The following is a 57,671-nucleotide window of genomic DNA, read 5'->3' as shown; positions in this document are numbered from 1 at the left end:
GCCCGGCCATCTCCCTGCCCATCTTCAATGGAGGTCGTCTGCGCGGACAGTTCCGTTCGGCCAGCGCCAGCTATGACGAAGCCGTGGCCAACTACGACCAGGCCGTCACCCAGGCCCTGCAGGACGTGGCCGATGTCGGCGTGAGCGAGAAGGCCCTGGCCGGTCGCCTGCACGACGTGCAAGCCGCCGCCGACGCCGCCGACGAGGCGTATCGCATCGTCAGCAACCGCTACAACGGTGGCCTCAACACCTATCTCGACGTACTCAATGCGCAGGACACGCTCATCAGCAACCTGCGCCAGCTCTCGGACCTGCGCTCGCGCATGTTCACCCTGGATGTCGCGCTGGTGCGCGCCCTGGGCGGCGGCTACCGTGCCGCCGACGACAGCAAGAGCCAAGACAGCGCCACCGCGCCCCACACCGAACAGCAAGCGAAAGGTTGAACATCATGTCCCACAGCGATTCCCAGGCGGCCCACACCCTGGCCGAAGAAACCCGTCAGCGCAATGAAGCGGCCAGCAAGGCGGCCGCCGCGCAAAAGCGCAAGAAGCTCTTTTCCATCTTCGGCGGCGTGGTCGCCATCGTCGCCATCGGTTACGGCACCTACTGGTACCTGATCGGCTCGCGCTACGTCGAGACCGACAATGCCTACACCGCCACCGAAGTGGCCACCGTCACCCCCGCCATCAACGGCATCGTGGCCGCCGTCGACGTGGTCGACACCCAGGCCGTCAAGAAAGGGGATGTTCTGGTGCGCATCGATGATGCCGACGCCAGGCTGGCCGTAGACCAGGCCGCCGCCGACCTGGACCGCACCGAACGCAAGGTCAAGGGCTACTTCGCCAACGATGCCGGCCTGGCGGCCCAGGTGCTGGCCCGCGAAGCGGACCAGAAGCGCGCCAGTGCCCAGTTGCTGTCGGCCCAGGCCGACCTGCAGCGTGCCCAGATCGACCTGCAGCGCCGCGAAGCGCTGGCCAAGTCAGGGTCGGTCTCCGGCGAAGAACTGAGCAATGCCCGTACCGCCCTGCTGACCGCCCAGGCCAATCTGAAGGCGGCCGAAGCGGCTGAAGTGCAGTCCCGCGCCAACATCAAGGCCACCCAGGGCGCAGAAAAGGCCAGCACCGTGCTGACCGCCAACACCACGGTGGCCGACAACCCGGAAGTGGTGCTGGCCCGCGCCAAGCTGGATCAGGCCAGGCTGGACCTGGAACGCACCGTGCTGCGCGCCCCGGTCGATGGCGTCATCGCCCGCCGCCAGGTACAGGTCGGCCAGCGCGTGCAGAGCGGTGCCAGCCTGCTGTCGGTGGTGCCGCTGCAACAGATGCACGTGGATGCCAACTTCAAGGAAGGCCAGTTGACCAAGGTGCGCATCGGCCAGCCGGTGACCATGACGGCAGACCTCTATGGCAGTTCGGTGCAATACCACGGTGTGGTGACGGGCCTGTCCGGTGGTACCGGTTCGGCCTTTGCGGTGATCCCGGCGCAGAACGCCACCGGTAACTGGATCAAGGTGGTGCAGCGTCTGCCGGTGCGCATCTCGCTCGATCCCAAGGAACTGGCGCAGCGTCCGCTGTCGGTGGGCCTGTCGATGGAAGTGGAGATCGATACGCGCGGCCAGATCAAGGCCGGCGACGTCCAGCCCAAGACAGCCAGCACCGAGGCCAAGGCCGCCGCGCTGTAAGCGAGCGACCACCAGGAAAGACTCATCATGTCATCCACACCAAGCGCAACGGCTGGCGACCTGCCAGCCCCCAAGCCCGCCGCCCAGCCTGGTCTCTTCGAGGCCCCGCTGACCGGCGGCCAGTTGGTGGGCGCCGGCATTCTGCTGGCGGCTGCCAACTTCATCGCGGTGCTCGACACCACCATCGCCAACGTCTCGGTCTCGACCATCGCCGGCGCGCTGGGGGCTTCGACCAGCCAGGGCACCTACGTCATCACTTCCTACGCGGTGGCCGAAGCCATCACGGTGCCCCTGACCGGCTGGCTGGCCAATCGCTTCGGCACGGTGCGCGTGTTCATCCTCTCGATGGTCATGTTCGGCCTGTTCTCGGCGCTGTGCGGCCTGGCCAATTCGCTGGGCATGCTGATCGCCTTCCGCGTGATGCAGGGCTTGGCCGGTGGCCCGCTGATGCCGCTGTCGCAAACCCTGCTGCTGCGCATCTTCCCCAAGGAAAAAGCGCCGGCCGCCGTGGGCCTGTGGGCCATGACCACGCTGGTGGCGCCGATTGCCGGGCCGATCCTGGGAGGGGTACTGTGCGACCAGTACAGCTGGCCCTACATCTTCTGGATCAACGTGCCGGTGGCGCTGATCTGCGGCTATCTCGGCTGGCGCATGCTCAAGCGCTTCGAGACCAAGACCAGCAAGCTGCCCATCGATCGCGTGGGCCTGATCCTGATGGTGGTCTGGGTGGCGGCACTGCAACTGATGCTCGATGAAGGCAAGGAAAAGGACTGGTTCGCCTCCACCGAAATCGTGCTGCTGGCCGTGACCGCTGTGGTGTTCTTCATCGCCTTCCTGATCTGGGAGCTGACCGAGCACAATCCCATCGTCGACCTGCGGGTGTTCCGCCATCGCGGCTTCACCGCCAGCGTGACCACCATCTGCCTGGCCTTCGGTGCCTTCTTCGGTTCGGTGGTGCTGACACCACTGTGGCTGCAGGGCTACATGGGCTATACCGCCACCTGGTCCGGCTGCATCTCGGCGCTGACCGGCATCCTGGCGGTGATGACCGCCCCTCTGGTGGCCAAGATGTCCACCACCGTGGATGCGCGCAAGCTGGTCTGCATCGGCGTGACCTGGCTGGGTTTCATCACCTTCCTGCGGGCCTTCAACACCACCGACATGTCGTTCTTCCAGATCGGCTGGCCATTGTTCCTGCAAGGTATCGGATTGCCGCTGTTCTTCGTGCCGCTGACCGGGCTGGCACTCTCCAGCGTGAACGAGGAAGAGACCGCATCGGCCGCCGGCCTCATGAGTTTCTGCCGCACCATGGCCGGGGCGATTGCCACCTCCATCGTCAATACCAGCTGGGAAAACGACGCCACCTACTTCCACGCCGAACTGTCCGGCCTGGTCGATCGTGGCGGCGATGCGGTCAAAACCATGATGGCTGCCGGCATGAGCGCCGAACAGGCCACCGCATCCCTGGCGCAGACCGTGCAGAACCAGGCCGTGATGCTGTCCACCAACCACATCTTCATGATGGCCGCGGTGTCCTTCTCGCTGGCGGCGCTGGCGGTGTGGCTGGCCCCCAAGCCGACCCGGGTGGCCGATACGACAGCGGCGCACTGAGCCTTGCCCTTCTCCCCCCACAGTCCGTCTCCCCCTGCGGACTGGGCAGGCGGCCACTTCGGTGGCCGCCTGTTTTTTTTGGCGGGAATTTGGGCGGGAAGATGGACGGGCTTGGATGCCGAACTTTCTGGATATTCACCCACGGCTTTGCCCCTGCGCCGGGCCGCGCCGGGCGCAACCCTTGGCTGCACCGCCCCAATGCGCGTACAATCCCGGCTCAAGCATGCGGACCACGGTCCGCATTTTTGATTTATGGCGACCTCCCCATCGCGGCCGCCATGACGTCCCGCCGCCAGCCGTGGCTTGATGAACCCGTGGTGTCCACGGAGATCCAGGCCAGCCCGCGCGGCCATGCTTCCCGAACTTGCAAGAAGCGATGCCCGCATCGCCCCTGACCCATGACCAAAGACCTCGCCGCCCACACACCGATGATGCAGCAGTATCTGCGCATCAAAGCGGACCACCCCAACACGCTGGTGTTCTACCGCATGGGCGATTTTTACGAACTGTTCTTCGAGGATGCCGAAAAGGCGTCGCGCCTGATGGGCGTGACGCTCACCCAGCGCGGCTCCTCCAACGGCAACCCGATCAAGATGGCCGGTGTGCCCTTCCACTCGGTGGAGCAATACCTGGCGCGCCTGATCAAGCTGGGCGAGTCGGTGGCGATCTGCGAACAGATCGGTGACCCGGCCACCAGCAAGGGCCCGGTGGAGCGCAAGGTGGTGCGGGTGGTCACGCCCGGCACCCTGACCGACTCTGACCTGCTGCCCGAAAAGGCCGAGCGCTGCCTGCTGGCCATGCAGCTGCTGCCGGCCAAGTCGCGCAAGCAGATGCAGGTCGGCCTGGCCTGGCTGTCCATGGCCAGCGGTGCGTTGAAGATGATGGAATTCACGGTCGATAGCGCCCTGCTCGATGGCCGCGTCAAACAGGAGCTGGAACGCATCTCGGCCGCCGAAGTACTGGTGGCCGATGGCCAGCTGGAGCAGTGTGAGCCGCTGCTGCCCAACCGTGCCGTGACGGTGCCGGACTGGCATTTCGACCAGCCCAGCAGCGAGAAGGCCCTGCTCGATCAACTGGGCGTGGCCACCCTGCACGGCTTCGGCGCCGACGGCCTGGGCCCGGCCATCTGCGCCGCGGGAGCCCTGCTGCGCTATGCGCAATCGACCCAGGGGCGCGGCCTGCAGCACGTGCGCACGCTCACCGTCGAATCCGAAAATGAATTCATCGGCCTGGACGCCGCCACCCGCCGCAACCTGGAACTGACCGAAACCATCCGTTCGCAGGATGCCAATGCGCTGGCGCCCACGCTGTTCTCCACGCTGGACCACTGCCGCACCGCCATGGGTTCGCGCCTGCTGCGCCACTGGCTGCATCACGCCCTGCGCGACCAGCAGGTGGCGCGCGCGCGCCACGCTGCCATCAATGCGCTCATGCGCACCGATGCCTGCTCGGGCCTGTCGGCCACGCTGGCGGCGGTGCCCGACATCGAACGCATCACCACCCGCATCGCCCTGCTCTCGGCCCGTCCGCGCGATCTGGCGGGATTGCGCAGCGGTCTGCAGCAACTGGGGTCGCTGCGCGCCTACGTGGAAATGTGTGCACGTGACGCCGAAGCCCCGCTGCTGGGCCAGTTGCACGAAGACCTGGCGACGCCCGCGGAATGCCTGGACCTGCTGGAACGCGCCATCATGCTGGAACCCGCCGCCATGGTGCGCGACGGCGGCGTGATCGCGCGCGGCTATGACGCCGAACTCGACGAACTGCGCGGTCTGTCGGAAAACGCCGGCCAGTACCTGCTGGAACTGGAAGCGCGCGAGCGCGAACGTACCGGCATCGCCAACCTGCGCGTGGAATACAACAAGGTGCATGGCTTCTACATCGAGGTCACCCACGGCCAGACCGACAAGGTGCCGGAAGACTATCGCCGCCGCCAGACCCTGAAGAATGCCGAGCGCTACATCATCCCCGAACTGAAGGCCTTCGAGGACAAGGCGCTCTCCGCGCAGGAACGTTCACTGTCACGCGAGAAATTCCTCTACGAACAGTTACTCAATGACATGGGCGTTCATATCGTGCGCCTGCAATCCATCGCCCATGCCCTGGCCCAGCTCGACACCCTGGTGGCCCTGGCCGACCATGCCGTGCGCAACAACTGGTGCGCACCGCAACTGGTCGAGGAACCCTGCATCCAGATCGAGCAAGGTCGCCACCCCGTGGTAGAAAACCAGATCGAGCGCTTCATCGCCAACGACTGCCAGCTGGCCGCCGAACGCAAGCTGCTGCTCATCACCGGTCCCAACATGGGCGGCAAATCGACCTTCATGCGCCAGGTGGCGCTGATCACGCTGCTGGCCTATGTGGGCAGCTTCGTGCCCGCCACCAGCGCAGTAATCGGCCCCATCGACCGCATCTTCACCCGCATCGGCGCGGCCGATGACCTGGCCGGGGGGCGTTCCACCTTCATGGTGGAGATGACCGAATCGGCCTCCATCCTCAACAATGCCACCGAGCATTCGCTGGTACTCATGGATGAGGTCGGACGCGGTACCTCGACCTTCGACGGCCTGGCCCTGGCCTGGGCGATTGCCCGGCACCTGATCGACGTCACCCGCAGCTTCACGCTGTTCGCCACGCACTATTTCGAACTGACGCAGTTGCCCGACCTCCATCCGACGGCGGCCAACGTGCATCTCTCGGCCGTGGAGCACAAGGACAGCATCGTCTTCCTGCATGCCGTGCAGAGCGGCCCGGCTTCGCAGAGCTACGGCCTGCAGGTGGCACAACTGGCCGGGGTACCGGCAGCGGTCATCCGCGCCGCCCGCAAGCACCTCTCGGCACTGGAAAGCCAGTCCATGCAGCCGACGCCGCAGTTCGACCTGTTCAGCGCCCCTTCCTTCATGGATACCACAGTGGAAACTGAAGAAGCGCACGATGAACGCACGCCGCCAGCCACGGTCGAACCTGATCCGCTGGCACAGGCGCTGTGGCAGTCGCTGGACGGCATCGACCCCGACGCCCTCACGCCGCGCCAGGCGCTGGATGCGCTCTACCAGCTCAAGGCCCTGCGCCGGGGGCAATGAGGACAGCCCCCACCGCCGCTACCAGCCACCCTTTGACCCGCACAGAGACCGCATGCCGATCCAGCCGCTCCGTCACCTCCTGCTGAGCACCTGCTTGGCGGCAGCCACCCTGCTGGCTGCCGGTGCGGCCCGCGCCGGCGCGCAGGATTTCGCGTTTGCCGTGATCAACCACGCGGGCGCCGGGGTCAAGGGCGACGCCGGGCTGCGCCAGGCGCTGGCCGAGACGGATGCCGACAATCTCGCCTTCGTGGTGGTCAATGGCATCAAATCGCCCTCCGAAAGCTGCGACGACGCGCTCTATGCCCAACGGCATGACCTGCTCGCCCAGGCGCAGAACGGTATCTTCGTCTCGCTGGCAGGCAGCGACTGGATCACCTGCCGCGACCGCGAAAACCGCTCGGACGCCATCGAGCGCCTGGCGCGCATGCGCGATATCTTCTACGCTGGCGAATTCTCCCTGGGCGCCAGCCGCCTGCCGATGCTGCGCCAGTCGCTCACGCCCAAATTTCGCAGCTATGCCGAAAACACCCGCTGGGAAGTCGGCAATGTCCTCTTCGCCACCGTCAACCTGCCGGCGGCCAATAATCATTTCCTGCTCGATGGCGGACGCAACAACGAGTTCGAGGACCGTCTCATCGCCAACCGCAACTGGCTGCAGCACCTCTTCGCCTTTGCCGCACTGAAGAAGAGTGCGGCCATCGTCTTCTTCAGCGATGGCAATCCCTTCGGGACGCCGCCCAGGCGCTCCTTTTTCCGGACCCAGCGCGACGGCTTTGTCGAGACGCGCAAACTGTTTTCGGAACTGGCGGGCAAGTTCCGGGGCCGGGTGCTGGTGGTACATGCTCAGGGCGGCAAGAACAAGGCCGCCGCCCACATCCTCTGGAGCGGCAACCTCGGCAGCGTGGGTGTGGGCGAGCGCTGGCTCAAGGTAGTGGTCGATGAGCACCTGCCGCAACTGTTTGCGGTAGCCGATGCGGATGGAGAACGGCGCTAGGCGGCCAATACGGGTGAAAAACGGCTGGAAAGCGGCTGGAAAACGAGTTTTAACGACTTATATGAAGAAAAACGCCCGCAGAGCGCATCTGCGGGCGTTTTTTAGTCATCGCCGGAAGGAATTTACCGATTTTCGGGACGCCCTCGGCGGCGATGCAAGATCAGTTCAGCGGCTGGCTGCGGAAGTGGTCGCCGGCATCGCCTTCCTCTTCGTCATCGTGGTGGTGATGATGGCCATGGGCGCCATGCACGTGGCCGTGGGCCACTTCTTCCTCGGAGGCGGCACGCACTTCGGTCACCGCCAGTTCGAAGCGCAGGGCGATGCCGGCCAGCGGATGGTTGCCGTCCAGTACGGCCTTGCCGTCAGCGACTTCGGTGACGGTGAAGATGACCGATTCCTCGCTGTCATCGTCGGGCGAACCTTCGAACTGCATACCCACTTCCAGCGGCTGCGGCAGGCGTTCGACCGGCTCGATCTTGACCAGCTCGGAATCGTATTCGCCGAAGGCATCTTCCGGCTCGACCTGGATCGTGGTGCTGTAGCCGGTTTCCTTGCCATCCAGTGCTTCTTCGATCTTGGGCAGGGTGTTGTGGTAACCGCCGTGCAGGTAGACCATCGGCTCGCTGCTTTGCTCGATCAGGTTGTTCTGGGCATCCGACAGCTTGTAGTTGACGGAAACGACGGTATTCTTGGCGATCTTCATCGTAAGGGTCCTTTGTATCGATAGTGGTGCGGGAGCGGCAGGGCTGCGGTTCATGCGCGCCAGGCACCTGCCACCCGGGTTGGGGCCTAAGAACCATCCCCTTGCCATTCCCGCGAGGCAAGGACTCTTTCAAAACGGTTTCTCGACCCTGCGATTATACCTGCATCAAACTTGGTCGCCGCCAATGGCTTGCTGCCGCGCCAGCCCGCCTATAATGGCGACCATGAAAAAACTCGATCTGCTCGGCGGCATCACGCCCGCCCAATTCCTGCGTGACTACTGGCACAAGAAGCCGCTCCTGATCCGCAACGCCCTCCCCGGTTTCACCGCACCGCTGCCGCGCCGCGAACTGTTCGACCTGGCCCGTCGCGAGGAGGTCGAATCGCGCCTCATCACCCACCGCAGCGATGGCTGGGACATGCAGCACGGCCCCTTCAACAAGCTGCCGCCCTTGAAGCAGAAAGCCTGGACCCTGCTGGTGCAGGGCGTGAACCTGCATCATCCGGCGGCCGACGCCCTGCTGCGCCAGTTCCGCTTCCTGCCCGATGCGCGCCTGGATGACTTGATGATCAGCTATGCCACCGATGGCGGTGGCGTCGGTCCGCACTTCGATTCCTATGACGTGTTCCTGCTGCAGGCCCACGGCCAGCGCCGCTGGCGCATCAGCGCCCAGGATGACCTGACGCTGGAGGAAGGCGTGCCCCTGAAAATCCTCAGCCACTTCCAGCCGGAACAGGAATTCGTGCTGGAGCCGGGCGACATGCTCTACCTGCCGCCGCAATATGCCCACGACGGTGTGGCCGTGGGCGAGTGCATGACCTATTCGATCGGTTTCCGCGCACCGGCCTATCAAGAACTGGGCGAATCCTTCCTGGAATTCATGATGGATACCATCGACCTGCCCGGCCGCTATGAAGATCCGGACCTCAAGGCCAGCGCCAGACCGGCCGAGTTGCCGCTGGACATGGTGGCGCGCATCCGGGATGAACTCAACAAGATCCGCTTCACCGACGACGACATCACCATCTTCCTCGGAGAGCACCTGTCGGAGCCCAAACCCAGCGTCTTCTTCGAGGCACCGGCCCAGGAACTGTCCTTTGCTCGCTTTTTCCAGGGGGCCAAGAAACGCGGCCTGGCCTTGCACCGCAAGACACGCATGCTGTATCGCGGCTCCCACGTCTTCATCAATGGCGAATCCTTCCAGGTCAACCGCGGTGACAAGGCCATCCTGGCCCGCCTGGCCGACTCGCGTGTGCTCGACAAAAGCGACTTCGAGCAGGCCTCCGAAGACTTGCTGGAAGCCCTGCATCAATGGCATGAAAGCGGCTGGCTCGACATTATTCGAGATTAGTTAAAAATTATGGTGGCAACTTCTCGAAATTACTTTAGGAAATCCCGGGAAGTGGCTTGCATCAAGCTTTTGCGGCCGCAGGGCCGGGGATGTAAGTTCTTACAAATTCTTACGAATTCCCGTGGCGACGATGTGATTTCGGAAAAAAATAGCTATAATGATGGGCTGGAAAGTTTTCGTTGTCAGGCATTGTTTCGGCAGTAAAAAGATACAAGAACCGAAGCTCGACCGTGAGGTCATACCCGCGGCGAAAGCCTCCTAGTAGAGCGATAATTACCGGTAATTATTCATCGCACAATTTTTAAATACTGAAGGAATATTCATGAAAAAGACTCTGTTGATCGCTTCGTTGTTGGCTGTTGCTCTGGCTGCTTGCGGCAAGAAGGAAGAAGCTCCGGCACCTGCTGCTGCTCCCGCTGCTGAAGCTCCGGCACCTGCCGCTGCTCCCGCTGCTGAAGCTCCTGCCGCTGCTGCTCCGGCTGCTGACGCTGCCAAGCCTGCTGACGCTGCCGCTCCGGCCGCTGACGCTGCCAAGCCTGCTGACGCTGCCGCTCCGGCCGCTGATGCCAAGCCGGCTGAAGCCGCTCCGGCCAAGTAATCTTCGGATTATCTTCGGAAAAAACCGGTCGCAAGACCGGTTTTTTTTCGTCCGGCGTTTTGTCTCACGTACCGCTGGCATCGCGCCCTTCCCTTCACTTTTTCGCCTCAAGAACGTCGCCTCCGTGGTCGACAGGATCCGGCCCTCGTCCGACCGGGCAAGAAGCCCTCAAAACAGCCCGGGGACGCATCGCACCAGCGTCCCTGCAACCCACTGACAATCGGCTGACAGCGCCTCCTGAGGCCGGATTTGTGATCGGCGTCAAAGACACAGACCCGGCAAGGGCGTACAGCGCCCTGCAAGCTGAAGAAAAAGAGAAACAAATTGTTTCTGACGCGCCGCACACAAGAAGGAAGCAGCCTGACAAAGGACTGACCCACTCGCGTTTGGCAATCAGACGTCCAACCAAGAAAACCCTTCTTCCTGGCAGGCGATGCCGATCTCGCCGAAGGTGCTGCCGAGTACGCTCTCGATGGCCGCGCGGGCCAGTTCGGGGGTGTTGTTCTGCTGGCTCAGATGGGCGCCGATGACGCGCTTGAGCCGGCGCTTGTCGAGCAGTCGCAGGATCTCGGCGCTGGCGTCATTGGCCAGGTGACCGTAGTCGCCGCCGATGCGACGCTTGAGGAAGGGGGGATAGGGCGAGCGGTCCAGCATCTCGCGGTCGTGATTGCATTCAAGCAGCAGTGCATCGCAGGCGCCAAGCGCCTGCACCAGATGCGCCGTCGGCTGACCGGCATCGGTAAGCACGCCCAGGCGGCGATCACCATTGCTGGCCACATACTGGATGGGCTCGCGGGCATCGTGCGGAACAGTGTAGGGAGAGAGTTCGAGATCACCGATGGCGATCTTCTGGCCATCGGCGCAGAACCGCACGTCGACGTCATTGGCCTGCTCGGCCACGGCCTGCCAGGTGCCGTAACTCAACCAGACCGGAATGCGATAGCGCCGGGCAAACTTGAATACACCGCTGACATGGTCCGAATGTTCATGCGTGACCACAATGGCCGCGACCTCGGAGGGATCCAGGCCCAGGCGCAGCATGCGCTTTTCGGCTTCCCGCAAAGTAAAGCCGCAGTCCAGCATGACCGTGGTCCCCGAGGAGGGACGCTGGTCGCCGGCTGCGGCCGAGATCAGCAGCGCATTGCCTTCGCTGCCGCTACCGAGGCTCGCGAACTTCATCTGAGCCCCGGGTCCTGCTTACTTCAGCTGTTCGTTGAGCAAACCGAGGATCTTGTCGGAGATACCCGAGGTATCCGGACCACCCTCGCCGTTCTGCACGACGATGTTGCTGCTGTCGGAACCGGCACCCTTGACCACGATGCGGTACTTGGCAGCCTTCTTGTCCTTGTCCTTGGAACTGAAGATGCGCGAGAAGAAACCTTCATCCTTCTTGTCCTTGGCATCCTGATCCTGGTCCACGTAGCGCACGTAGTAGATGCCCTGGCTGCGGTCGCGATCTTCCACGGTGAAGCCCACGCGATCCAGCGCCAGGCCGACACGGCGCCATGCGCGGTCGAAGCCCTCATCGACCTGCACGCTGCTGCCGGCCGCCGTCTTCTTCAGATGCGAACGGGCCTGCAGCGACGGGGCGCTGGCCACGGCGGCCTTGGCCTTGCTCTCCTGGACACCCAGACGCACCATCAGGCGCGACAGGAATTCAGCTTCCAGACCTGGATCGGAGGGACGCGCGGTCCACACCGAGGTCTCCTTGGCCGACCCGGTCAGCACTTCCTCGGCGCCGCGATGGCTGATGAAGATTTCGGTGGTGCCGTTGGGGCCGCGCTCCAGGCGGGTGCGGAACTTGTCGCGCTCACCGGTGGAATACAGGGAATCAAACACCTTGCCCAGCGTATTGCGGATGAAATCCTGCGGGATCTTGGCACGGTTCTCGGCCCAGTCGGTTTCCATCACGCCGGTCTCGGGTGATTCGATGTTGATCAGGAAACCGTTGTCCTGCCAGAAGTCCTTGATCTGCGGCCACAGTTGTTCCGGGGTCTGCTTGACCACCAGCCAGCGCTGCGAGCCATCGCGTTCGATACGTACCGCATCGCCCTGGGTGTCGGGGGCTACGGTGGCCACCTCGGTGGTCGGCTTGGTCTGCTGTTCCAGCTGGTAGCCGGAGGCAGTAGCCACGCCCTTGTTGGCTTCGGGGATGGCGTAGCGGTTGTCGCGCTGCAGCTGGGTCAGGTCGGGCGGCACTTCCAGGCGGGGGCCGCGGGCCTTTTCGGCGCTCTTGTAATCGATACGGTCGCCTTCGAGCATGCTGCCGACCGACGAGCATCCGGCCAGTCCGGCCAGCGCCAGTGCGACGACGATGCTGCGTTGGGTGAGTGTGTACGCGGAGCGGGAGACCGGACGAACGTTCTTGCTATTAGTCATATCGTTACTAGTGAAAGCGGAATCGGATTTCAGGAGACCTGCGCCAAAGCGGCCAAGCCGATCAGTTTAAGACGCCGGACTCGCGCAGGGCCGCGCGCACGGTGTCGTGGAAGGACTCACCCAGCGGCGCCAGCGGCAGGCGCATGCCCGACGGGATCAGACCCATCTCCTGCATGGCCCACTTGACCGGCACCGGGTTGGGCTCGACGAAGAGCTTGTTGTGCAGCGGCAGCAGCTTGTTGTTCAGTTCCACGGCACGGGCGATGTTGCCGCTCATGGCGGCCACGCACAGCTCGTGCATGTCGCGCGGGGCGACGTTGGCGGTCACCGAGATATTGCCGGCGCCGCCGTAGAACATCAGCGCGATGGCGGTGGCGTCGTCACCCGAATAGACCGCGAAGCTCTTGGGTGCCAGGCGGATCAGGTCGGTGCCGCGACCGATGTTGCCGGTGGCATCCTTGACGCCCACGATGCCCTTGACCTGCGCCAGGCGCAGGATGGTCTCGTTGCTCATGTCGGCAACCGTACGACCGGGCACGTTGTACAGGATCACCGGCAGATCCACCGCTTCGGCGATGGTCTTGAAGTGCAGGTACATGCCTTCCTGGGTCGGACGGTTGTAGTAGGGCACCACCTGCAGGGAGGCATCGGCACCGACCTTCTTGGCGAAGGCGGTCAGTTCGATGGCTTCGGAAGTGGAATTGCCGCCAGTGCCGGCGATGATGGGAATGCGTTTGGCCGTGTGCTCGACCGCGACCCTGATCAGTTCGCAGTGCTCTTCCATCGAGACAGTGGGCGATTCGCCAGTGGTACCGACGATGACGATGCTGTCCGTTCCCTCGGCGATGTGCCAGTCGATCAGCTTGCGCAGGCCGTCGTAGTCGAGGCTGCCGTCCGGATACATGGGAGTGACGATTGCAACAATGCTACCCTTGATCATGGTGTGCGTATGTAAGGTGATGGTCAGAATAAAGGCCTGATTGTAGCGGATAGACGCCTCATCAGGTCAAATTGCGGCTGCTACAGATGAAAGCGGACGTAAAAAAAAACCGGAGAGCCCGCCCCCCCTGCGGGCCGGACGGGATCATGACCCCGCCTTGCCGCCGATCAATAACGATCGGCAAGGTTCAATACCCCAGTCCCATCGCTTCGCGCACGTCGCGCATGGTGTCCTGGGCCAGCTTGCGGGCCTTTTCGCAGCCGTCGGCGACGATGGCCCGCACCAGGGAAGGATCATCCAGGTAAGGCTGGGCACGCTCGAGCATGGGTTGCTGCTCCTGCAGGATGGCATCGATCACCGGCTGCTTGCACTCCAGGCAACCGATCCCGGCCGAACGGCAGCCCTTGGCCGCCCATTCCTTCACTTCCGCGCTGGAATACACCTGGTGGAACTGCCATACCGGGCATTTATCCGGATCGCCCGGATCGCTGCGGCGCACGCGCTGCGGATCGGTCGGCATGGTCTTGACCTTCCTGGTGACCGAGGCGGCATCTTCCCGCAGAGCGATGGCATTGCCGTAGCTCTTGGACATCTTGGCACCATCCAGCCCCGGCAGGCGCGACGCCTCGGTGAGCATGGCCTGCGGCTCGGTGAGGATGAGCTTGCGGCTGCCCTCGAGGTAGCCGAACAAGCGTTCACGGTCGATCATTGACAGGTTCTGGGCATCGTCCAGCATGGCCTTGGCCTGCTCCAAGGCTTCATCATCGCCCTTTTCCTGGAATTGGGTACGCAGTTCCAGGTACAGTTTGGCGCGCTTGCTGCCCAGCTTCTTGGTGGCGGCCAGGGCCTTTTCCTCGAACCCCTTTTCCTTGCCATAGAGGTGGTTAAAGCGCCGCGCAATCTCGCGCATGATCTCGATGTGCGGCACCTGGTCTTCGCCCACCGGCACCTGGCTGGCGCGATAAATCAGCACGTCGGCCGCCTGCAGCAGCGGATACCCCAGGAAGCCATAGGTGGCCAGGTCGCGGTCGGCCAGCTTTTCCTGCTGGTCCTTGTAGGTCGGCACGCGTTCCAGCCAGCCCAGCGGCGTGGCCATGGACAGCAGCAGATGCAGCTCGGCATGCTCGGGCACGCGCGACTGGATGAACAGCGTCGCCTGGGCGGGGTCGACCCCGGCGGCGAGCCAGTCGATCACCATTTCCCAGGTGCTGGTCTCGATCACGGAGGGATCGTCGTAATGGGTGGTCAGTGCATGCCAGTCGGCCACGAAGAACAGGCAGGGCAATTCGGACTGCAGCTTGACCCAGTTCTTCAGGGCACCGTGATAGTGGCCCAGGTGCAGCGCGCCCGTGGGGCGCATGCCGGAGACGACGCGGTCAGGATACATGGCGGTTGGCGTGGGTTGGTGGTTGGCGATTCGACATGAACGCTCAGAACAGCAAGGTGATGGGGAAGGTAATGAGCTGCAGCAGCTTGCCGGCAACGAACATCACGGGCGCCATCCACCAGGCATAGATCACCTTGAGCAGTACCAGCGCCATGACGATGAAGAAGCCATAAGGCTCGATCTGGGCAAATTTATACGCATATCGGTTCGGCAACAAGCTGGTGAGGATGCGCCCACCATCCAGCGGCGGGATCGGGAACAGGTTGAAAGCGAACATCACCAGATTGGTCTGCACCCCGGCCTTGGCCATGAGTGTGAAGAATTCTTCCTGCACCCCGGCCAGCGCCAGGCCATAGATGGCCAGCAGCCACAGCAATGCCATGAAGAAATTGGCAGCGGGACCGGCCAGCGAGACCCAGGCCATGTCGCGCTTGGGCTTGCGCAGGTGGCCGAAATTGATCGGCACCGGCCTGGCGTAGCCGAACAGGAAGGCACCGCTGGTGGCAAAGTACAGCAGCAGCGGAATGACGATGGTGCCGAAGGGATCGATGTGCTTGAGCGGATTGAGGCTCATGCGCCCCATCGAATAGGCCGTGGTATCCCCGAAAAACTTGGCCGCATAGGCGTGTGCGGCCTCATGCAGAGTAATGGCGAAGAGGACGGGCAGCGCGTATACCGCGACAGTCTGGATGAGTTCGTTCATGGGCGGGGATTTTAGCAGAGGGACAATACAATGCCCCGGAATCGCACGAAGCCCGACCGGCCGGCCAGGCTTTTTTGAAAAATCATTCGCTCAGGCAGCCTGCAAACCGAAGATGCTTGCGTCTCCCCTGCCCTGGCGTACCAGCACGGGTTCATTGTCATCGGTGAGGTCGATCACGGTGGTCGGCTCCAGGCTGCAGGCCCCGCTGTCGATGACCAGTTCGATTCTCTTTTCCAGATGACTGCGGATGTCCTCGGCGCTGGTCAGCGGCAGGTCTTCATCCGGCAGGATCAGGGTGGTGCCCAGGAGCGGCTGGCCCAGCTCCTCCAGCAGCATGTGGGCGATGCGATTCTCGGGCACGCGCAGGCCGATGGTCTTGCGCGAGGGGTGCGAGAGGCGGCGCGGCACTTCCTTGGTGGCTTCCAGGATGAAGGTATAGGCCCCTGGGGTGGCGGCCTTGAGCAGGCGGTACTGGCGGTTGTCCACCTTGGCGTACAGGGCGATCTCGGAAAGGTCGCGGCACAGCAGGGTCAGGTGATGCTTGTCGTCCACGCCCCGGATGCGGCGCACGCGTTCGACGGCATCCTTGTTGTCCAGCTGGCAGACCAGGGCGTAGCAGGAGTCGGTGGGCAGGGCCACCAGGCCGCCCTTGTGGATGATCTGCGCGGCTTGCTTGATCAGGCGCAGTTGCGGGTTGTCGGGGTGAATCTCGAAAAACTGGCTCATGATGCGGTTTCCGTTTCCAATCCAAATCCAAATCGTAAAAAGCACAACGGCGGTGTCGCCACCGCCGTTGTCGCTGCCCGCCGGGCTCAGCGCTGGCCGCGCAGGGCGGCGATGCGCTGTTCCAGTGGCGGGTGCGTCGAGAACAGTTCCATGATGCCGGGCTTGTCGCTGATGCCCAGGGCGGCCATGTTCTGCGGCAAGCCTTCCGGGGAGAAGCCGCCCAGCCGCGCCAGCGCATTGATCATCGGCTGGGGCGTGCCCAACAGGCGCGCCGCGCCGGCATCGGCCCGGAATTCGCGATGGCGCGAGAACCAGGCCACGATCATCGAGGCACCGATGCCGAAGACCACCTGGCACACCATCACCGTGACCATGTAGCCGATGCCGGGACCGGAGTCGTCGTTGTTGCGACGCAGGGCCGAGTCGACGAAATAGCCGACGACGCGCGACAGGAACACCACGAAGGTGTTCACCACGCCCTGAATCAGCGTCATGGTGACCATGTCGCCATTGGCGATGTGGGCCACCTCGTGGCCCAGCACGGCTTCCACCTCTTCCTGCGTCATGCCTTGCAGCAGCCCGGTGGATACCGCCACCAGGGCCGAATCCCTGAACGCGCCGGTGGCAAAGGCATTGGGTTCACCCTCATAGACCGCCACTTCGGGCATGCCGATACCGGCGCGCTGGGCCAGCTTGCCTACGGTCTGCAACAGCCAGGCTTCGGTGCCGTTCATGGGCGTCTCGATCACGCGCGCGCCGGTGGACCACTTGGCCATACTCTTGCTCATCAGCAAGGAGATGATCGATCCGGTAAAACCGACTACCAGCGAAAACACCAGCAGCATCGGCAGGTTCAACCCGGAGCGGGTGAGGAAGCGGTCCACGCCCAACAGGGACAGGATCACGCTCATCACCACCAGCACGGCGATGTTGGTGGCGATAAACAGCAGGATGCGTTTCATCGGGGAAAACTCCTATCGGAAAAGTGGGTATTAGATAGGAATCGGCCTGCCGAATTCAAGAGCTTCCGGGGCGGGCGGGCTTTCACAGTCCCCAGTCATGCCACACCGGCTTGACCCCGGTGGGCAGCGGCGGCAGCGCGCCCAGATCCATGCGCGACTCGCCCGGACCATGGAAATCCGAACCCATCGAGCCCAGGAAGCCATAGCGGCGGGCGACCTGGGCATATTCCTGGTACTGCTCCGGCGTATGGCTGCCGGTATTGACTTCGATGGCCACCCCGCCCAGTTGCTTGAACTCGTCGAAGAGCGCGCCAAACTGGGTCGGCGTGTACTTGTAGCGGCCCGGATGAGCGATCACCGCCACCCCGCCCGCGCCGCGGATCCAGCGCACCGATTCTTCCAGCGTGGCCCAGCGGTGCGGTACGTAGCCGGGCTTGCCCTCGGTGAGGTAGTTGGCGAAGACTTCCTTGGTATCGCAGCAGGTACCGCATTCCACCAGGTAGCGGGCGAAATGCGTGCGCGAGATCAGGTCCGGATTGCCCACGTGCTTCAACGCACCTTCATAGGCCCCGCCGATGCCGTGCCGCTCCAGCGCCTCGGCGATCTCGCGGGCGCGACGCTCGCGGCCGTTGCGGGTGGCGGCCAGGCCCGCGATCAGGGTCGGGTCGGTTTCGTCGATGCGCAAACCCACGATATGCACCGTATGCCCGGCCCAGGTGACCGAAATTTCCACCCCGGCCACGTGCTCCATGCCCGCTGCCCGGGCTGCCGCGCGGGCGCGCGCCACACCGCCCACTTCATCGTGGTCGGTCAGCGCCCATACGCCCACGCCATTGGCTTTGGCGCGAGCAGCCACCTCTTCCGGCGACAGCAGGCCGTCGGAGACGTTGGAATGGCAGTGCAGATCGAACTTGAGTTCAGACATAGGAAACCACAATGAAGACGCAACAAGCACAACGACCGGGCCGGTCGCTTGTGGCTGCCGCCGATCAGGAAGTGCAGGGGGATAGGAATGCCTTCATTCTACGCGCTTGTGGCCGCCCCCGCTCGGCGTGACCGCCTCAGGCAGGCGGCAGCGGCTGCTGCAGGAATGCCTCGATCAATTGCGCCAGGCGCTCGGGCTGGTCATGGTGCAGCATGTGACCGGCATCGGCGATCATCTCCACCTGGGTGCTGGGGATGCAGGCAATGCGACGGTCGATTTCTTCGCGCTTCAACGAGGCCGAACCGAAGAAGCGCCAGATATCGCTGTCGATGGCCTCGATCCACAGTACCGGTGCGGTGATGCGGCTCCAGCAGGCCATCATTTCGTCGACCCGGTACAGGATGGGACTGACCTGCTTGTGCGCCGGGTCGCCCAGGATCTGCCACAACCCGCTCTCATCCTGCTGCGCCCAGTGCCGGGCCAGGAAACCGGCACGCTCGTCCGACAGGCGCGCATTGTTCTTCTGCAGGCGCGCGGCCACTTCGTCCAGCGTCGCGTAGCCACGCAGGACGGGACGATTCTTCATCTCGTCCAGCCACTGGGTGAAGCGTCCCGGTGCCTGCTCCGGCTTGGCCGTGGGCAGGCCGATGCCTTCCAGGTTGATCAGGCGGGCGATGCGCTGGGGCCGCACCCCCGCATACAGACTCACCACATTGCCGCCCATGCTGTGACCGAGCAGGTTGACGGCCTGGTCGCCGGCATAGTGGTCCAGCAGGACATCGAGGTCGGCCAGGTAATCCGGGAACCAGTAGGATTGCGCCGGACTGCGCTCGGTCAGGCCGAAGCCGCGCCAGTCCGGCGCGATGACATGCCACTCCCCTTGCAGGGCATCGACCATGAACTGGAACGAGGCTGACATATCCATCCAGCCGTGCATCATGAAGATCTTGGGCGCCTGCGGGTCGCCCCAGTGGCGTACGTGATAGCGCAGGCCGCGCACGTTGAGGAATTCTGAGCGGGAAGCTTTCTTGGCGATGATTGAGCGCATGGCGTTGTCGTTGTTGTATCTGCTGTGAAGAATCAAGCAGCAAAGTATAGACAAAAGAGAACGATCGTGCGCGAAGCCGGGATTTCAGGGCAGGAAGCGCCCGAGGTCGAAGGTGGAGGTATGGCCGATCTGGGCGAAGTTCTGCTCCAGCCATTCCGAGGCGCGTTCGCGGCCCTGCTGGAACAGGCTGCCGATGAAACTGGCCTGGGTATTGAGCTTGGAGAGGTTGGTCAGTTGCTCCATCAGTTCGTTGGCATCGATCATGTGGAGGTTCAACTGGCGCAGCCGCCGCTCCAGCGAGCCGAAGGCCAGCGTCGAATTCTCGGCCTCGCGCTTGGCCAGGGCCAGCCCGCTCAGCTCGGTGAAGAAGGCCGAGCTGAAGCTGATTTCCGAGAGCCGCTGGCCGATATCGTGGCTGGAGGTGGGCGTACCGGCACGGCGGCTGGGATGCAGCAGTACCACCATCACGTCGCGCGCGGTACAGGAATGCAGCAGCGGATAGATCGGCGGATTGGCCGTGAGCCCGCCGTCCCAGTAGGCTTCGCCATCGATCTCGATGGGTCGGTGCAGCGAAGGCAGGCAGGCCGAGGCCAGCAGCACGTCCACCGACAGGTCGGCATTGCGGAAGATCTTCAGCGTGCCGGTGCTGACCTGGGTGGCGGCGATGAACAATTTGAGCGCGCGCTGGCGGCGCAGGCGTTCAAAATCCACTTGCGCCACCAGGATGTCGCGCAGCGGGTTGATATCCAGCGGATTCAATTGCGTGGGCGAGAAGAAGCGCGTCATCGCCAGCAGCGCCTGCATCCCCGGCATGGGCGTGGGATTGGCGATGACAGGGGCGCCTTCGGTCGTCACGTGGTCCAGCGGGACGCCATTGGAGAGCGCCGTCCAGAAGCGCTCCAGCGCCGCGCGAGCACCGTCGCGGCCATCCTGCACATAGCCTTGCGCCATCACGGCGGCATTCATGGCGCCGGCCGAGGCACCGCTGATGCCTTCCAGGTCCAGCCGCCCATCCTCCAGCAGACGATCCAGCACGCCCCAGGTGAAGGCGCCATGCGAGCCCCCACCCTGCAGAGCCAGACTGACGATCTTGTTCGACATGATGTCCCTTATCTTCACTCACCACGTGACGCAACAGCTGCGCCTGCACTGCCTCACTGTTGCCGTCATTGTCACGGTGACTGTCACTGTCACGCCGACGTCACCACTGCCACTTATGCTGCACTGCACTATCATGGTATAACAGGAACACGACTGGAGATAGTGGCTACTTGGGGCGACGATTTGATTCTCTCGGGAAACATGAGCAGACCACCTCAGCCATTGTAGCCAAGGACTGACGTAACGACGGACACAGCAGAGGACACATGAAATCGATTTGCGTATATTGCGGCTCTTCTCCCGGTGCATCCCCGGCCTATGCCGAGGCGGCGCGCAAGCTGGCGCAGGAGATGGTAAAGAACAACATCGCCCTGGTGTATGGCGGCGGCAATGTGGGGCTCATGGGCATCATCGCCAGTGAAGTCATGAAGCTGGGCGGCGAAGCCACCGGCGTCATCCCCAAAGCCTTGCTGGACAAGGAACTGGGCCACGACGGCCTGACCCGCCTGCACATCGTCAAGGACATGCACGAGCGCAAGGCCATGATGGCCGAGCTGGCCGATGGTTTCGTGGCCATGCCGGGCGGCATGGGCACCCTGGAGGAACTGTTCGAGGTGCTGACCTGGGCCCAGCTGGGCTTCCACTACAAGCCGATCTGCCTGTACAACGTGGACGGCTTCTACAACAACCTGATCGCCTTCGTCGACCATCTGGTCTCGCAGCGCTTCGTCAGCAGCGACCAGTCCGGGCTGATGATGCACGAAGCCGATCCGGCCAGGTTGATCGAACGCTTCCAGAACTTCAAGCCGACCTACAAGACCAAGTGGGCCGACCGCGAGGCAGTGGCCAACCTGGTGCCCTGACACCGAGGCGCGCCGGGCCTGACACGGCCCGCGGTTTTTTGCCTTTTCCTTCATCTGGCGACATCAAGAACAACGCCCGTCCCTCTTGCGAGGCGACGGGCGTGTTTTTTTCTTCACTTCGGCCTGGAACCGCCGTCCTGGCGGGCTTGGGCCTCAGCCTGCCAGCGCCTGGCGGAAATCCTCGACCAGGTCATCGGTATCCTCCAGCCCCACCGAGACGCGGATGAGTGACTCGGCGATGCCCATGCTGGCGCGGCGCTCGGCGCCCATCTCGTAGAAGATGGTGTGCGCCACCGGGATCACCAGAGTACGGGTATCGCCCAGATTGCTGGCGGCCACGGCCAGGTTCAGGCGGTTGAGGTAGTCGAAGCAGTCAATGCTGTCCTTCAGTTCAAAGGACATGAGACTGCCGAAGGAACGGAACAGCGCCTTGCTCAAGGCATGCTGCGGATGCGATTCCAGCCCCGGATAGTGGACCGCTGCCACGCGCGGATCGGCTTCCAGCATCTGCGCCAGCGCCAGCGCATTCCTGCATTCGCGTTCCTGGCGCAGGGCCATGGTCTCGGCGCCCACCGCGATGTGGTGCGCCGCTTCCGGGCCCAGCGTGCCACCGAAGTCGCGCAGGCCCTTGGCGCGGATCTGCGCCATGCCCCATTGCGGGGCCGGGTTCTTCTTGTAGCTGTCGGCGATGTGCGGGTAGCGGGTCCAGTCGTATTCACCGGTATCGGTGAGCGCCCCGCCCAGCGCATTGCCGTGACCGCCGATGGACTTGGTCAGCGAATTGACCACCAGCCCGGCACCGACCGTCTTGGGGCGGAACAGATAGGGCGAGGTCATGGTGTTGTCCACCACGTAGAGGATACCGCGCTCGCGGCACAGCTCGCCGATGCGCTGCAAATCGGCCACCTGGGTACGCGGGTTGGCGATGGTTTCCACGAAGACCAGGCGGGTCTGGGGCGTGATGGCCGCTTCCACATTCTTCACGTCGGTCGCATCGACCATCGAGACCTTGGCGCCTTGCGCGGCCACCGTCGTCCACAGGCTATTGGTATTGCCGAACAGGAAAGCCGAGGACACCACATGATCGCCCTCGCGCAGCAAGCCCTGGACGATGGCGCCAATGGCTGCCATGCCGGTGGCAAAGCAGATGGTGGACTTGCCGTCTTCCATCTTGGTGATCTTGTCTTCCAGCGCCGACACCGTGGGGTTGCCCTGGCGGCCATAGCGATAGCCCGACTGCTTGCCCTGGAACACTTCGGCCAGCTGGCGCGCATCTTCATAGCCGAAGGTCACGGAAGTGTGGATGGGCTTGTGCAGGGAGCCGTGCTCGATGCCCTTCTGGCGGTCGCTGTGGAGGATGGTGGTGGTGAAGCCGTAGGTCTTTTTATCGTTCATCGCGTAGTCGGAAAGGCAGAAGAAATGAGCAAGGCCGGCGCAGGGCCAAAGGCAAAATGATAAGCCAGATTCCCGTCGGCTGGTTTGCGCGGCACATCAACGCAAAACGCCGGTGCCGCCAAAGCGGCCACCGGCGTCCTGGTCCAGCCTGGGGTCAGGCGGCGAAGATCAGTCCACGCGCGCCAGGTTCAGGTTCAGCTGCGAACGCACCACATCTTCCAGCGCCGGCTTGGGATTCTTGCGGGCGTATTCGATGCGGTCCAGGTATTCCTGGGTGATGTCGCCGGTGATGTAGTGACCGTCGAAGCAGGAAGCCTCGAATTGCTTCAGGGCCGGGTTGGCGTCGGAGATGGCGCGCTTCAAGGCTTCCACATCCTGGTAGACCAGGGCGTCGGCGGTGATTTCGCGGCAGACTTCTTCGTCGCTGCGACCGAAGGCGATCAGCTCGTCACGGGTAGGCATGTCGATGCCGTAGACGTTGGGATACTTCACCGGCGGTGCAGCCGACGCGAAGATCACGTTCTTGGCACCCGACTCGCGGGCCATCTGCACGATTTCACGGCTGGTGGTGCCACGCACGATGGAATCATCCACCAGCAGCACGTTCTTGCCCTTGAACTCGCTGCCGATGGCGTTGAGCTTCTGGCGCACCGACTTCTTGCGCAGTGCCTGGCCCGGCATGATGAAGGTGCGGCCGATGTAGCGGTTCTTGATGAAGCCTTCGCGGTACTCGATGCCCAGCTTCAACGCCAGTTCCATGGCCGCCGGACGCGAGGAATCGGGAATCGGCATGACCACATCGATCTCGCCATGCTTGAACTGGCTGCGGATCTTGTCGGCCAGGAATTCGCCCATCTTCAGACGGGTGGCGTAGACCGAGGCGCCATCGATGATGGAGTCCGGACGAGCCAGGTAGACGTATTCGAAGGCGCAGGGGTTTAGCGTCGGATTCTCGGCGCATTGCTGGTTGTACAGCTTGCCGTCGTTGTCGATGAAGATCGCTTCACCCGGGTTGACGTCGCGCAGGAAGCGGAAGCCCATGCCTTCCAGGGCCACCGATTCGCTGGCCATCATGTATTCGATGCCCTTGTCGCTCTCGTTGAAGCCCAGGCACATCGGACGGATGCCGTACGGATCGCGGAAGCCCAGGAGGCCATAACCGGCGATCTGCGCCACCACTGCGTAGGAGCCGCGCACGCGCTTGTGGACCATGGCCACGGCCTTGAAGAGCGCCGCCGGATCGAGCGAGTAGCCGGTGGTGGCTTGCTGGATCTCGTGGGCCAGCACGTTCAACAGCACTTCGGTATCGGAATCGGTGTTGATGTGGCGGCGATCGTTCTTGAACATCTCGATCTTCAACTGTTCCGCATTGGTCAGGTTGCCGTTGTGCGCCAGGATGATGCCGAAGGGGGCATTGACGTAGAAGGGCTGCGCTTCTTCTTCCGAGGACGAGCTGCCTGCGGTCGGATAGCGCACCTGGCCGATGCCGGTGTTGCCGGGCAGCGAGCGCATGTTGCGGGTACGGAACACGTCGCGCACCAGACCGTTGGCCTTGTGCATCGAGAAACCGTTGCTGTGGTTGGTTGCGATCCCCGCCGCATCCTGACCGCGGTGCTGCAGCAGCAGCAGCGCGTCATACAGCATCTGGTTGACGGGACTATGAGAGACGATACCGACGATGCCACACATGGTGGACTCCTAACGAAAAACGAAAACGAAAATGAACCACGACTGCAACCCGGTCCAAACGATCTGATGCGCTCCGCCACGGAGCCTGTTGTCAGACCGGGGTGGAAAAACTTACATGCTCGGCCAGCTTGCCCGGCAGGTAGGGCAGCACCGCTTCGGCGGCCTGCTCGACCCAGGGACTGAAACGCGCCTGCTTCCAGAAATCCTGTTGCGGAATGGCCGTGGTACCGCACAGCAAGGCCACCGCCACCACCAGCAATACCCCGCGCGCCACGCCAAACACACTGCCCAGCGTGCGGTCCACGAAACCCAGACCGGTCGCCTTGACCAGTTCGCCCAGCGTCTTGGCCACCAGCGCCATCAACAGGCGCGTACCGATGAACAGCGCAATGAAGGCCACGATGAGCCGCGTCAGTTCACCCGGCACCACGTCCGGCAACATCGCCGAGAGCGCCTCGCCATAAGTATTGGCCACCACCAGCGCCACGATCCAGCCGGCCAGGGACAAAACTTCACGCACCAGTCCGCGCAGGGTGCCAATGATCACAGAACAGGCCAGGATCAGCAGCACCAGGTAGTCAAATATCGTCACGATGGCAACAATATGCGGCTATTTGTAGCCAAATTCAAGCAGGAATAATGGTGGCATTCAGGCCCAGCTTCTTGATTCGCCCGCCCATGCGTTCGGCTTCCTCGCGGCTGGAGAAGGGGCCCACGCGAATGCGCGTACGCTCACCGGCCTGGGTTGCAATCTTCTGCGTATACGAACGGATACCGGCTGCACTCAACTTGTTGCGCAATTCACTGACCTTGTCCTGGGTGGCCAGCGCGGCCACCTGGATGACGAACTTGCCACCGGCTGCGGCCGGTTTCTTTTCCGCCGGGGCCGCTGCCGCGCTGCTGCCGGACTTGCCTTCCAGGATCGCCAGCGCGCGCGCCGCATCGTCGTCGGCGGCATGGGGCGTGGCCTTGGGCTTGGCGACTTCCTTCTTCGGTTCTTCCTTGTGCTCGGCTGAGGCCGGCTTCTTTTCCTCGGCCTTGGGGGGCGCCTTTTCAACGGGCTTCTCGACCGGCTTTTCTACCGGCTTTTCTACCGGCTTTTCAACTGGCTTTTCTGCCGGCTTGTCCTCCTGCCTGGGCGCGACTGCCGCCACCGGCGGGCTGGCGGGCTCGGGCGCGATGCTGGAGGGCTCGACGATCTCTTCCTTCTGGTCCAGCGACGCCTGCTTGGCATCGCCCGTGCCAGGCTGGGCCGCCGCGGGGGCCGGCTGGTCCTTGGAGGGGATCTGGATGGCAATGTCGTCGTTCAAGGGCTTGGGCTCGGAATCGAGGATCATCGGCAACACGATCACCACCGCCAGCGCCAGCGCGACGGCCCCGATCAGGCGGCGCCGGGCGCGCTTCTTTTCCGGCAGCAGCGGGTCGGCGGCGGCATCCTTGCCGGCCTTGCTGCGACTGCTGCCGCGGGCAGAACCGGCGCTGCCATTGGCGGCGCTGCGACTGCTGCGGCTGCGGATGACGGAAGATTGCTCCTCGGAACGTGAACGGAAGGACCCTTGGTCAGCAGTAGCGTCCTGCTTGTTTTTACGGAAAAACGAGAACAAGCCCATGCGGAGTCGTCTTGAATTGATCTGGAAATCGTGGAAAACCTGCGTGGCCACTCAGGTCCTGGCACCGGCGGGCCAAGCGTGGCCGGCTCCGGAACGCCGTCGGGATCAGTGCAGACCGGGGCGGCGCGCCTGCATGACGCCGGCTACAGTCAGGAAGGACCCGAAAACCACAATTCTATCATTCTCCCCTGCTCTGCTTAACGCATTTGCATACGCCTCGGCCGGAGTAGTGAAGGTTTCTACGCTGCGCGCCGCGTCCCGCCTGAATTCCGGCTGCACGCCGGCCCCCAGCAGGGCCTCCTTGAGCTGTTGCGCGCTGGCCGCGCGCGGCAGAGGCAGATCGGTCACGCACCAGTGGTCAATCTTGTCCTTGAGGTGGCTGATGACGCCTTCAATATCCTTGTCCAGCATGGAACCGAACACCGCATAGGTATAGGGATGGAAGCCCATGTTGTCCAGATTCTGCGCCAGCGTGGCAGCGGCATGCGGATTGTGCGCCACGTCCAGGATCACCAGCGGCTGGCCCGGCAGTACCTGGAAGCGGCCCGGCAGTTCCACCGTGGCCAGGCCGGTACGCACTTCCTGGGCGCCCACCGGCAGCACTTCGCGCAGGGCTTCCAACGCGGCCAGGGCCGCCGAGGCATTCAATAGCTGGTTGGCGCCACGCAGGCTGGGATAGGCCAGCGAATTGCGGCGCATGCCGCGTCCGCCATAGGCCCATTGCTGCTTGTCGCCCTGGTAGTTGAAGTCGCGACCCATGAGCCAGAGGTCGGCACCGATCTTCTCGGCATGCGCGATCAGCGACTTGGGCGGCACCGGGTCGCCGCACACGGCCACCTTGCCGGGACGGAAGATGCCGGCTTTCTCGAAACCGATCTCTTCGCGGGTCTCGCCCAGGTATTCGGTATGGTCGATGTCGATGCTGGTGACGACGGCCACGTCGGCATCGACCACGTTGACCGCATCCAGGCGCCCGCCCAGGCCGACTTCGAGGATCACCACGTCCAGCCTGGCATCGGCCAGCAACTTCATGATGGCCAGGGTGGTGAATTCGAAATAGGTCAGCGAGATATCACCGCGCTGCGCTTCCACCGCTTCGAAGGCGGCGATCAGCTGGGCATCGCTGGCCATGTCGCCGGACAGGCGGGCACGTTCGTTGAAATGCAGGAAATGCGGCTTGATGTAGAGGCCCACGCGGTAACCGGCGCGCATCAGGATGGACTCCAGCATGGCGCAGGTGGAACCCTTGCCGTTGGTGCCGGCCACCATGATGACGGGGCAGTCGAAGCGGATGTCGAGCTTTTCCTTCACGGCCAGCACACGGTCCAGGCCCATGTCGATCTGCTTGAAGTGACGTTGTTCCAGCAGGGCCAGCCATTCATTCAGGGTGGCGGGAGTCGGGGAGGCTTGGGAAGTCATGGCGCGTCTCGGTCGGTGAAGCTGCTGCTCGAAAAACGGATTACGGATTACGGATTACGGCTTGCGGATGTCGAAAAGACAAAGCCCGGATTTGCACTTCTGCAAATCCGGGCCTGAAGTATAGCGGCTAATCAGGAAACCGTTTCGGCAGCCTGGTTTTGCAGCAGGGCCAGCAGATGGGCGATTTCCTCACGCATCTTGCGGCGGTCGACGATCATGTCGATGGCGCCCTTGGTGACCAGGAATTCAGCCCGCTGGAAGCCTTCCGGCAACTTCTCGCGCACCGTGTTCTCGATCACGCGCGGACCGGCAAAACCGATCAGGGCACGGGGTTCGGCCATCACCACATCGCCCATGAAGGCGAACGAAGCGGACACGCCGCCCATGGTCGGGTCGGTCAGCACGCTGATGAAGGGCAGCTTCTTTTCCGACAGCTTGGTCAGCATGGCGGTGGTCTTGGCCATCTGCATCAGCGACAGCAGACCTTCCTGCATGCGGGCGCCGCCGGTGGCGGTAATGCAGATGAAGGGGACCTTCTGCTCCAGCGCCGCCTGGGCACCACGGACAAAGCGCTCACCCACCACCGAGCCCATGGAACCGCCCATGAATTCGAACTCGAAGCAGGCCACCACGACCGGCAGGGTCATGATGGCACCGCCCATGACCACCATGGCGTCGGTTTCGCCGGTGGATTCCATGGCGTCCTTGAGACGATCGGGGTACTTCTTGCTGTCCTTGAACTTCAGGGTGTCGACCGGCAGGGCTTCCTGGCCGATCTCATAGCGGCCGCCCTCGTCGAGCAGGGCATCCAGACGAGCACGGGCGCGGATGCGCATGTGATGGCTGCACTTGGGGCAGACATGCAGATTGGATTCCAGGTCGGTACGGTAGAGCACCGCTTCGCAGGAGGGGCACTTGACCCACAAACCTTCCGGGATGGCTTTGCGGCTGGTGGAACCGCGTTGAATCTGGGGTGGCAGCAACTTCTCGAGCCAGCTCATAGAGACCTCATAGATTTTTCCGGTGGCGCGCATTGTACCAGAGCCCACCGGCGACGAACGTAAAGCACGGTCATGCTTTCCACAAGGCAATAAAAAGTCTTCTGCCCGCTTGCGCCCTCTCAAAAAAACAAAGCCTCCGGACACTGCCGGAGGCTGCGCATTGCACACCCCTGCCCTGCCGGACCGGGGTTGCAGCGGCTCAGGCGTCCAGCGCCTGGCGGATATCGCTGACGAAAGCCTGCACCGCGTCGCAGGCCTTGTCCTGGGGGGTGTTTTCCAGTTCGGCAATGATGCGGCTGCCGATCACGACGGCATCGGCCACGCTGCCCACGGTACGGGCGGTGGCGCCATCACGGATGCCGAAGCCCACCGCAATGGGCAGCTTCACGTGCTGGCGGATGGCCGCGATACGCTCGGCCACCTCGGCGGTGTCGATGTGACCGGCACCGGTGACGCCCTTCAACGAGACGTAGTAGCAGAAACCGCTGCTGACGGCCGCCACCTGACGGATGCGTTCTTCCGACGAGGTCGGGGCCAGCAGGAAGATCGGATCCATGCCCCTGGCCTGCATCTTTTGGGCGAATTCTTCACATTCCTCGGGCGGATAGTCCACCACGATGGTGCCATCCACGCCCGCTTCGCTGGCCGCTGCGATGAAGGCATCGACGCCGAAGCGCTCGATGGGGTTGGCATAGCCCATCAGCACGATGGGGGTGTGGCGGTTGGTCTTGCGGAATTCACGCACATAGCCCAGCACGTCGTGGGTGCTGATGCCGAATTTGAGGGCACGTTCGCAGGCGCGCTGGATCACCGGACCTTCGGCCATGGGGTCGGAGAACGGCACACCCAGCTCGAGGATGTCGACACCACCGGCCACCAGTGCATGCAGGAGCGGCACGGTGAGCTCGGGGGCCGGGTCTCCGGCGGTAATGAAGGTAATGAGCGCCTTGCGCTTCTGCTGGGCCAGTTGGGAGAAGGTGGTCTGGATTCTGGACATGGTGATATGAAGTTTTTTGTAGAATCAGCCGACTGGCCCCGAAGGGCCAACCGGCAAGTGCGGGCAGGCCGGGGGTCAACCCTGGTGCTGTTGCACGGTGTGCATGTCCTTGTCCCCACGACCGGACAGGTTGACCAGCACGATCTGGTCCTTGGGCAAGGTGGCCGCCAGCTTGGCCGCATGGGCCAGGGCATGACTGGACTCCAGCGCGGGGATGATGCCTTCGATGCGGCAGCAGTTGTGGAAGGCTTCCAGCGCCTCTTGATCGGTGATGCAGGCATAGCTGGCGCGGGCGCTGTCCTTCAACCAGGCGTGTTCCGGACCCACGCCCGGATAATCCAGGCCGGCCGAGACCGAATGGGTCTCGATGATCTGACCATTGGCATCCTGCAGCAGGTAGGTGCGGTTGCCGTGCAGCACGCCGGGCGAACCCAGGGTCAGTGAAGCCGAGTGACGACCGGTATCCAGACCATCACCGGCAGCTTCCACCCCGACCAGTTTGACGTCGGGATAATCGATGTAGGGATAGAAGATGCCCATGGCGTTGGAACCGCCACCGACACAGGCCACCACGTAATCCGGCTGGCGCGAGGCGATTTCCGGCATCTGCTGGATGCACTCGTTGCCGATCACCGACTGGAAGTCGCGCACCATCATCGGATACGGGTGCGGACCGGCCACGGTGCCGATGATGTAGAAAGTGGTCTCGACGTTGGTGACCCAGTCGCGCATGGCTTCGTTGAGCGCATCCTTCAGGGTCTTGGAACCGGACTCCACCGGCACCACCTTGGCACCCAGCAGGTTCATGCGGTAGACGTTCTGGAGCTGGCGCTTGACGTCCTCGCTGCCCATATAGACGATGCACTCCATGCCGAAGCGCGCGCAGATGGTGGCCGTGGCCACGCCGTGCTGGCCGGCGCCGGTCTCGGCGATGATGCGCTTCTTGCCCATGCGCTTGGCCAGCAAGGCCTGGCCGATCACGTTGTTGATCTTGTGGGCACCGGTGTGGTTCAGGTCTTCGCGCTTGAAGTAGATCTGGGCGCCACCGGCGATCTCGGACCAGCGCCTGGCGTGGTACACCGGGCTGGGACGGCCGACGAAATGCTTCAGTTCGGTATGGAATTCAGCGAGGAACTGTTCATCGTGCTGGTAGCGCGCATAGGCGTCGCGCAGCTCGTTCAAGGCCAGGGTCAGGGTTTCGGAGACGAAGCTGCCGCCGTAGGGGCCGAAGTGACCACGAGCATCAGGCAGGTTGTAATGGGCCGTCTGGTGCAGGGCGGCGGCGGGAATGGTCTGACGCTCGGCGAAACCGCCGAGGGGATTCAATTCTTTCATGGTGTTCCTCTGAAACGCTTGGGGGGGTGTGCTACGCGGGGGTAGCATCCGCCAGACGCACGGCCTGGATGAAGGCCGCTATCCTGGCGGCATCCTTGATGCCCTTGGCGGCTTCGACGCCACTGCTGATGTCGACCGCGTAGGGACGAACGCCGACCACCGCCTCAGTGACGTTGTGTACGCTCAAGCCACCACTCAAAACGGCCCGAGGCGCGAGTTCTTTTGGAATGAGAGACCAATCGAAAACCTTTCCGCTGCCGCCATACTCCTCGACCAGGGTGTCGAGCAGCAGTCCGGAGAACAAGGGACTGGCGGAGCGATATGCCTGCTCGTATTCTAACAAATCCGCGGGCTGCGTCGAGCTTCCTATTCTGGCGGCACGTATGAAGGGTCTGACAACGGACTCGGCGATGGCGGCGCACTGCTCGGGCGTTTCGTCGCCATGGAATTGCAGCACCGTCAGCGGCGCCTCGGCCAGCACCTGGCGCACCTCCTCCAGGGTCGGATTGACGAACAGCCCGACGATGCTCACGAAGGGCGGCACGGCACGGGCCAGTTCGCCGGCGCGCCGCGGCGTCACGTAGCGCGGGCTCTTGGGATAGAACACCAGCCCCATGGCATCGGCGCCGGCGGCCACGGTGGCGCGCACATCTTCTTCACGGGTCAGGCCGCAGATCTTGATGCGGGTACGAAAGCTCATGAACATTGCCTCATGGATGAAAACTTCAGTTGGTCTGCCTGCGCCACTCACAACCAGGGCCAGGAGCGCGCCTCCTGCGGCAGCGCCCAGCTATCGGGATAGTCGACCCGCGCCAGGTACAGGCCATCCGGCATGAAGGTCGGTGCGGCGCGGCTGCGGTCGCGCAGGGCCAGTACCTGGCCCATCCATTGGGGATCCTGCTTGCCGCTGCCCACCACGATCAAGGAACCGACGATGTTGCGCACCATGTGGTGCAGGAAGGCATTGGCCTTGAGGGTGAAGACGATCATGTCACCGTGGCGGCGCACGGCAATGCTTTCCATCTTGCGTACCGGGGACTTGGCCTGGCATTCGACGGCGCGAAAGCTGGTGAAGTCATGTTCACCGATCAGGTGTTGCGCAGCCCGGTGCATGCGATCCGCATCCAGCGGGCGGAAGGTCCAGCCGGCCTTGCCCGCCAGCAGCGGCGAGCGCACTGCGTGGTTGTAGAGCACGTAGTGATAGGTCCGGGCGATGGCTGAAAAGCGCGCATGAAAACCGAATTGCGCCAGGCTCTCGGCCCCTTCCCGCGCGGTCCCGTGCAGCTCGGCTGCCTGGGCGGCGGCACTGGCCCCGGCGATGGCGGCATCATCCACCCAGGGCAGTTCGCAGGCCCAGCGTACCGCGATGGTGGGCGGCAGGAAGGCATTGGTGCCACGCACCCAGGAAAAAGCATCGCGGGCAATGGGCGTATCGAAATGGACGATCTGCTCCAGCGCATGCACACCCGAATCGGTACGCCCGGCACAGGTGGTGGCAATGGGCGTGGTGCTGAAGCGCTGCAACGCCGCTTCCAGCTGGTCCTGCACGGTCTGGCGGTGCGGCTGGGTCTGCCAGCCCTGCCAGCGGGCGCCATCGTATTGCACGCCCAGCACGACGCGACGCAGGCCCGCGGATGGGGAAGAAAGTTCTGTCATGGATGTTCACTGCCCGCCGCCAGCGCCTGATGGACGGTGGATGGGTGCAGAAAGCTTCATACAGGCTGCACACCACCCTATCCGGCGGCACGAAAAAAAACGAACGGGCAGCTCATGCGAGCTGCCCGCGAGATGACGCTATTGTAATCGCTCCCGGCACCGGCCTCAGCCGAGGGCGGCGATCATGGACTTGGCGCGTGCCACCTGGGCGTCGTTGCCACCGCGCATCACTTCTTCCAGCAGTTCACGGGCGCCATCCTTGTCGCCGATTTCCTCATAGGCGGCGGCTAGGTCCAGCTTGGTGGTCATTTCCTGTTCGAAGGCCGACTCCTCGTCTTCTTCCAGGATATTGGCCGCCGAGGGCGCCGGGGTGTCTTCCGGCAAGCTCAGGTCCAGGTCGGCCAGGGAGCTGGCCGCAGGCGCATCTTCCTTGCTGTCCAGCAGCATGGACGCCGAAGCCGCCCCGCCGGAGACCGGCAGGATGGGCTCGTCGGCATCCGGCTTGGCACCGTTTTCCAGATCGAGGTCGAAATCGATATCCTTGCCCAGGTCCATGGGCGCCGCCACCGGTTTGGCTGCCGGTTCGGCTTCGGGCTGGAGCTCGGCGGCCTTGAAGTCGGACAGATCGAATTCCATGCCCGGCTCTTCTTCCGCGACCGGCTCGGCCGGCGTGCCGCCGTAGAGCGGATTGGTCGGATCGATGGTCAGACCCAGTGCGGCCGCCTTGACCCAGGCTTCGTTGAGGCCGCCGCTCAAGGCATGCAGGTTAAGGGCGACGCGGTTGAAGCTGGCGACGTCACCACGCTTGGCATAAATCTCCAGCAGCTTGGCATGCAGGGCCTGACGCTCGGGCTGAGCCTGCAGGGCCAGCTTGAGGATATCCTCGGCCTGTTCGTCGCGGCCATAGGCGATGTACATGTCGGCCTCGGCGAGCGGATCGACCAGGGCCTCCTCCACGGGGGCTGCCACGGCCTCGACGGCCGGCACAGGGGCGGGAGCGGGCTCGGCAGACGGAGCCGGTTCAGGCTCAGGTTCAGGTTCAGGTGCAACGGCAGCGACGGCCGCTGCCACGGGTTCGGGTGAGGGGGCAGGCTCAGGCTCGCTGGCCGGCTCGGCCGGGCCGTCCTCGGACTTCTTCTTGCGGCGACGCATGGCCACCACGCCCCCGCCTGCGGCCAGCAGCGCCACCAGGACGCCGGCACCGGCCAGCACGTAGGGATTGTCCTTGATCTTGTCGAGGAAACCACCGGACTTGGCGGACTTGTCCGCAGATGCCGCCGCAGGTGCCGGCGTGGCCGGCGCAGCAGCCATGGCAGGCGGCTCCCCGGGCTTGCTCTGGTCACCCTCTGCGGGCTTGTCGGTGGCGGCAGCACCCGGCTTGGCGGGGTCGGCCTGCTTCTGCTGCTGGGCAGTCAGTTCGGCGATGGTCTGGTTCTTCAGCTCCAGCAACTTCTGGAGGTTGTCGACGTTCTTTTCCAGGTCCTTGACGCGGTCATTGGCGTCGGCCAGAGCGCGTTCGGCGGCGGCCTTCTCTTCGGCAGCGCCGGCGTTGCCGGTCTTGCCACGGCCCTTGTTGGCACGCGAGAGCTCCAGGCGATCACGCGCTTGCCCGGTACCGGAACGCTCCTCCACACGCGCCGTAATCTTGCCACCGCCACTCTGGCGGTTGCTGCCAGCCTTGCCGGCCGGCCCATTGGCGACCTGGCCCGCCAGCTTGTTGCGATAGGCGTTGAAGTCCTGGGCTTGTGCGACCACCATGCTGCGTGCCTCGTCGCGGTCCACTGCCGCCGCCGTCGGCTGGTCGGGGATGGACAGGATCTTGCCCGCGCGCAGGCGGTTGATGTTGTTGCCCTGGAAGGCATCGGGATTGGCCCGGTACAGCGCAATGAGCATCTGGTCCAGCGAGACATTGGCCTGCTGGTTGCGCGTGGCGATGGCACTGAGCGTGTCACCGGGCTTGACGCGGTAGTCGCCGCTCTTGCCAGCGCTCGCAGGCGCCGCAGCGGGTGCCGCGACGCTGCCGGAGGCGGCAGGGCCTGCCGGTGCCGCCGCCATCGCATCGGGGCTGGCCGAAGCCGGCGTATTTTCGGGCGAGGCCTGCTGGCGACGGATCAGTTCTTCAGCCAGAGCGGAAGGAGCGGGACGCTGCACGATGGTGCTGGTCGGCTCTTCGCTACTGAACGGGATCGCCGCACTGGGGGCCGCAGCAGGCGGGGGTTCCGCCGCAGCAGGCGCTGCCGTTGCGGCCGGTGCTGGTGCTGGTGCCGGGGCAGCACTTGCCGCTGCCGGTGCGGCAGCGGCCGCAGCGGCCTCCGCATTGCTCGGCGTCAGCGGTGCCACCTGGGCATTGCGCGGGGTCTTGCTGTCGGGCGGATCCAGCAGGAAGGTGTATTCACGCAGTTGCCGGGCCTGACCGGAATCGAGCTCCAGCAGCAGGTCGACGAAGGGATCGCTGACCGGCTGGGACGAACTGATGCGGATCACATGCCGCCCCTGGCGCTGTTCCAGCACGATGGACAGAGAACTCAACACCGGGTTGTAGTCCATGTTGGCGCGGCGGAAGGCGTCGGCCGGTGCCAGGCGCGCGGTGAGCTTGCCGGCTTCGTCGGCACTCACGGCAGTCACCTCGATCTCGGCGCGCAAGGGCTGGCCCAGCGACGAAAGCACGGTCAGCTTGCCCAGGGCCGCAGCATGCGCCCCCAGAGGCAAGGCCATGGCCAGGGCAATGGCGGCGCTCAGGGTCTTCATCCGGGACAAGGGAAGCTTCTTGTTGGTATGTACAGGCATGTTTTGTTTGGCTTAGAGAAACGTTGCGCTTCAAACCCGTCACGCTGGCGTTCAAGCCGGTACTGGCCTGGAAATGCCCTACAGATCCGTGAATGGGGCAGATGCCGCGCGGCCTGTGCAGCCGGCCCGCGCCACTCCGGTCCGTGCTGGCTTGCTGTTGTCACGCCTTTTCTTGCAGGCCAGCGGTCCGGAGCAGATCCATTTCATCAAATCCAGCAGGCGCTCTGCTAGGGCGCTGCCACATGTTGGCTTTCATGAAATGAATTGGCTTTTCAAATTAACATCAAGAACTTACACCCGCAAGTGTACTTACTTTCTCAAGATGAGAAAAACCCGCCAGCATCCATTCGCATGGACGCTGGCGGGCTATTGTTGCAGACTGACAACGCGTAAGGCAAGTCCTATTCGCATTGCAGCAACGCCGCGGCGCAACCGACCGGGATTTTTCCCGGTCGCCGACATCACTCCAGGTTGCCCAGGATGATGCGCAGCATGCGGCGCAGCGGTTCGGCCGCGCCCCACAGCAGCTGGTCGCCGATGACGAAGGCGGAGATGTATTCCGGGCCCTGGTTGAGCTTGCGCACACGGCCCACGCCGATTTCCAGGCCACCGGTGATGGCCGCCGGGGTCAGTTCCTTGACCGTGATGGCGCGGTCATTGGGGACCCACTTCACCCAAGGGTTGCCGGCACGGATGATGGACTCGATGTCAGCCAGGGGCAGGTCGCGCTTCAACTTGATGGTCAGCGCCAGGCTGTGGCAGCGCATGGCGCCGATACGCACACACAGGCCATCGACCGGGATGATCTGCTCGTTGCCCAGGATCTTGTTGACTTCAGCCTGGCCCTTCCACTCTTCCTTGGACTGGCCGTTTTCCAGCTGGGCGTCGATCCAGGGGATCAGGCCGCCGGCCAGAGGCGCGCCGAAGAATTCGGTCGGCACGTCTTCACGGATGGTCTTGGCAACCTTGCGGTCGATGTCCAGGATGGCCGAGGACGGGGTTGCCAGCTCGTCGGCCACGGCCGCGTTGATGACGCCCATGCCCTTCAACAGCTCGCGCATGTGATTGGCGCCGCCGCCGGAGGCTGCCTGGTAGGTCATGGAGCTGACCCACTCGACCAGGCCTTCCTTGAACAGGCCGCCCACGCCCATCAACAGGATGGAGTTGGTGCAGTTGCCGCCGATGTAGTTCTTCACACCCTTGGCCAGCGCATCCTTGATGACGTTGTTGTTGACCGGGTCCAGCACGATCACGGCATCATCCTTCATGCGCAGCGAGGAAGCAGCGTCGATCCAGTAGCCATCCCAGCCAGCGGCGCGCAGCTTGGGGAAGATCTCATTGGTGTAGTCGCCGCCTTGTGCGGTGATGATGATGTCGCATTTCTTCAGCTCTTCAATGCTGTTGGCGTCTTTCAGCGTCGTTTCCTTTTTGGCAAACGACGGCGCCTTGCCGCCCGCATTCGAAGTCGAGAAAAACACCGGTTCGATGTGATCGAAATCACCTTCGTCCTGCATGCGCTGCATCAGGACCGAACCCACCATTCCACGCCAGCCAACCAAACCAACCAGTTTCATCATCTTTCCCTATTTAGAACTTCCATGGTGAACAAATCAGATTGAACACAATTGCGCCGGACCATCCGGCATTTCAAGCACCCGGCCGCACCGGTTGGGGCGCGGCCAGGCGACGTTGATCTCAGGCGAGGGCCTTGACCACGGCTTGCCCCATCTGCTGGGTGTTGACCTTGGTGCAGCCTTCTTCATAAATATCGGCGGTGCGCAGACCTTGCGCAAGCACTTTCTTCACTGCATTCTCGATGCGGTCGGCCTGCTCGGCACGGTTCAAGGAGAAGCGCAGCATCATCGCTGCCGACAGGATGGTCGCCAGCGGATTGGCGATGCCCTTGCCCGCGATGTCGGGTGCCGAACCGTGCGAAGGTTCATACAGGCCCTTGTTGTTGGCATCCAGCGAGGCCGAGGGCAACATGCCGATGGAACCGGTCAGCATCGCCGCCGCGTCCGAGAGGATGTCGCCGAACATGTTGCCGGTGACGATGACATCGAAGTTCTTCGGGGCTTTCACCAGCTGCATGGCGGCGTTGTCCACGTACATGTGCGACAGCTCGACGTCCGGGTACTCCTTGCCGACTTCGGTGACGATGTCCTTCCAGAACTGGAAGGTTTCCAGCACGTTGGCCTTGTCCACGCTGCACAGGCGCTTGCCGCGCTTGGCGGCGGCCTGGAAGGCGACGTGGGCGATGCGGCGGATTTCCGGTTCCGAATAGCGCATGGTATCAAATCCTTCACGCGAACCCTTGAACGGACCGTCCGGTGCCTCGCGCATGCCGCGCGGCTGGCCGAAATAGATGTCGCCGTTCAGTTCACGCACGATCAGGATGTCCAGGTTGGCCACCAGCTCGGGCTTCAGCGAAGAAGCGCCGGTCAGTTCCGGATAGCAGATCGCCGGGCGGAAGTTGGCAAACAGCTGCAGGTGCTTGCGCAGGCCCAGGATGGCTTGCTCGGGGCGCAGGGCGCGTTCCAGCTTGTCATACTTCCAGTCGCCGACCGCACCGAAGAGAATGGCGTCGGCTTCCTTGGCCAGCTTCAGGGTACCGTCCGGCAGCGGGTGGCCGTGGGCTTCATAGCCGGCGCCGCCGACGGGGGCGGTTTCCATTTCGAACTTTTCGTCCAGGGCGTTGAGCACGCGGACGGCTTCGTCGACGATTTCAGGACCGATGCCGTCACCCGGCAGGATAGCAATCTTCATGGCTTCTCTTTCTCAGTGTTTCCAGCGTTCTTGGAATAGTAACGACAAGGGCGGCCATCTGACCGCCCTTTGCTGTTGTCTCGACGATCACTTCAGATCGTGTTGCTCAGCCAGGGCTGTTCGTGCAGGTGTTTCTCTTCGTAGGCACGAATGGTGTCGGCTTTGCGTAGGGTCAGGCCAATGTCGTCGAAGCCGTTCAACAGGCAGTACTTGCGGAATTCGCTGATCTCGAACGGATAGACGGCACTGCCATTGGTGGTGCTGACGGTCTGCTTTTCCAGGTCGATGACCAGTCGATAGCCCGGGAAGGCCTTGACTTCATTGAACAGGTGATCGACCTGCTGCTCGCTCAGGACGATGGGCAGCAGACCGTTCTTGTAGCAGTTGTTGAAGAAGATGTCGGCGAAGCTGGGCGCGATCACGGCGCGAAAGCCGTACTGGTCCAGCGCCCACGGCGCGTGTTCACGCGAGGAGCCGCAGCCGAAGTTCTTGCGCGACAGCAGGATGGACGAACCCTGGTAGCGCTCCTGGTTGAGCACGAAATCGGGATTGAGCGGACGCTTGCTGTTGTCCATGCCCGGCTCGCCGTGATCCAGGTAACGCCATTCGTCGAACAGGTTGGGGCCGAAGCCGCTGCGCTTGATCGACTTCAGGAACTGCTTGGGGATGATCGCATCGGTATCGACGTTGGCGCGATCCAGCGGCGCCACCAGTCCTTCATGCACGATAAATTTATTCATGAGCTTGACCTTGGGTCGGCGGGGCGGTGACGCTGCCCTGCCCTTCCTCTTTCCTGTTCAAAAACTGAAGCTGCGGCACACTGGCCGCAGCCTTGCACTATCTGATCCTGCTGATTGCTGCTTATTTCTTGCTGGCGTCCTGCATCTTTTCGCCGACCTTTTCGACATCCTTGCCGAAACCGTTGACGGTATTGCAACCGGCCAGCGCACCCAGGGTGACGGCCAGCAGAACCAGAGTGGAGATTTTTTTCATGTTTGTCCTCTCGAAAAGATTCACACAAGCAGGGGATTACAGCGAACGCACATCCACGAAATGACCGGCAATGCCCGCTGCGGCTGCCATGGCCGGGCTCACCAGGTGGGTACGACCACCGGCACCCTGACGACCTTCGAAATTGCGGTTCGAGGTCGAAGCGCAGCGCTCGCCCGGTTCCAGGCGGTCGGCATTCATGGCCAGGCACATGGAGCAGCCCGGTTCGCGCCATTCGAAACCGGCATCGCGGAAGATCTTGTCCAGGCCTTCACGTTCAGCCTGCTCCTTGACCAGACCGGAACCCGGCACGACCATCGCCAGCTTGACATTGGAGGCGCGGAACTTGCCGCGCACGACCTTGGCGGCTTCGCGCAGGTCTTCGATGCGGGAGTTGGTGCAGGAACCGATGAAGACCTTGTCGATGCGGATATCTTCAATGGGGGTATTGGGCTTCAAGGCCATGTAGGCCAGCGCCTTTTCCATGCCGTCGCGCTTGGTCGGATCCTTTTCCTTGTCGGGATCAGGGACGCGGGCGTCGACCGCCACCACCATCTCGGGCGAAGTGCCCCAGGTGACTTGCGGCTTGATCTCGGCGGCGTTCAGGGTCACCACCATGTCGAATCTGGAGCCCGGGTCCGAATGCAGCGTGCGCCAGTACGAGACGGCGCGCTCCCAGTGCGGGCCGGAGGGCGAGAAGGGACGACCCTTCAGGTATTCCAGCGTGGTGTCGTCGAAGGCCACCATGCCGGCACGGGCGCCTGCTTCGATGGCCATGTTGCAGACCGTCATGCGGCCTTCCATGGACAGCGAGCGGATGGTCGAGCCAGCGAATTCGATCGCGTAGCCGGTGCCGCCTGCGGTACCAATCTTGCCGATCACGGCCAGCACGATGTCCTTGGCGGTCACGCCAGCGGGCAGCGCGCCATCGACCTGCACCAGCATGGCCTTGGACTTGCGCGCCAGCAGGGTCTGCGTGGCCAGCACGTGTTCGACTTCGGAGGTGCCGATGCCGTGGGCCAGCGCGGCAAACGCGCCGTGGGTGGAAGTGTGCGAATCACCGCAGACCACCGTCATGCCCGGCAAGGTGGCGCCCTGTTCGGGGCCGATCACGTGCACGATGCCTTGACGCTTGTCGTTCATGCCGAAGTACGTCAGGCTGAATTCTTTTGCGTTGCCATCCAGGGTTTCGACCTGCAGGCGCGAGATGGGGTCGGCGATGCCTTGGGCGCGGTCGGTGGTGGGGACGTTGTGGTCCGCCACCATCAGGTTGGCCGAGTTCCGCCAGGGTTGGCGACCGGCTAGCTTGAGGCCTTCGAAGGCTTGCGGGCTGGTCACTTCATGGAGCAGGTGGCGGTCGATATACAGGATGGCGGTACCGTCATCTTCCGTATGAACGACGTGCGACTCCCAGAGTTTGTCGTAGAGCGTCTTGAGCATGTTGCGGTCCGGCGGAATCGAAAAAGGGATGCTGAACGGGAAAAATAGCTTTTGATTATGCCATAAAGCGACAGGTCTGACCTCCCCGCCGTGTTTTCCGCCGCGTCGCAACAACAGGGAATAATGCTGCAAAGCAGCAGAAAAAGCGCAGCAAGTGCGGCAGCCATGAAAAAACCGGCATTTCTTCCGGAGCTGGAAGAAATGCCGGTGGCTCGCCAGGCAGGACAGCCCGGATCAGTGCTTGCGGGTCTGCTGGTACAGCGGCTCCACGCGCTGGGCGTAGACCGTCAGGTCGGCGATGCGCTCGCTGCTGGAGGGGTGGGTGGACATGAACTTCATCGGCTCGTCGCCGCCCAGGCTGGCCATCTTCTGCCACAGCGTGACGGCGGCCTTGGGGTCATAGCCGCCGCGCGCAGCCAGTTCCACGCCGATGCGGTCAGCCTCGGTTTCATTGGCGCGCGAATTGGGCAAGCCCATCAGGCCCATGTAGAGGTATTGCCCGCCCTGCTTGCCGACATCGCCCAGCCCCAGCAGCGCCGCGCCAATCGAGATGGCCGAATTGGCCACCACCTGCTGCGAAGCGCGCTCGCGGGCGTGTTCACGCAGGGCGTGGGCGATCTCGTGGCCCATGACGGCGGCCAGCTCATCGTCGGTGATCTTGAGCTTGTCGATCAGGCCGGTGTAGACCGCGATCTTGCCACCGGGCATGCACCAGGCATTGGTCTCGTCGGAGCTCAGTACGTTGACTTCCCAGTTCCACTTCAAGGCATCCGGGCGGAACACCCCAGTCTGCGGGATCAGGCGACTGGCAATGGCGCGCACGCGTCGCACCTGGGCCGCATTGCGATTGAGCAGGCCCTTGCTCTTGGCTTCGGCCAGTACCTGGGCGTATTCCTTGGTGGAGGCGGCCTCCATCTCGGCCGAGGACACCAGCATCTGCTGCTTGCGGTCGATGCCGACGGCACCGCCCTGGGTGGTCTGTACGGTTTCGCAGGCCACCAGGCCCACCAGGGCTGCGGCCAACAGGCTGTTCTTGACGATAGGGTTGAGCTTCATGCCCGCCTCCATTGAATAATTGATCTTGATCCCGGGGTCGGTCTGCCGGCGTGCGTGCTGCCGCCAGTCAGCCTTGAGCCGCTTCGACCCGGCTCTTTGCAAATTGTTTCAGACAAGAAAAAACCGGCGACCGCATGCGCGATGGCCGGCTTGCTGGCAAGGCTGCCCGGCCTGTCAGCGCAGGGCCGGGGTCTCCACCTTCACATCGCCGCATTGTGCGCGATGACGCAGGGCGTGATCCATCAACACCAGCGCCAGCATGGCTTCGGCAATGGGCGTAGCACGGATGCCCACGCAAGGATCGTGGCGACCGAAGGTTTCCACCGAGATCGGCTGGCCGTTCTTGTCGATGGACGGGCGCGGCGTGCGAATGCTGGAGGTCGGCTTGATGGCGATGGAGGCCGTGATGTCCTGACCGGTCGAGATGCCGCCCAGGATGCCGCCGGCATTGTTGCCGACGAAGCCTTGCGGGGTCAGCGCATCGCCGTGCTCGGAGCCCTTTTGCGCCACCGAAGCGAAACCGGCACCGATCTCCACGCCCTTGACGGCATTGATGCCCATGAGCGCATAGGCGATCTCGGCATCGAGCTTGTCGTACAGCGGCTCGCCCAGTCCCACCGGGACGTTCTGCGCCACCACGTCGATGCGCGCACCGATGGAGTCACCGTCCTTGCGCAGGGCATCCATGTAATCTTCCAGGCGCCCGATGATGCTGGCGTTGGCGGCAAAGAAGGGGTTGTCGGGCACGTGCTCCCAGGACTCGAAGGGAATGGCGATCTCGCCCAGCTGGCTCATGCAGCCCTTGAAAGTGGTGCCGTACTTCTCGAACAGCCACTTCTTGGCGATGGCCGCCGCGCCCACTACGGGGGCCGTCAGGCGCGCCGAGGAACGACCGCCACCGCGCGGATCGCGGATGCCGTACTTGTGCCAGTAGGTGTAGTCGGCATGACCGGGACGGAAGGTCTCCAGAATATTGCCGTAGTCCTTGCTGCGCTGGTCCTGGTTGCGGATCAAGAGCGCAATCGGGGTGCCGGTGGTCTTGCCTTCGTAGACGCCGGAGAGGATCTCCACCGTATCCGGCTCCTGACGCTGGGTCACGTGGCGCGAGGTGCCGGGACGGCGGCGGTCCAGTTCCGGCTGGATATCGGCTTCGGACAGCGTCATGCCTGGGGGACAGCCATCGATCACGCAGCCGATGGCCGGGCCGTGGGATTCGCCGAAAGTGGTGACGGTGAAGAGCGTGCCGAAGGTATTGCCGGACATGATGGAATTCGCGCAAAAAATGGGGGAAGCCGCGATTCTACCAGCCTCGGGGGCTGCCGACGAGCCGCGCCAGGCGGCGCGCTCGCCCCGGCAGGCTTATTTCCAGTCGCCGCGCAGCACCCTGACCTGCTCCTGCAGGCCCTCCGGGCTGACCGCTGCGGGCGCGATCGGCTCGCCCACTGCCAATTCCAGGCGCGAGAACAGTCCGCGCTTGAAGGTGCGCGCCACCGGATTGCTGGGGTCGCGCGAGAACAGGCTGCCCCACAGCCCGCGCAAGGCCATGGGCAAGACCGGCACCGGGCTGCGGTCGATGATCTTCTGCACGCCGCCCTTGAAGGGGTTGATCTCGCCATCGCGGGTCAGCTTGCCTTCCGGGAAGATGCACACCAGCTCCCCTTCATGCAGGGCCTGGGCGATATCGACGAAGGCTTTTTCGGTCAGCCACGGGTCTTCCTTGACCGGTGCAATCGGGATGGCCCGCACGTTGCGGAACAGCCAGGACATCACCGGAATCCTGAATATCTGGTGATCCATCACGAAGCGCACCGGACGCGGGCTGGCCGCCATGATGGCGATCGCATCCACGTAGCTGACGTGATTGCACACCAGCACCGCCGGCCCCTCCTCAGGAATGGCCTGGCCATTGATGATGCGCACGCGATAGAAGGTATGGATCAGGATCCAGGCCAGGAAGCGGATCAGGAACTCCGGCACCAGCGAGAAGATGTAGACCGCCACCACGCCATTCATGATGGCCGTGGCCAGGAAGATCTGCGGAATGGTCAGCCCCGCCTTCAACAACACCATCGCCACCAGGGCCGACACCACCATGAAGAGCGCATTCATGATGTTCATCCCGGCGATGGTGCGGGAGACGTGGGCCGGGTCGCAGCGGGTCTGGATGAGCGCAAACAGCGGCACGATGTAGAGCCCGCCGAACAGGCCGATGCCGAGGCAATCGACCAGAATGCGCCAGCTGCCGCCCTGCGCCAGGAAGCCGCCCAGGTCCAGCATGGCCGATGGAGTGACGTACGCCTGACTGGCGAAATACAGTTCCAGCCCGAACACCGAGAGGCCAATCGAGCCGAAGGGCACCAGCCCGATTTCCACCTTGTGGCCGGAGAGCCGCTCGCACAGCAGCGAACCGACGCCGATACCGACCGAGAACACCGCCAGCAGCAGCACGAAGACGCTGTGGTCGCCATGCAGGTAATTCTTCGCGTAGACCGGGAATTGCGCCAGCATGATGGCGCCATAGAACCAGAACCAGGAATTGCCCAAGAGCGACAGGAACACCGGCCGGTTGCGGCGCGAAAAACCGATGTTGCGCACGGTCTCGGTGAAGGGATTCCAGTTCACCTTCAACTCCGGCACGGGGGCCGGCGAGAGCGGAATGCGCAGGCTCGCCAGCCAGCCCAGCACGGCAATGCCGATGGTGATGCCGGCCACCAGGTGCAGGCCCCAGGGCTTGTGTACCACCAGCACCGCGCCCAGGATTTCGCCCAGCAGGATGCCGACGAAGGTACCCATCTCGATCAGACCATTGCCGCCCACCAGCTCCTCGCGCCTCAACTGCTGCGGCAAATAGGCGTATTTCACCGGTCCGAACAGAGTGGAATGGATGCCCATGCCCACCACTGCGGCAATGAGCAGCCACAGGTGATGCGTCATCCAGCCATAGGCGGCGATGCCCATGATGGCGATTTCGAGCAGCTTCACGAAGCGCGCCACCCTGCCCTTTTCCAGCTTGTCGGCCAGTTGGCCGGAGGTGGCCGAGAACAGGAAGAACGGCAGGATGAACAAACCCGGAATGAGGTTGTTGAGCAGGCCCGGATCCATGTCCGTCCACGCCAGCGCGTCATAGGTGAGGATGGTCAGCAGCGCCGTCTTGAACACGTTGTCATTCAGGGCGCCGAGGAACTGGGTCCAGAAGAAGGGAGCGAAGCGCCGTTGAGTGAAAAGCGTGAACTGGCTGTTCTTTTGCATGGGCAATCAGGTGAGGGAGAAAGCGGGCAGCCTACGCTGCATCAGACAGGATTGACAACAACACCAAAGGGCAGGAAGCGCGGAACAATAAAAAACCGCTCCAGCAGGAACGGTCATGACAGCGCCGCCTGCACCGGGCAGGCGGGGACTCCCGGAGCAACACCAGAGGCTCAGCTGTTGCCTTCGCGCTCTTCTTCCTCGGCCGGCCAGTCGCGGATGTAGGCCTTGAGCATCTTGTTCTCGAAACCCTGCGCATCCAGCACCGCCTTGGCCACGTCGTAGAAGGACATCACGCCCAGCACCGTGCGCGCCTCCATCACCGGCACGTAGCGCGCGTGCTTTTCCAGCATGATGCGGCGCACTTCGTTGAGGTCGGTATCGGGGGTCACGGTGATGGGCGCATCGTTCATGTGCTTGCGCACGGTCGAGCCGCCCAGCTCGCCACCGTTCTTGTGCAGCGTCAGCAGCACTTCGCGGAAGGTCAGCATGCCGACCAGGTCGCCGTATTCCATGACGACCAGCGAGCCGATGTCTTTCTCGGCCATGGCGGCCACGGCCTCCTGAATCGGGGTATCCGGCGTGACGGTGAAGAGGATGTTGCCTTTGACCTTGAGGATTTCAGAGACTTTCATGATGTCGTCCTGGTTTGGTTATATGAAGCTGTTTTGACTGTAGGCGATGACGCCGGGAAAATCCAATTCATGGGGGCAACAGGATAACTGATCCTGACCGCAGCCGCTCTGGATGCCTCCTCCACGCCTGCTTTGCAGGAAGGAAAACACATGGTACGGGCAAGGGCGACATTTGGGCAACCCGCAAAGACGCTGCTGCGCAGTATTTCCGTACAGAATTTGCATTTGATAGCTGAAGCTTGCTTCAGCACAAGGATTGCAAACGAGCGCGCTGCTGACTAATCTGGAGAGGTCAGGACTCTCCGGAGAAGACCATGGCTGCCACCCTGCCCGAACGCCATTACGCCAGTTTCAGCGAGTTCTATCCGACCTACCTGAGCGAGCACGCGCACCGGGTCAACCGGCAGCTGCATTTCCTCGGGTCGACGCTGGCGCTGCTGAGCCTGTTGCTGCTGCTGATCACGCATCAGTGGTGGTGGCTGGCGGTGGCACTGTTCTGTGGCTACGGTTTTGCCTGGGTCGGGCATTTCATGGTGGAGAAGAACCAGCCAGCCACCTTCCGTCATCCGGTCTATTCCTTCATGGGGGATTGGGTGATGTACTGGCAAATGCTGACCGGACAAGTCTCGTTTTAGAAAACTTCATATCAGAGCCAACATCGGCCGATCCGGGGGGCTGGTCTCGGGTCGCCTCATCTTTCCCACAGGCGCCGCCGCGCTTCCAGCGGTACGGCTGCGTGGGGCATGGCGGCCACGGTCGCCGCGACCTCCTGCTCGGCCTCCCGGCCAGCCTGGCAATACTGTTGCAGCGATTGCCCCAGCACGGTATTGATGGCTTCTTCCACCCTGCTCACCAGGGCTTCTTCCTCACCGGCCTGGGCCAGTACCGCCGGGTCGAACACGAACAGGCGATACACCCGCGCCAGCTGGATGGTGCCGGGATTGGCCACCAGCGTCCAGCGGTCCATGTCATCGGTGATGCGGCGGTTCCAGCCGCGACGGTTGCGGCTGTCCGCATCGGGCTTGACCGAGGCCACCCAGCCCTCTTCGCTCATGCGCGAGAGCAGTTGCTGCAGTTCTCCCAGCCCCAGCCTGGTGGCGCGGCGCACCTCATCCATGCTGACCACGGCGGACTCCACGCCCACCCGCGCCGCATGCAGGAATTTCAGGACCTTGACCGCATCGATGAATTCCGCGCCCGGTGAGGGCACGTGCCACCAGCGCTCATAACGCACCACTGGCAATGCTGCCGTGAGCAGTGCACCGAAGAGGGTGATCATCCACATCATGTAGATCCACACCAGGAAGATCGGCAGCACCGCCACCGTGCCATAGACCATGGTGTAGGTCGGGAACTGCAGGATGTAGGCGGCGAAGAGCCGCTTGGCGATTTCCAGGCCGATACCGGCCAACAGGCCGCCGGCGGCCGCATCGCGCCAGTCCACGGTCTGGTTGGGCACGGTGCTGTAGAGCAGCGTGTAGGCCAGCGTGGAGAACATCAGCGAGACCAGGGTATAGAAGCTCGCCCCCAGCCACGGCAGGCTTCTGACGGCGCCGCCGGTGGCGCTTGAAAGATACGAGGTCACGCTGATGGAGACCCCGATCAGCAACGGCCCCAGCGTGATGATGGCCCAGTACACCAGCACCCGCTGTACCAGCGGACGCGACTTCTTGACGCGCCAGATCTGGTTGAACACGCTCTCGATGGTGGACATGGTCAAGACCGACGTCAGGATCAGCAGCACCCCGCCCACGGCCGAGATGCGCGCCGACTTGGCGGCGAACTGGTTCAGGTAGCCGAGAATGGTGTTGGCTACGCCCTTGGGCATGAGGTTGTCGACGAAATAGGCTTCCAGCGAGGCGCGGAAGGTCGAGAACAGCGGGAAGGCCGTAAACAGCGCCAGCGCGATGGTCAGCATCGGCACCAGCGAGAGGATGGTGGTGAAGGTCAGGCTGCCGGCCACTTGCGGCAGGCGGTCCTCGCGCAGCCGCTGGCCGGCGAAGCGCAACAGGTCGCGGAACTGTTCACGGGTCAGACCACGCATACGGGACAAGGAAATACGCAAAGAAGACATCCGTTCGACTTCATCGGGGACGCCGCACCAGCAGATGCGCCGTCCCATCGGGGTTGAATCACGCCGCATGACGGCAAGTTTGGCGATTATCGCCCAAGCGGACGGCAAAATCCCGCAAAAACGCACAGGGGGAAGAAAGTTTCTGCTTCCCCTTGGTGTAGATGAAGTACAGATGAAGAAAAAGCTGATCTACACTGCCTTTTCCTGCTGTCTGGGTACAAAAGAACGGAAATATAATAAGTCACATGACCACCTCCCCGACTGCGATTGCCGTGAACGCTTCTTCCAACGCCACCATCCTGGTGCTCTACTATTCGCGCCATGGCGCCACCCGCAAGCTGGCCGAGCTGATCGCCCAGGGTGTGGAAAGCGTGCCCGGCTGCGACGCCCGCCTGCGCACCGTGCCGGCGGTCTCCACCGTCACCGAGGCGGTGGAACCGGACGTCCCTGCATCCGGCGCGCCCTACGTGGAAGCCACCGACCTGGCCGAGTGCGACGGCCTGGCCCTGGGCTCGCCCACGCGCTTTGGCAACATGGCCTCCGCCATGAAGTATTTCTGGGACGGCACCTCGCCGCAATGGCTCTCCGGCACCCTGGCGGGCAAGCCGGCCTGCGTCTTCACCTCGACCGGCAGTCTGCATGGCGGCCAGGAATCGACGCTCTTGAGCATGATGCTGCCGCTGCTGCACCATGGCATGCTCATCGTGGGCCTGCCCTATTCGCATCCCGAACTGATGAACACTTCCAGCGGCGGCACGCCTTACGGCGCCAGCCACTGGGCGGGCGTCAACGGCAACCAGCCGCTGTCGGACGACTCGCGCTCTCTGGCCATCGCGCTGGGCAAACGGCTGGCAGAAAACGCCATCAAATTACGGAGACCATCATGAACAGCCATGCGCGCTACTTCCATCTCGGAGCCAGCTCCGGTCTGATCGCCCTGATCCTGCTCTGCCTGGCGTGGGAACTGGTGCTGGCGCCGCTGCGACCGGGCGGCTCATGGATGGTGTTGAAGGTATTGCCGCTGCTGCTGCCGCTGCGCGGGGTCTTGAAGCGCGATGTCTACACGCTGCAATGGTCCTCCATGCTGATCCTGGTCTACCTGGCCGAAGGCCTGGTACGCGCCACCAGCGACAGCGTGCACACCTCGGCCATGCTGGCCTGGGTGGAAGTGGCGCTGACGACGCTGTATTTCTTCTGCGCACTGGCCTATCTGCATCCGTTCAAGAAGGCCGCCAAGGAAATCGCCCGCCAGGCGATCCAGAAAGCCTCCCAGTAAGCACCTCTGTCCCGACCAAGGCGCGCCACTCAAGGTGGCGCGCGCCGCTTTCATGACTGAATTCCTCGATGCCTGCCGGGCCGCCATCGGCGCCGCCCATGTCCTCACCGATGCTGCCGACACCGCCGGCTACCTGACCGATCAGCGCGGCCGCTACACCGGGCGCGCCCTGGCCGTGTTGCGTCCGGCCGATAGCGCCGAAGTGGCGGCGCTGGTGCAGCTGTGCGCCCGCCACGCCGTGCCGCTGGTGCCGCAAGGCGGCAATACCGGCCTGGTGCTGGGCAGCGTGCCCGACCAGCAGGGCAATGCCGTGGTACTGTCGCTGCGCCGCCTGAACCGCATCCGCGCGGTCGACCCGATCAACAATACGATGACGGTGGAAGCCGGTTGCGTGCTGCAACACCTGCAGGAGCAGGCGGCGGCGGTGCAGCGTCTGTTCCCGCTGTCGCTGGCGGCCGAAGGCAGTTGCACCATCGGCGGCAATCTCTCCACCAATGCCGGTGGCACCGGCGTGCTGCGCTATGGCAACACGCGCGAACTGTGCCTGGGGCTGGAAGTGGTCACGGCCGCGGGCGAAGTCATGAGCAGCCTCAAGGGCCTGCGCAAGGACAATACCGGCTACGACCTGCGCGACCTCTTCATCGGCGCCGAAGGTACGCTGGGCATCATCACCGCTGCCGTGCTCAAATTGTTCCCGCAACCGCGCGCGCAATTGACTGCCCTGGTGGCGCTGCAGACCCCGGCGCAGGCCTTGCAGCTGTTGCAGCGGGCGCAAGCGCGCTGCGGCTCGGCGCTCACCGGATTCGAACTGATGTCGCACTTCTGCCTGCAACTGGTCTGCAAGCATTTCCCCGAGCAGCGCCTGCCCTTTGCGCAGGCGCATCCGCAATACGTCCTGCTGGAACTGTCGGACAACGAATCCGAAGAACACGCCCGCACCCTCTTCGAAACCCTGATCGGCGAGGCCCTCGACGAGGGGCTGGTCGACGATGCCGTGATCGCCGCCTCGCTGGCGCAATCCCGGTCGCTGTGGCGACTGCGCGAAAGCATCTCGATGGCGCAGGCGCATGAAGGCAAGAACATCAAGCACGACATCTCGGTGCCGATCTCGCGCATCGCCGACTTCATGGAAGTGACCGACGCCCTGGTGCAGGAGACGGCGCCGGGTTGCCGCATGGTCAGTTTCGGCCACCTGGGCGATGGCAACCTGCACTACAACGTCTCGCCGCCGCTGGGCGTGGCCGATGCCGACTTTCTGGCGCGCCAGGGCGACATCAACCGCGTGGTGCATGACAGCGTGGACCGCTTCGGCGGCTCGATCTCGGCAGAGCACGGATTGGGGGCCTTGAAGCGCGAGGAAATCCTGCGCTACAAGTCGCCGGTGGAATTGCGCCTGATGCGCGCCATCAAGCAGGCGCTGGACCCGCAGCACCTGATGAATCCGGGCAAGGTGCTGTGAGGCCCGTTTGACGCACTCGTCAGGCACGCACAACAAAAAGGGACGGACGCCACTACGAGCCGTCCGCCCCAACCTCCCCCTCAGGAGCCTGCCTGAAACGCTGGCCTGCTTTGCGTTTCCCTATGTCGTGATCTTTGCATCAAGCTCGCTTTTCCAATCCGAGGAATAGCAGGCGATGCCACGGCCAATTTGTGAATTCAGGCCGCCGTCTTGTGCTGCGCGTGCTCCGTGGGCAGCCTCGTCTGGTCCTGGGTCTGCTCGCGCATGGTCTGCAAGAACAGGTCCGGCGCCATCGGTCGTCCCAGCAGATAGCCCTGCAGGGCGTCGCATCCGGCCTCATGCAGGAACTGCTGCTGGCGCTCGGTCTCCACGCCTTCGGCCACGATACGCAGGTTCAGCGTGCGGCCCAGGGCGACGATGGCCGAGACAATGGCGGCATCCTCGGTGCCCTCGCTGAGATCGCGCACGAAACCGCGATCGATCTTCAATTCATTGGCCGGCAGGCGCTTCAGGTACAGCAGGCTGGAATAGCCGGTACCGAAATCGTCGATGGAAATCTCCACGCCCAGGTCGGCGATCTTCTGCAGCGTCTGCAGGCTTTGCTCGGTATTGCTCATGGCCGTCGATTCGGTCACCTCCAGCGTCAGGCTCGAAGGCGGCAGCTGGTGTTTCTCCAGCGCAGCGCACACCACCTCCAGCAGATGCGGATCGGCAAACTGCACCGGCGACAGGTTGACCGCGATCTTCCAGTGCGTGTAACCCAGGGCCAGCCACTCGTGCATCTGGCGACAGGCTTCATCCAGCACCCAGGCGCCGATCGGGATGATGAGGCCGGAGCGCTCGGCCAGGCCGATGAATTCATCCGGCCCCACCAGTCCGCGCTGCGGATGCTGCCAGCGCAACAGCGCCTCGGCGCCCAGCACCGGGCCGTCGGGCAGGCTGAACTTGGGCTGGTAGACCAGCCGGAACTGCTTGCGCTCGAGCGCCACCCGCAAATCCTGCAGCCATTGCAGCTGGTGCTGCGCATTGGCATTCATCGAGGGTTCGAAGAAGTTGTAGCCGTTGCGACCGGCGCGCTTGGTGTGATACATCGCGGCATCGGCATTGATGACCAGGTCGTGGCGCGTGGCGCCATCTTCCGGATAGATGGCAATGCCCACGCTGGCCGAGACGCGCAAATCCTGCTCGGCCAGGCGGAACGGCAGGTTGATCACCTCCACCAGCTTCTCGGCCACCGGCATGGCGTCTTCCGGCTGGCCCAGTTCGACCAGGATGACGAATTCGTCTCCGCCCAGGCGCGCCACCGTATCATGCGCGCGCATGGCCCCGGTCAGACGCTGCGCCACCTCCACCAGCAGGCGGTCGCCCACATGATGGCCGAGCGAATCGTTGATGGCCTTGAAGCCATCCAGGTCCATGAACATCAGCGCGAAATGTCCCCGGCTGCGCGCGGCCTTGTTGATGGCCTGGGTCAGCCGGTCTTCCAGCAAGGTGCGGTTGGGCAGCCGGGTCAGTTGGTCGTGCAGCACCATCTGCGTCAGTTCTTCATTGGCTTCGGCCAGGGAACGCGCCAGCTTGGCGGTGCGCGACTCCAGCCGTGCATCCAGCACCGAGGTCAGCAAGGCGATGCTGAGCACCGCCAGCGTGACCACGATGATGAGGATCGCCAGCCAGCCCGTGCCCACGCCCTCGCGCGCGGACATGCACACTGAACCCATGGGGAAAGTGGCGGCCGCCATGCCGGTGTAGTGCATGCCGACGATGGCCACGCCCATCACCACCGAGGCACCGGCACGGGCCGCCCTCACGTGCGGCGTATTCCTGCGCAGGCTGAAAGCGATCCACAGCGCCGCCGCCGACGCCGCCACGGCGATCAGAATAGAGGCCGCGAACAGTCCCAGGTCGTAATCGATACCGGGCTGCATACGCATGGCCGCCATGCCGGTGTAGTGCATGCCGGCAATGCCCATGCCCATGAGCAGCGCACTGCCCAGAAGCCGCCGCAGCGGCAGCTCGCTGCGGGTGACGATCCACAGCGCAAAGCCGGAGGTGGCCACGGCGATGAGCAGCGAGAGCAGCGTGATCCAGGCGTCATAGCCCAGCGCGATGGGCAAGCGGAAGGCCAGCATGCCGATGAAGTGCATCGACCAGATACCGACGCCCATGGCCACCGCACCACCGGTCAGCCAGAAGCGCGCCGCGCGCGAGTGCAGGTGACTGGTGGTACTGATGCGCTCGGCCATATCCAGCGCCGTATAAGAGGCGAGGATGGCAACCAGCAGCGAGACGACAACCAGCAGCTTGTCGTAGGTAGCGATGAGCATGTCGATAGGTAGTGCGTATCAGGACATCAATTGAGCAAACGTCGCCAAAAGGAAAAAAGGCAGACAGCTTGGCAACATGAACGACTTGCCATGAAGCTTAGAAGGCGCCGCATTGTCACACAATCAGGAAATACCCGTTGTCATGTTGCCATTTTCAGGTGAACAATCGTCTCCTGGACGAGGCATACCGGCAACAGTCATCGACCGTGTGCAACCCGGAATGATCGTCCGTCCCATATTGCGCGCATGCCGGGCATCCCATGCGCAGAAGATGACGATGAAATGGCAACTTTATGCAATGCCATCGATCTGTTCACACGGCAGTGCGCGCATTGCAGCCTGGCAGGCGCCGCACGCCACAGGACAATCTGCAACAAAACAAAAAGTCACCAAAACACAACAAACTGACAACAAGGACAATATGCTCAGCTTATCCCAATCTCGCCCGCGCCCGGAAAAAGAGTGTCTGCCAGTGCGCAATCGCCTGTCGCGCCGCGTGATGCTGGCCCTGTGCGGTCTGGCCGCGCCCTGGTGGCTGGCTGCGCCAGCGCAGGCCGGCATCTCGATGGTGCAGCCGCCCAAGCGTATCGACGCCAGCAAGCCACTGGAACTGACCCTGCTGGTCGCCGAGGATGAGCAGACCGAACGCACTTACCAGTTGCCCGCCACGCTGCTGGTGGCGGCCTCGGCCGACATGATTCCGCCGCAGCAGATCGCCCTGCGGCGCGTCGATGGCGAGGACAGCCTGACCCTCAAACAAGGGCAATTCCGCAAGGTACGGTATCGCGGCGAGCTGCCGCGCCGCCTGCGCGGCATGGTGCGCATCGAGCCCATCGGCATCGATGCCTCGCCGGTGCTGGTGGCGGTGGTACGTCCGGATGCCTCGCTGGGGCCCCTGCCGGAATCGCCCGACCTGATCAACACGCCGCTGGTCGATTCGACCAGCAAGGTGGCACCGGTGGCGCCCTCGGCCACGGTACTCACACCCGGCGCCAATGCCTCGCCCACCGACAGCGCCCCGGCGGCCGAAGACATCCTCTCCAACAATCGTCGGCTGTCCTTCAATGAGCCGATGTATTTCACGGTGGGCCACAACAATGGCGACACCAATGCCCGCTTCCAGCTCAGTTTCAAGTTCCGCGTGTTCGTACCGGACGATCCGCGCTCGCGCAGCCTGCTCGACAATCTCTATCTGGGCTATACGCAATTCTCGCTATGGGACCTGTCGGCGCCCTCGGCGCCCTTCCGCGATACCAGCTATCGTCCGAGCCTGTATTACTACCTGCCCGACGTGGGCATCCAGAACGGCGTCTTCAGCCGTATCGGCATCGCCACCGGCCTGGAACATGAATCCAATGGCCGCGACGGTACCGCCTCGCGCAGCATCAACACCTATTTCGTCGAGCCGACCTTCAACTTCGGCAATCTGAACGACTATCACTTCAAGGTCGCGCCCAAGGTCTATGCCTATCTCGGCCCCACCCGCGACAATCCCGACATCGCCGACTATCGCGGCCACCTGGACCTGAAACTGGCCTATGGAAAACCCGATGGAATGGAAGTGGCGACCACGCTGCGCAAGGGCAAGCTCGGTGGCAAGTACAGCGCCGAAACCCAGCTCACCTACCCGCTCTCGCGTCTGCTGCCGGGCACCGCCGGCTACCTCATGGCCAGCTACTTCTACGGCTATGGCGAGAGCCTGCTGACCTACAACCAGAAGGACCATCCGCAACTGCGCATCGGCTATGCGCTATGGCGATGAGCCCTGCATATCGGGCCTGATGCAAAAAGGGGATGCGGCTGCATCCCCTTTTTGCTCTGCGCGACGATGGCGGACTCAGGCCACGGGTGTGCGCATGGTCACGAACTCCTCGGCCGAGGTCGGATGGATGCCGATGGTGCTGTCGAACTGCGCCTTGGTAGCGCCGCATTGCAGGGCTACCGCAAAGCCCTGGATCACTTCGCCGGCATCGCTGCCGACCATGTGGACGCCGAGTACCCGGTCGGTCCTGGAATCGACCACAAGCTTCATGAAGGTGCGTTCGGTATTGCGCGAGAGGGTGTTCTTGAGCGGCTTGAAGTCCGTTCTGAAGATTTTTACTTCACCATGCTCGCGACGCGCCTGTTCTTCGGTCAGTCCCACGGTGCCCACATTGGGATGACTGAAGACTGCTGTCGGAATGTTGCGATAGGACATGACCCGTTCGCCCTTGCCGAACAGACGCGCCACCACCACCATCGCCTCGGCCAGGGCGACCGGCGTCAGGGCCACGCGATCGATCACGTCGCCCACGGCCAGGATCGAGGCGACGCTGCTCTCGAATTGCTCATTGACCACCACGGCGCCGTTGTCCTTGAGCGTGACACCGGCCTTCTCCAGCCCCAGCCCGCGCGTATTGGGCGTGCGTCCGGTGGCAAAGAGCACGCACTCGGCGGCCAGGGTCTCGCCGTTGGTCAGGCGCACCTGCTTGACGCTGTCCTCACCCGCATGGGGTGCTTCGATGGCGGCGATGCTGGCATCGAAGACCAGGCGGATACCCTTCTTGGCCATTTCATCGGCCAGGTGGATACCCAGGTCCGCATCCATGTTGCGCAGCAGGCGTTCGCGGCGATAGACCAGCGTGACCTCGGTGCCCAGACCATTCAGGATGGATGCCAGCTCCACTGCGATATAGCCACCGCCCAGCACCACCGCGCGTTTCGGCAGGCCCTTGAGGTGGAAGAAATCATCTGAGGTGATGCCCAGCTCGCTGCCCGGGATCTGCGGCTTCTCGGGATGGCCGCCGGTGGCCACCAGGATGTGGCGGGCAGTGAAGCGCTTGCCCTCGACGCTGACGGTGTGCGCATCCTCCACCGTGGCAAAGCCGCGATGCAGGCTCACATTGGCACCGTCGAGCAGGCGCTGGTAGATATCGTTGAGATGGGCGATCTCGCGATCCTTGTTGGCAATCAGGGCCGACCAGTCGAAGGTGGGCTGGCCGTGCAAGGTCCAGCCGTAACCGGCGGCATCGGCGAAATCCTCGTGGAAATGGGCGCTGTAGGACATCAGCTTCTTGGGAATGCAGCCGACGTTGACGCAGGTGCCGCCCAGATCGCCCTTCTCGGCCAGGCCCACGCGGGCCCCGGCCTGACCGGCGAAGCGCGCCGCGCGCACGCCGCCGGAACCGCCGCCGATGGTGAAGAGGTCGTAATCGTATTGGCTCATGGTTTCTCCAGAGAGTGGCCGCAGCCCCCTGGCTACGCCCATTGTTGGTCTTTGCGTCTTTGCGTTATGCGGGCGGAAGCGCGCTTTGCAAGCCTGCACGGCGCCGGCCATCGAGCGCCCGCATCACCAGCAGCACCGGCGCCAGTCCCACCAGCACGATGGACAAGGCGGGCAGCGCCGCCTCGCCCAGACGCTCGTCGCGCGCCAGGTTGTGCGCGATCACGGCCAGGGTATCGGTATCGAAGGGCCGCAACAGCAAGGTGGCCGGCAATTCCTTGACCACATCGACGAACACCATCAGCGCCGCCACCGCCAGCGAGCGCCACAGCAACGGCATGTGCAGGCGCCAGGCAATCACCGCGCGCGAACTGCCCAGCGTGCGCGCGGCTTCGTCGAGACTGGCCGGAATGCGCGTGTAGCCGGACTCCACCGACTGCACCGCAACCGCCGTGAAGCGTACCAGATACGCGTAGATCACGCCCAGCGAGCTGGCCGTGAGCAGCACACCCAGGCCCGCCGTCGGCCACAGTGCCTGCAACCAGGCCACCGGCAGCAGGATGCCGACCGCGATGACCGAGCCGGGAATGGCATAGCCCATCCCCGCCAGCCGAGCGGTCAGCCGCAGCACCAGCCCCTGCAGGCGCGGCAGGTGCGCGCCGCGCAGCGCGAAGCACAGGCCCAGCGCCAGCACGATGGCCGCCAGCGCCGCCATGCCGCCGAAGCGGAAACTGTTCCACACCCAGCCGGCATAGCGGGCCAGGTCGAAGGTAGGCATGGCGGCGTCGCCGCTGCTCCACTGCCCGGCCCACAATTGCAGGAGGATCGCCACCGGCAGCACGAACCCCAGCAGCACCGGCAAACCGCATACCGCCCAGGCCGCCAGCGTCTGCGCAGGGGACAATGGCGGCAGGCGCGCCTCGGCGCCTTCGGTGCCGCGTGCGCCGCGCGTGGCCGCAAAGCGCATGCGGCCCTGCTCGCGCCGCTCCAGCCACAGCAAGACCGACACGAAAAGCAGCAGCAGCGAAGCGTACTGGGCGGCGGCGATGCGGTCATCCAATACCACCCAGGCCTTGTAGATGCCGGTGGTGAAGGTGGTCAGGCCGAAGTAGGCCGAGACCCCGTAATCGGCCAGCGTCTCCATCAGCGCCAGCGCCGCCCCGGCCGCCAGTGCCGGACGCGCCAGCGGCAAGGCCACGCGACGGATGCGTTCGGACAGGGGCGTACCCAGCATGCGCGCGGCCTCCATCAGGTGCATGCCGCGCTCGGAGAGCGCATTGCGCGCCAGCAGGTAGGCATAGGGGTAGAGCGTGAAGACGAACATGCACACCGCCCCCGGCAAGCCGCGCACGTCCATGCGCCAGCCCGGGAACCAGCCGCGCAGCGTGCTCTGCACCGCGCCCGCGTATTGCAGGAAATCGGTATAGGCGTAAGCCGACACGTAGGCCGGCATGGCCATCGGCAAGAGCAAGGCCCAGGACAGCGCCTGCCGTCCGCGAAACTCGAACAGACTCACCGTCACCGCAGCCGCCCCACCGACGATGACCACCCCCAGCGGCACCATCAGCGCCAGCCAGCCTGAGGTGGCCAGGTAGCCGGGCAGCACGGTCTGCATCTGCTGGCGCAGATTGTCGATGCCGGCCGCATCCAGACCGAACCAGGCAGCGAGGATGCCGAAGAGCGGCAAGGCGATCAGGACAGCGAGCAAACCGATGATGTGCATAGCGAAAAGCAGCCAGAAGAAAGAATTGCCAGGAGAAGTCTGCGGTCCATGCGCTACACTGCGCACTCCGAGACAAACGCGAATTGTAACCATTTCATCGAGCCTGCCCATGTTTCTGGAAGTCAAACACGTCAGCATCCGTTATCCCCGCACTGCCCACCCTGCCGTCGAGGCCGTCTCGCTGCGCCTGCAGCCGGGCGAGCTGGGCGCGCTGATTGGCCCCTCCGGCAGCGGCAAGACCAGCCTGTTGCGCGCCGTAGCCGGGCTGGAAGCGGCGCAGTCGGGCCGCATCCGGCTCGATGGGCAGTTGCTGGAAGGCGATGGCGTACGCGTGCCGGCCGAGGCGCGGCGCATCGGGATGGTGTTCCAGGATTTCGCGCTGTTCCCGCATCTGGACGTGGCGGCCAACATCGGCTTTGGTTTGCGCGGCATGGCGCGTGCGCAGCGTGACCAGATCGTGGCGCAGATGCTGGCCCTGGTGGGCCTGCCCGAGGCCGGCCGCAAGTTCCCGCACCAGCTCTCCGGTGGCCAGCAGCAAC

The 57,671-nt window shown here is 63.6% G+C and carries 49 protein-coding genes (2 of these 49 only partly in view); 14 read left to right on the top strand and 35 right to left on the bottom strand.

The window, feature by feature from the left end; translation table 11 throughout:
• From HNO82_RS08745 to HNO82_RS08725, 5 genes are all read left to right on the top strand, one after another.
• Nucleotides 1-443 carry the end of an efflux transporter outer membrane subunit gene (locus HNO82_RS08745; protein ID WP_283810167.1) on the top strand. Its footprint begins 1,117 nt before the window's first position, so only the last 443 of its 1,560 coding nucleotides appear in the window; the start codon falls outside the window, past its left edge; its stop codon occupies nt 441-443.
• A gap of 5 nt (nt 444-448) precedes the next feature.
• Nucleotides 449-1,681 carry an HlyD family secretion protein gene (locus HNO82_RS08740; protein ID WP_175343410.1) on the top strand — a complete coding sequence of 411 codons (1,233 nt, stop codon included), beginning with the start codon at nt 449-451 and terminating at the stop codon, nt 1,679-1,681.
• Nucleotides 1,682-1,708: 27 nt separating this feature from the next.
• Nucleotides 1,709-3,292: a DHA2 family efflux MFS transporter permease subunit gene (locus HNO82_RS08735; protein WP_008330805.1), complete on the top strand. Its 1,584-nt coding sequence runs from the start codon at nt 1,709-1,711 to the stop codon at nt 3,290-3,292.
• Between the two features lie 398 nt (nt 3,293-3,690).
• The gene (gene mutS, locus HNO82_RS08730; RefSeq protein WP_175343409.1) at nt 3,691-6,372 is read left to right on the top strand and encodes a DNA mismatch repair protein MutS; all 2,682 of its coding nucleotides are present in this window, start codon (nt 3,691-3,693) and stop codon (nt 6,370-6,372) included.
• 52 nt (nt 6,373-6,424) lie between these two features.
• Complete coding sequence (locus HNO82_RS08725) at nt 6,425-7,366, top strand: hypothetical protein (protein ID WP_175343408.1); 942 nt, start codon at nt 6,425-6,427, stop codon at nt 7,364-7,366.
• 160 nt (nt 7,367-7,526) lie between these two features.
• On the opposite strand, the gene HNO82_RS08720 is transcribed toward HNO82_RS08725, so the two are convergent.
• Nucleotides 7,527-8,069 carry an FKBP-type peptidyl-prolyl cis-trans isomerase gene (locus tag HNO82_RS08720; RefSeq protein WP_008330810.1) on the bottom strand — a complete coding sequence of 181 codons (543 nt, stop codon included), beginning with the start codon at nt 8,067-8,069 and terminating at the stop codon, nt 7,527-7,529.
• A 223-nt stretch (nt 8,070-8,292) separates the two neighbouring features.
• Between HNO82_RS08720 and HNO82_RS08715 the strand changes: the two genes are divergently transcribed.
• A complete protein-coding gene (locus HNO82_RS08715; RefSeq protein ID WP_237713571.1) occupies nt 8,293-9,420 on the top strand; it encodes a cupin domain-containing protein in 1,128 nt (375 codons plus the stop codon).
• Nucleotides 9,421-9,742: 322 nt separating this feature from the next.
• Entirely contained in the window at nt 9,743-10,018 is a 276-nt protein-coding gene (locus tag HNO82_RS22235) for a hypothetical protein (RefSeq protein WP_008330814.1), read from the top strand.
• 393 nt (nt 10,019-10,411) lie between these two features.
• On the opposite strand, the gene HNO82_RS08705 is transcribed toward HNO82_RS22235, so the two are convergent.
• The 10 genes from HNO82_RS08705 to HNO82_RS08660 all read right to left on the bottom strand — a co-directional run bounded on the left by HNO82_RS08705 (nt 10,412) and on the right by HNO82_RS08660 (nt 20,189).
• On the bottom strand, nt 10,412-11,197 hold the full coding sequence (locus tag HNO82_RS08705) for an MBL fold metallo-hydrolase (RefSeq protein ID WP_175343405.1): 786 nt from the start codon (nt 11,195-11,197) through the stop codon (nt 10,412-10,414).
• An 18-nt stretch (nt 11,198-11,215) separates the two neighbouring features.
• The gene (gene bamC / locus HNO82_RS08700) at nt 11,216-12,397 is read right to left on the bottom strand and encodes an NlpB/DapX family lipoprotein (protein WP_034350780.1); all 1,182 of its coding nucleotides are present in this window, start codon (nt 12,395-12,397) and stop codon (nt 11,216-11,218) included.
• 61 nt (nt 12,398-12,458) lie between these two features.
• Nucleotides 12,459-13,337 carry a 4-hydroxy-tetrahydrodipicolinate synthase gene (gene dapA, locus HNO82_RS08695; RefSeq protein ID WP_008330820.1) on the bottom strand — a complete coding sequence of 293 codons (879 nt, stop codon included), beginning with the start codon at nt 13,335-13,337 and terminating at the stop codon, nt 12,459-12,461.
• A 187-nt stretch (nt 13,338-13,524) separates the two neighbouring features.
• Entirely contained in the window at nt 13,525-14,724 is a 1,200-nt protein-coding gene (locus tag HNO82_RS08690; RefSeq protein ID WP_008330822.1) for a tryptophan--tRNA ligase, read from the bottom strand.
• Between the two features lie 43 nt (nt 14,725-14,767).
• On the bottom strand, nt 14,768-15,427 hold the full coding sequence (locus HNO82_RS08685) for a site-2 protease family protein (protein ID WP_008330823.1): 660 nt from the start codon (nt 15,425-15,427) through the stop codon (nt 14,768-14,770).
• A gap of 90 nt (nt 15,428-15,517) precedes the next feature.
• Nucleotides 15,518-16,153, bottom strand: coding sequence for an L-threonylcarbamoyladenylate synthase (locus tag HNO82_RS08680; protein WP_008330824.1), 636 nt, complete (start codon nt 16,151-16,153; stop codon nt 15,518-15,520).
• Between the two features lie 86 nt (nt 16,154-16,239).
• Nucleotides 16,240-17,115, bottom strand: a complete 876-nt coding sequence (htpX, locus tag HNO82_RS08675; RefSeq protein ID WP_008330825.1) for a protease HtpX — start codon at nt 17,113-17,115, stop codon at nt 16,240-16,242.
• 82 nt (nt 17,116-17,197) lie between these two features.
• Nucleotides 17,198-18,040: a 3',5'-nucleoside bisphosphate phosphatase gene (locus HNO82_RS08670; protein WP_008330828.1), complete on the bottom strand. Its 843-nt coding sequence runs from the start codon at nt 18,038-18,040 to the stop codon at nt 17,198-17,200.
• Between the two features lie 136 nt (nt 18,041-18,176).
• Nucleotides 18,177-19,088, bottom strand: a complete 912-nt coding sequence (locus HNO82_RS08665) for an alpha/beta fold hydrolase (RefSeq protein WP_175343404.1) — start codon at nt 19,086-19,088, stop codon at nt 18,177-18,179.
• A gap of 84 nt (nt 19,089-19,172) precedes the next feature.
• Entirely contained in the window at nt 19,173-20,189 is a 1,017-nt protein-coding gene (locus tag HNO82_RS08660; protein ID WP_175343403.1) for a patatin-like phospholipase family protein, read from the bottom strand.
• Between the two features lie 266 nt (nt 20,190-20,455).
• On the opposite strand from HNO82_RS08660, the gene HNO82_RS08655 reads away from it, so the two are divergent.
• Nucleotides 20,456-21,052, top strand: a complete 597-nt coding sequence (locus tag HNO82_RS08655) for an LOG family protein (protein WP_008330836.1) — start codon at nt 20,456-20,458, stop codon at nt 21,050-21,052.
• A gap of 153 nt (nt 21,053-21,205) precedes the next feature.
• Here the strand turns inward: HNO82_RS08655 and HNO82_RS08650 are convergent, their stop codons facing one another.
• From HNO82_RS08650 to HNO82_RS08555, 20 genes are all read right to left on the bottom strand, one after another.
• Entirely contained in the window at nt 21,206-22,447 is a 1,242-nt protein-coding gene (locus HNO82_RS08650) for a cystathionine gamma-synthase family protein (RefSeq protein WP_175343402.1), read from the bottom strand.
• A gap of 168 nt (nt 22,448-22,615) precedes the next feature.
• A complete protein-coding gene (gene purF, locus HNO82_RS08645; RefSeq protein ID WP_008330840.1) occupies nt 22,616-24,136 on the bottom strand; it encodes an amidophosphoribosyltransferase in 1,521 nt (506 codons plus the stop codon).
• Nucleotides 24,137-24,227: 91 nt separating this feature from the next.
• The gene (locus HNO82_RS08640) at nt 24,228-24,728 is read right to left on the bottom strand and encodes a CvpA family protein (RefSeq protein ID WP_175343401.1); all 501 of its coding nucleotides are present in this window, start codon (nt 24,726-24,728) and stop codon (nt 24,228-24,230) included.
• Nucleotides 24,729-24,762: 34 nt separating this feature from the next.
• A complete protein-coding gene (locus HNO82_RS08635) occupies nt 24,763-25,746 on the bottom strand; it encodes an SPOR domain-containing protein (RefSeq protein WP_175343400.1) in 984 nt (327 codons plus the stop codon).
• Between the two features lie 105 nt (nt 25,747-25,851).
• Nucleotides 25,852-27,165 (bottom strand): bifunctional tetrahydrofolate synthase/dihydrofolate synthase, encoded by a 1,314-nt coding sequence (gene folC, locus HNO82_RS08630; protein ID WP_175343399.1) that lies wholly within the window; start codon nt 27,163-27,165, stop codon nt 25,852-25,854.
• 131 nt (nt 27,166-27,296) lie between these two features.
• Complete coding sequence (accD, locus tag HNO82_RS08625; protein WP_008330851.1) at nt 27,297-28,166, bottom strand: acetyl-CoA carboxylase, carboxyltransferase subunit beta; 870 nt, start codon at nt 28,164-28,166, stop codon at nt 27,297-27,299.
• 199 nt (nt 28,167-28,365) lie between these two features.
• The gene (gene trpA, locus HNO82_RS08620; protein WP_008330852.1) at nt 28,366-29,163 is read right to left on the bottom strand and encodes a tryptophan synthase subunit alpha; all 798 of its coding nucleotides are present in this window, start codon (nt 29,161-29,163) and stop codon (nt 28,366-28,368) included.
• 75 nt (nt 29,164-29,238) lie between these two features.
• Nucleotides 29,239-30,498 carry a tryptophan synthase subunit beta gene (gene trpB / locus HNO82_RS08615; RefSeq protein ID WP_175343398.1) on the bottom strand — a complete coding sequence of 420 codons (1,260 nt, stop codon included), beginning with the start codon at nt 30,496-30,498 and terminating at the stop codon, nt 29,239-29,241.
• A gap of 31 nt (nt 30,499-30,529) precedes the next feature.
• Nucleotides 30,530-31,198, bottom strand: coding sequence for a phosphoribosylanthranilate isomerase (locus HNO82_RS08610; protein WP_034351140.1), 669 nt, complete (start codon nt 31,196-31,198; stop codon nt 30,530-30,532).
• Between the two features lie 47 nt (nt 31,199-31,245).
• Nucleotides 31,246-32,154, bottom strand: a complete 909-nt coding sequence (locus tag HNO82_RS08605) for a tRNA pseudouridine synthase A (protein WP_175343397.1) — start codon at nt 32,152-32,154, stop codon at nt 31,246-31,248.
• A 165-nt stretch (nt 32,155-32,319) separates the two neighbouring features.
• A complete protein-coding gene (locus HNO82_RS08600) occupies nt 32,320-34,941 on the bottom strand; it encodes a motility hub landmark protein FimV (protein ID WP_175343396.1) in 2,622 nt (873 codons plus the stop codon).
• Nucleotides 34,942-35,402: 461 nt separating this feature from the next.
• Nucleotides 35,403-36,515, bottom strand: a complete 1,113-nt coding sequence (asd, locus tag HNO82_RS08595) for an aspartate-semialdehyde dehydrogenase (protein ID WP_175343395.1) — start codon at nt 36,513-36,515, stop codon at nt 35,403-35,405.
• Nucleotides 36,516-36,636: 121 nt separating this feature from the next.
• Nucleotides 36,637-37,707 (bottom strand): 3-isopropylmalate dehydrogenase, encoded by a 1,071-nt coding sequence (leuB, locus tag HNO82_RS08590; RefSeq protein WP_175343394.1) that lies wholly within the window; start codon nt 37,705-37,707, stop codon nt 36,637-36,639.
• Between the two features lie 92 nt (nt 37,708-37,799).
• Nucleotides 37,800-38,447 carry a 3-isopropylmalate dehydratase small subunit gene (gene leuD / locus HNO82_RS08585; RefSeq protein ID WP_008330867.1) on the bottom strand — a complete coding sequence of 216 codons (648 nt, stop codon included), beginning with the start codon at nt 38,445-38,447 and terminating at the stop codon, nt 37,800-37,802.
• A 121-nt stretch (nt 38,448-38,568) separates the two neighbouring features.
• The gene (locus HNO82_RS08580; RefSeq protein WP_175343393.1) at nt 38,569-38,700 is read right to left on the bottom strand and encodes an entericidin A/B family lipoprotein; all 132 of its coding nucleotides are present in this window, start codon (nt 38,698-38,700) and stop codon (nt 38,569-38,571) included.
• Between the two features lie 36 nt (nt 38,701-38,736).
• The gene (leuC, locus tag HNO82_RS08575; RefSeq protein ID WP_175343392.1) at nt 38,737-40,137 is read right to left on the bottom strand and encodes a 3-isopropylmalate dehydratase large subunit; all 1,401 of its coding nucleotides are present in this window, start codon (nt 40,135-40,137) and stop codon (nt 38,737-38,739) included.
• 234 nt (nt 40,138-40,371) lie between these two features.
• Nucleotides 40,372-41,193, bottom strand: coding sequence for a M48 family metallopeptidase (locus tag HNO82_RS08570; protein ID WP_008330872.1), 822 nt, complete (start codon nt 41,191-41,193; stop codon nt 40,372-40,374).
• A gap of 174 nt (nt 41,194-41,367) precedes the next feature.
• The gene (gene aroC, locus HNO82_RS08565) at nt 41,368-42,456 is read right to left on the bottom strand and encodes a chorismate synthase (protein WP_175343391.1); all 1,089 of its coding nucleotides are present in this window, start codon (nt 42,454-42,456) and stop codon (nt 41,368-41,370) included.
• A 96-nt stretch (nt 42,457-42,552) separates the two neighbouring features.
• The gene (locus HNO82_RS08560) at nt 42,553-44,442 is read right to left on the bottom strand and encodes an MFS transporter (protein ID WP_175343390.1); all 1,890 of its coding nucleotides are present in this window, start codon (nt 44,440-44,442) and stop codon (nt 42,553-42,555) included.
• A gap of 170 nt (nt 44,443-44,612) precedes the next feature.
• A complete protein-coding gene (locus HNO82_RS08555; RefSeq protein ID WP_008330875.1) occupies nt 44,613-45,074 on the bottom strand; it encodes a CBS domain-containing protein in 462 nt (153 codons plus the stop codon).
• A 314-nt stretch (nt 45,075-45,388) separates the two neighbouring features.
• Here HNO82_RS08555 and HNO82_RS08550 point away from each other — a divergent pair, with 314 nt between their 5' ends.
• Entirely contained in the window at nt 45,389-45,709 is a 321-nt protein-coding gene (locus HNO82_RS08550) for an Mpo1-like protein (RefSeq protein ID WP_008330876.1), read from the top strand.
• Nucleotides 45,710-45,765: 56 nt separating this feature from the next.
• On the opposite strand, the gene HNO82_RS08545 is transcribed toward HNO82_RS08550, so the two are convergent.
• Complete coding sequence (locus HNO82_RS08545) at nt 45,766-47,118, bottom strand: YihY family inner membrane protein (RefSeq protein WP_249776963.1); 1,353 nt, start codon at nt 47,116-47,118, stop codon at nt 45,766-45,768.
• Nucleotides 47,119-47,393: 275 nt separating this feature from the next.
• Here HNO82_RS08545 and wrbA point away from each other — a divergent pair, with 275 nt between their 5' ends.
• From wrbA to HNO82_RS08530, 3 genes are read left to right on the top strand one after another with little or no spacing between them, the layout of a single operon-like run.
• Complete coding sequence (gene wrbA, locus HNO82_RS08540; RefSeq protein WP_008330878.1) at nt 47,394-48,035, top strand: NAD(P)H:quinone oxidoreductase; 642 nt, start codon at nt 47,394-47,396, stop codon at nt 48,033-48,035.
• Nucleotides 48,032-48,424 (top strand): DUF2069 domain-containing protein, encoded by a 393-nt coding sequence (locus tag HNO82_RS08535; RefSeq protein WP_008330879.1) that lies wholly within the window; start codon nt 48,032-48,034, stop codon nt 48,422-48,424. The genes wrbA and HNO82_RS08535 overlap by 4 nt, the downstream gene beginning before the upstream one ends.
• A 52-nt stretch (nt 48,425-48,476) precedes the next feature.
• Entirely contained in the window at nt 48,477-49,883 is a 1,407-nt protein-coding gene (locus HNO82_RS08530) for an FAD-binding oxidoreductase (RefSeq protein WP_175343388.1), read from the top strand.
• 197 nt (nt 49,884-50,080) lie between these two features.
• Here the strand turns inward: HNO82_RS08530 and HNO82_RS08525 are convergent, their stop codons facing one another.
• Nucleotides 50,081-52,207 (bottom strand): putative bifunctional diguanylate cyclase/phosphodiesterase, encoded by a 2,127-nt coding sequence (locus tag HNO82_RS08525; RefSeq protein ID WP_175343387.1) that lies wholly within the window; start codon nt 52,205-52,207, stop codon nt 50,081-50,083.
• Nucleotides 52,208-52,706: 499 nt separating this feature from the next.
• Between HNO82_RS08525 and HNO82_RS08520 the strand changes: the two genes are divergently transcribed.
• Nucleotides 52,707-53,969, top strand: a complete 1,263-nt coding sequence (locus tag HNO82_RS08520; RefSeq protein WP_249776962.1) for a phospholipase A — start codon at nt 52,707-52,709, stop codon at nt 53,967-53,969.
• Between the two features lie 75 nt (nt 53,970-54,044).
• Here the strand turns inward: HNO82_RS08520 and gorA are convergent, their stop codons facing one another.
• Both gorA and HNO82_RS08510 read right to left on the bottom strand, forming a co-directional pair.
• Nucleotides 54,045-55,412, bottom strand: coding sequence for a glutathione-disulfide reductase (gene gorA / locus HNO82_RS08515; protein ID WP_175343385.1), 1,368 nt, complete (start codon nt 55,410-55,412; stop codon nt 54,045-54,047).
• Nucleotides 55,413-55,476: 64 nt separating this feature from the next.
• Nucleotides 55,477-57,132: an ABC transporter permease gene (locus HNO82_RS08510; RefSeq protein ID WP_175343384.1), complete on the bottom strand. Its 1,656-nt coding sequence runs from the start codon at nt 57,130-57,132 to the stop codon at nt 55,477-55,479.
• Between the two features lie 109 nt (nt 57,133-57,241).
• Between HNO82_RS08510 and HNO82_RS08505 the strand changes: the two genes are divergently transcribed.
• A protein-coding gene (locus HNO82_RS08505) for an ABC transporter ATP-binding protein (protein ID WP_175343383.1) crosses the window boundary here: on the top strand, nt 57,242-57,671 show its start. The gene runs 716 nt beyond the window's last position; the window shows 430 of its 1,146 coding nt (coding positions 1-430); it begins with the start codon at nt 57,242-57,244; its stop codon lies beyond the right edge, outside the window.

The organism is Herbaspirillum sp. C9C3 (assembly GCF_013359625.1).
Lineage (GTDB): Bacteria > Pseudomonadota > Gammaproteobacteria > Burkholderiales > Burkholderiaceae_D > Herbaspirillum.
This window is presented reverse-complemented; position numbering and strand designations above follow the sequence as displayed.

Bases quoted from the DNA above. Each gene is read 5' to 3' on its own strand.
- HNO82_RS08740 (WP_175343410.1), top strand. From the start codon at position 449: ATGTCCCACAGCGATTCCCAGGCGGCCCACACCCTGGCCGAAGAAACC.
- HNO82_RS08735 (WP_008330805.1), top strand. From the start codon at position 1,709: ATGTCATCCACACCAAGCGCAACGGCTGGCGACCTGCCAGCCCCCAAG.
- mutS (WP_175343409.1), top strand. From the start codon at position 3,691: ATGACCAAAGACCTCGCCGCCCACACACCGATGATGCAGCAGTATCTG.
- HNO82_RS08725 (WP_175343408.1), top strand. From the start codon at position 6,425: ATGCCGATCCAGCCGCTCCGTCACCTCCTGCTGAGCACCTGCTTGGCG.
- HNO82_RS08720 (WP_008330810.1), bottom strand. From the start codon at position 8,069: ATGAAGATCGCCAAGAATACCGTCGTTTCCGTCAACTACAAGCTGTCG.
- HNO82_RS08715 (WP_237713571.1), top strand. From the start codon at position 8,293: ATGAAAAAACTCGATCTGCTCGGCGGCATCACGCCCGCCCAATTCCTG.
- HNO82_RS22235 (WP_008330814.1), top strand. From the start codon at position 9,743: ATGAAAAAGACTCTGTTGATCGCTTCGTTGTTGGCTGTTGCTCTGGCT.
- HNO82_RS08705 (WP_175343405.1), bottom strand. From the start codon at position 11,197: ATGAAGTTCGCGAGCCTCGGTAGCGGCAGCGAAGGCAATGCGCTGCTG.
- bamC (WP_034350780.1), bottom strand. From the start codon at position 12,397: ATGACTAATAGCAAGAACGTTCGTCCGGTCTCCCGCTCCGCGTACACA.
- dapA (WP_008330820.1), bottom strand. From the start codon at position 13,337: ATGATCAAGGGTAGCATTGTTGCAATCGTCACTCCCATGTATCCGGAC.
- HNO82_RS08690 (WP_008330822.1), bottom strand. From the start codon at position 14,724: ATGTATCCTGACCGCGTCGTCTCCGGCATGCGCCCCACGGGCGCGCTG.
- HNO82_RS08685 (WP_008330823.1), bottom strand. From the start codon at position 15,427: ATGAACGAACTCATCCAGACTGTCGCGGTATACGCGCTGCCCGTCCTC.
- HNO82_RS08680 (WP_008330824.1), bottom strand. From the start codon at position 16,153: ATGAGCCAGTTTTTCGAGATTCACCCCGACAACCCGCAACTGCGCCTG.
- htpX (WP_008330825.1), bottom strand. From the start codon at position 17,115: ATGAAACGCATCCTGCTGTTTATCGCCACCAACATCGCCGTGCTGGTG.
- HNO82_RS08670 (WP_008330828.1), bottom strand. From the start codon at position 18,040: ATGTCTGAACTCAAGTTCGATCTGCACTGCCATTCCAACGTCTCCGAC.
- HNO82_RS08665 (WP_175343404.1), bottom strand. From the start codon at position 19,088: ATGCGCTCAATCATCGCCAAGAAAGCTTCCCGCTCAGAATTCCTCAAC.
- HNO82_RS08660 (WP_175343403.1), bottom strand. From the start codon at position 20,189: ATGTCGAACAAGATCGTCAGTCTGGCTCTGCAGGGTGGGGGCTCGCAT.
- HNO82_RS08655 (WP_008330836.1), top strand. From the start codon at position 20,456: ATGAAATCGATTTGCGTATATTGCGGCTCTTCTCCCGGTGCATCCCCG.
- HNO82_RS08650 (WP_175343402.1), bottom strand. From the start codon at position 22,447: ATGAACGATAAAAAGACCTACGGCTTCACCACCACCATCCTCCACAGC.
- purF (WP_008330840.1), bottom strand. From the start codon at position 24,136: ATGTGTGGCATCGTCGGTATCGTCTCTCATAGTCCCGTCAACCAGATG.
- HNO82_RS08635 (WP_175343400.1), bottom strand. From the start codon at position 25,746: ATGGGCTTGTTCTCGTTTTTCCGTAAAAACAAGCAGGACGCTACTGCT.
- folC (WP_175343399.1), bottom strand. From the start codon at position 27,165: ATGACTTCCCAAGCCTCCCCGACTCCCGCCACCCTGAATGAATGGCTG.
- accD (WP_008330851.1), bottom strand. From the start codon at position 28,166: ATGAGCTGGCTCGAGAAGTTGCTGCCACCCCAGATTCAACGCGGTTCC.
- trpA (WP_008330852.1), bottom strand. From the start codon at position 29,163: ATGTCCAGAATCCAGACCACCTTCTCCCAACTGGCCCAGCAGAAGCGC.
- trpB (WP_175343398.1), bottom strand. From the start codon at position 30,498: ATGAAAGAATTGAATCCCCTCGGCGGTTTCGCCGAGCGTCAGACCATT.
- HNO82_RS08610 (WP_034351140.1), bottom strand. From the start codon at position 31,198: ATGAGCTTTCGTACCCGCATCAAGATCTGCGGCCTGACCCGTGAAGAA.
- HNO82_RS08605 (WP_175343397.1), bottom strand. From the start codon at position 32,154: ATGACAGAACTTTCTTCCCCATCCGCGGGCCTGCGTCGCGTCGTGCTG.
- HNO82_RS08600 (WP_175343396.1), bottom strand. From the start codon at position 34,941: ATGCCTGTACATACCAACAAGAAGCTTCCCTTGTCCCGGATGAAGACC.
- asd (WP_175343395.1), bottom strand. From the start codon at position 36,515: ATGAAACTGGTTGGTTTGGTTGGCTGGCGTGGAATGGTGGGTTCGGTC.
- leuB (WP_175343394.1), bottom strand. From the start codon at position 37,707: ATGAAGATTGCTATCCTGCCGGGTGACGGCATCGGTCCTGAAATCGTC.
- leuD (WP_008330867.1), bottom strand. From the start codon at position 38,447: ATGAATAAATTTATCGTGCATGAAGGACTGGTGGCGCCGCTGGATCGC.
- HNO82_RS08580 (WP_175343393.1), bottom strand. From the start codon at position 38,700: ATGAAAAAAATCTCCACTCTGGTTCTGCTGGCCGTCACCCTGGGTGCG.
- leuC (WP_175343392.1), bottom strand. From the start codon at position 40,137: ATGCTCAAGACGCTCTACGACAAACTCTGGGAGTCGCACGTCGTTCAT.
- HNO82_RS08570 (WP_008330872.1), bottom strand. From the start codon at position 41,193: ATGAAGCTCAACCCTATCGTCAAGAACAGCCTGTTGGCCGCAGCCCTG.
- aroC (WP_175343391.1), bottom strand. From the start codon at position 42,456: ATGTCCGGCAATACCTTCGGCACGCTCTTCACCGTCACCACTTTCGGC.
- HNO82_RS08560 (WP_175343390.1), bottom strand. From the start codon at position 44,442: ATGCAAAAGAACAGCCAGTTCACGCTTTTCACTCAACGGCGCTTCGCT.
- HNO82_RS08555 (WP_008330875.1), bottom strand. From the start codon at position 45,074: ATGAAAGTCTCTGAAATCCTCAAGGTCAAAGGCAACATCCTCTTCACC.
- HNO82_RS08550 (WP_008330876.1), top strand. From the start codon at position 45,389: ATGGCTGCCACCCTGCCCGAACGCCATTACGCCAGTTTCAGCGAGTTC.
- HNO82_RS08545 (WP_249776963.1), bottom strand. From the start codon at position 47,118: ATGCGTGGTCTGACCCGTGAACAGTTCCGCGACCTGTTGCGCTTCGCC.
- wrbA (WP_008330878.1), top strand. From the start codon at position 47,394: ATGACCACCTCCCCGACTGCGATTGCCGTGAACGCTTCTTCCAACGCC.
- HNO82_RS08535 (WP_008330879.1), top strand. From the start codon at position 48,032: ATGAACAGCCATGCGCGCTACTTCCATCTCGGAGCCAGCTCCGGTCTG.
- HNO82_RS08530 (WP_175343388.1), top strand. From the start codon at position 48,477: ATGACTGAATTCCTCGATGCCTGCCGGGCCGCCATCGGCGCCGCCCAT.
- HNO82_RS08525 (WP_175343387.1), bottom strand. From the start codon at position 52,207: ATGCTCATCGCTACCTACGACAAGCTGCTGGTTGTCGTCTCGCTGCTG.
- HNO82_RS08520 (WP_249776962.1), top strand. From the start codon at position 52,707: ATGCTGGCCCTGTGCGGTCTGGCCGCGCCCTGGTGGCTGGCTGCGCCA.
- gorA (WP_175343385.1), bottom strand. From the start codon at position 55,412: ATGAGCCAATACGATTACGACCTCTTCACCATCGGCGGCGGTTCCGGC.
- HNO82_RS08510 (WP_175343384.1), bottom strand. From the start codon at position 57,132: ATGCACATCATCGGTTTGCTCGCTGTCCTGATCGCCTTGCCGCTCTTC.